The sequence below is a fragment of the Haladaptatus sp. DJG-WS-42 genome (genome assembly GCF_037198285.1).
Classification (GTDB): domain Archaea; phylum Halobacteriota; class Halobacteria; order Halobacteriales; family Halococcaceae; genus QDMS2.
In genome coordinates, this window is record NZ_CP147243.1 from 1931479 (window position 1) to 1989149 (window position 57671).

At 58.3% G+C, this 57671-nt stretch carries 52 protein-coding genes (2 of these 52 only partly in view); 22 read left to right on the forward strand and 30 right to left on the reverse strand.

Features of this window, described 5'->3' with window-relative positions:
* A protein-coding gene (gene nirK / locus V5N47_RS10545) for a copper-containing nitrite reductase (RefSeq protein ID WP_338727391.1) crosses the window boundary here: on the reverse strand, window positions 1-378 show its beginning. 651 nt of this gene lie to the left of the window's left edge; the window shows 378 of its 1029 coding nt (coding positions 1-378); it begins with the start codon at window positions 376-378; the stop codon falls past the left edge of the window.
* A gap of 175 nt (window positions 379-553) precedes the next feature.
* Here nirK and V5N47_RS10550 point away from each other — a divergent pair, with 175 nt between their 5' ends.
* Entirely contained in the window at window positions 554-1549 is a 996-nt protein-coding gene (locus V5N47_RS10550) for a halocyanin domain-containing protein (RefSeq protein WP_338727393.1), read from the forward strand.
* A gap of 146 nt (window positions 1550-1695) precedes the next feature.
* Here the strand turns inward: V5N47_RS10550 and V5N47_RS10555 are convergent, their stop codons facing one another.
* The gene (locus V5N47_RS10555; protein WP_338727395.1) at window positions 1696-4452 is read right to left on the reverse strand and encodes a GAF domain-containing protein; all 2757 of its coding nucleotides are present in this window, start codon (window positions 4450-4452) and stop codon (window positions 1696-1698) included.
* Window positions 4453-5662: 1210 nt separating this feature from the next.
* Here V5N47_RS10555 and V5N47_RS10560 point away from each other — a divergent pair.
* Together V5N47_RS10560 and V5N47_RS10565 are read left to right on the forward strand one after the other, a co-directional pair.
* Window positions 5663-7147, forward strand: a complete 1485-nt coding sequence (locus tag V5N47_RS10560; RefSeq protein ID WP_338727397.1) for a hypothetical protein — start codon at window positions 5663-5665, stop codon at window positions 7145-7147.
* Window positions 7148-7639: 492 nt separating this feature from the next.
* Complete coding sequence (locus V5N47_RS10565; RefSeq protein WP_338727399.1) at window positions 7640-8647, forward strand: restriction endonuclease; 1008 nt, start codon at window positions 7640-7642, stop codon at window positions 8645-8647.
* 693 nt (window positions 8648-9340) lie between these two features.
* Here the strand turns inward: V5N47_RS10565 and V5N47_RS10570 are convergent.
* The 9 genes from V5N47_RS10570 to V5N47_RS10610 form a co-directional block, all read right to left on the reverse strand.
* The gene (locus V5N47_RS10570; protein WP_338727400.1) at window positions 9341-9874 is read right to left on the reverse strand and encodes a hypothetical protein; all 534 of its coding nucleotides are present in this window, start codon (window positions 9872-9874) and stop codon (window positions 9341-9343) included.
* 504 nt (window positions 9875-10378) lie between these two features.
* The gene (locus V5N47_RS10575) at window positions 10379-11848 is read right to left on the reverse strand and encodes a PAS domain-containing protein (RefSeq protein WP_338727401.1); all 1470 of its coding nucleotides are present in this window, start codon (window positions 11846-11848) and stop codon (window positions 10379-10381) included.
* 162 nt (window positions 11849-12010) lie between these two features.
* Window positions 12011-12526 carry a hypothetical protein gene (locus tag V5N47_RS10580; RefSeq protein ID WP_338727404.1) on the reverse strand — a complete coding sequence of 172 codons (516 nt, stop codon included), beginning with the start codon at window positions 12524-12526 and terminating at the stop codon, window positions 12011-12013.
* Window positions 12523-12936, reverse strand: coding sequence for a hypothetical protein (locus V5N47_RS10585; RefSeq protein WP_338727406.1), 414 nt, complete (start codon window positions 12934-12936; stop codon window positions 12523-12525). The genes V5N47_RS10580 and V5N47_RS10585 overlap by 4 nt, the downstream gene beginning before the upstream one ends.
* Complete coding sequence (locus tag V5N47_RS10590) at window positions 12929-13606, reverse strand: hypothetical protein (RefSeq protein ID WP_338727407.1); 678 nt, start codon at window positions 13604-13606, stop codon at window positions 12929-12931. The genes V5N47_RS10585 and V5N47_RS10590 overlap by 8 nt, the downstream gene beginning before the upstream one ends.
* Window positions 13603-14052, reverse strand: a complete 450-nt coding sequence (locus V5N47_RS10595) for a hypothetical protein (protein WP_338727408.1) — start codon at window positions 14050-14052, stop codon at window positions 13603-13605. Before V5N47_RS10595 ends, V5N47_RS10590 begins: the two co-directional genes overlap by 4 nt.
* Window positions 14045-14770: a hypothetical protein gene (locus tag V5N47_RS10600; RefSeq protein WP_338727410.1), complete on the reverse strand. Its 726-nt coding sequence runs from the start codon at window positions 14768-14770 to the stop codon at window positions 14045-14047. Before V5N47_RS10600 ends, V5N47_RS10595 begins: the two co-directional genes overlap by 8 nt.
* Window positions 14767-16683, reverse strand: a complete 1917-nt coding sequence (locus V5N47_RS10605; RefSeq protein WP_338727411.1) for a type II secretion system F family protein — start codon at window positions 16681-16683, stop codon at window positions 14767-14769. Before V5N47_RS10605 ends, V5N47_RS10600 begins: the two co-directional genes overlap by 4 nt.
* Window positions 16667-18889 (reverse strand): type II/IV secretion system ATPase subunit, encoded by a 2223-nt coding sequence (locus V5N47_RS10610; RefSeq protein WP_338727412.1) that lies wholly within the window; start codon window positions 18887-18889, stop codon window positions 16667-16669. The genes V5N47_RS10605 and V5N47_RS10610 overlap by 17 nt, the downstream gene beginning before the upstream one ends.
* Before the next feature lie 206 nt (window positions 18890-19095).
* Between V5N47_RS10610 and V5N47_RS10615 the strand changes: the two genes are divergently transcribed.
* On the forward strand, window positions 19096-19986 hold the full coding sequence (locus V5N47_RS10615) for an isocitrate lyase/PEP mutase family protein (protein WP_338727413.1): 891 nt from the start codon (window positions 19096-19098) through the stop codon (window positions 19984-19986).
* Between the two features lie 51 nt (window positions 19987-20037).
* On the opposite strand, the gene V5N47_RS10620 is transcribed toward V5N47_RS10615, so the two are convergent.
* Window positions 20038-21432: an APC family permease gene (locus tag V5N47_RS10620; RefSeq protein ID WP_338727414.1), complete on the reverse strand. Its 1395-nt coding sequence runs from the start codon at window positions 21430-21432 to the stop codon at window positions 20038-20040.
* 445 nt (window positions 21433-21877) lie between these two features.
* On the opposite strand from V5N47_RS10620, the gene V5N47_RS10625 reads away from it, so the two are divergent.
* From V5N47_RS10625 to V5N47_RS10650, 6 genes are all read left to right on the forward strand, one after another.
* Window positions 21878-22480, forward strand: coding sequence for a cupin domain-containing protein (locus tag V5N47_RS10625; RefSeq protein ID WP_338727416.1), 603 nt, complete (start codon window positions 21878-21880; stop codon window positions 22478-22480).
* A 99-nt stretch (window positions 22481-22579) separates the two neighbouring features.
* Entirely contained in the window at window positions 22580-23554 is a 975-nt protein-coding gene (locus tag V5N47_RS10630) for a hypothetical protein (protein ID WP_338727418.1), read from the forward strand.
* Window positions 23555-23800: 246 nt separating this feature from the next.
* On the forward strand, window positions 23801-24787 hold the full coding sequence (locus tag V5N47_RS10635; RefSeq protein WP_338727419.1) for an ornithine cyclodeaminase family protein: 987 nt from the start codon (window positions 23801-23803) through the stop codon (window positions 24785-24787).
* A gap of 124 nt (window positions 24788-24911) precedes the next feature.
* Window positions 24912-25478, forward strand: a complete 567-nt coding sequence (locus V5N47_RS10640) for a peroxiredoxin (protein WP_338727420.1) — start codon at window positions 24912-24914, stop codon at window positions 25476-25478.
* A gap of 92 nt (window positions 25479-25570) precedes the next feature.
* Window positions 25571-26050 carry an MOSC domain-containing protein gene (locus tag V5N47_RS10645; protein WP_338727422.1) on the forward strand — a complete coding sequence of 160 codons (480 nt, stop codon included), beginning with the start codon at window positions 25571-25573 and terminating at the stop codon, window positions 26048-26050.
* Between the two features lie 14 nt (window positions 26051-26064).
* Window positions 26065-26373, forward strand: coding sequence for a hypothetical protein (locus V5N47_RS10650; protein WP_338727423.1), 309 nt, complete (start codon window positions 26065-26067; stop codon window positions 26371-26373).
* A gap of 81 nt (window positions 26374-26454) precedes the next feature.
* Here V5N47_RS10650 and V5N47_RS10655 read toward each other — a convergent pair whose 3' ends face one another.
* The 6 genes from V5N47_RS10655 to V5N47_RS10680 form a co-directional block, all read right to left on the reverse strand.
* Window positions 26455-26886, reverse strand: coding sequence for a hypothetical protein (locus tag V5N47_RS10655; RefSeq protein ID WP_338727425.1), 432 nt, complete (start codon window positions 26884-26886; stop codon window positions 26455-26457).
* A gap of 5 nt (window positions 26887-26891) precedes the next feature.
* Complete coding sequence (locus V5N47_RS10660; RefSeq protein ID WP_338727426.1) at window positions 26892-27755, reverse strand: hypothetical protein; 864 nt, start codon at window positions 27753-27755, stop codon at window positions 26892-26894.
* 152 nt (window positions 27756-27907) lie between these two features.
* Entirely contained in the window at window positions 27908-29023 is a 1116-nt protein-coding gene (locus V5N47_RS10665; RefSeq protein ID WP_338727427.1) for a winged helix DNA-binding domain-containing protein, read from the reverse strand.
* 70 nt (window positions 29024-29093) lie between these two features.
* Window positions 29094-29498: a hypothetical protein gene (locus tag V5N47_RS10670; protein WP_338727429.1), complete on the reverse strand. Its 405-nt coding sequence runs from the start codon at window positions 29496-29498 to the stop codon at window positions 29094-29096.
* 62 nt (window positions 29499-29560) lie between these two features.
* Window positions 29561-30133: a pyridoxamine 5'-phosphate oxidase family protein gene (locus V5N47_RS10675; protein WP_338727431.1), complete on the reverse strand. Its 573-nt coding sequence runs from the start codon at window positions 30131-30133 to the stop codon at window positions 29561-29563.
* Between the two features lie 116 nt (window positions 30134-30249).
* Window positions 30250-30888: a cysteine hydrolase gene (locus V5N47_RS10680; protein WP_338727432.1), complete on the reverse strand. Its 639-nt coding sequence runs from the start codon at window positions 30886-30888 to the stop codon at window positions 30250-30252.
* Between the two features lie 486 nt (window positions 30889-31374).
* Between V5N47_RS10680 and V5N47_RS10685 the strand changes: the two genes are divergently transcribed.
* The 3 genes from V5N47_RS10685 to V5N47_RS10695 all read left to right on the forward strand — a co-directional run bounded on the left by V5N47_RS10685 (window position 31375) and on the right by V5N47_RS10695 (window position 33959).
* Entirely contained in the window at window positions 31375-31575 is a 201-nt protein-coding gene (locus V5N47_RS10685; RefSeq protein ID WP_338727433.1) for a hypothetical protein, read from the forward strand.
* A gap of 35 nt (window positions 31576-31610) precedes the next feature.
* Complete coding sequence (locus tag V5N47_RS10690; RefSeq protein WP_338727434.1) at window positions 31611-32585, forward strand: D-2-hydroxyacid dehydrogenase; 975 nt, start codon at window positions 31611-31613, stop codon at window positions 32583-32585.
* Between the two features lie 168 nt (window positions 32586-32753).
* On the forward strand, window positions 32754-33959 hold the full coding sequence (locus tag V5N47_RS10695) for a glycosyltransferase family 2 protein (RefSeq protein ID WP_338727436.1): 1206 nt from the start codon (window positions 32754-32756) through the stop codon (window positions 33957-33959).
* Between the two features lie 1005 nt (window positions 33960-34964).
* Here V5N47_RS10695 and V5N47_RS10700 read toward each other — a convergent pair.
* On the reverse strand, window positions 34965-35831 hold the full coding sequence (locus V5N47_RS10700; protein ID WP_338727438.1) for a hypothetical protein: 867 nt from the start codon (window positions 35829-35831) through the stop codon (window positions 34965-34967).
* A gap of 179 nt (window positions 35832-36010) precedes the next feature.
* On the opposite strand from V5N47_RS10700, the gene V5N47_RS10705 reads away from it, so the two are divergent.
* Both V5N47_RS10705 and V5N47_RS10710 read left to right on the forward strand, forming a co-directional pair.
* The gene (locus V5N47_RS10705; protein ID WP_338727439.1) at window positions 36011-36958 is read left to right on the forward strand and encodes a hypothetical protein; all 948 of its coding nucleotides are present in this window, start codon (window positions 36011-36013) and stop codon (window positions 36956-36958) included.
* 55 nt (window positions 36959-37013) lie between these two features.
* Entirely contained in the window at window positions 37014-38006 is a 993-nt protein-coding gene (locus tag V5N47_RS10710; protein WP_338727440.1) for an alpha/beta hydrolase, read from the forward strand.
* An 11-nt stretch (window positions 38007-38017) separates the two neighbouring features.
* Here the strand turns inward: V5N47_RS10710 and V5N47_RS10715 are convergent, their stop codons facing one another.
* The 4 genes from V5N47_RS10715 to V5N47_RS10730 all read right to left on the reverse strand — a co-directional run bounded on the left by V5N47_RS10715 (window position 38018) and on the right by V5N47_RS10730 (window position 42697).
* Window positions 38018-38998: a hypothetical protein gene (locus V5N47_RS10715; protein ID WP_338727441.1), complete on the reverse strand. Its 981-nt coding sequence runs from the start codon at window positions 38996-38998 to the stop codon at window positions 38018-38020.
* An 89-nt stretch (window positions 38999-39087) separates the two neighbouring features.
* Window positions 39088-40821 (reverse strand): iron ABC transporter permease, encoded by a 1734-nt coding sequence (locus V5N47_RS10720; RefSeq protein ID WP_338727443.1) that lies wholly within the window; start codon window positions 40819-40821, stop codon window positions 39088-39090.
* 85 nt (window positions 40822-40906) lie between these two features.
* Window positions 40907-42049: a hypothetical protein gene (locus tag V5N47_RS10725; protein ID WP_338727444.1), complete on the reverse strand. Its 1143-nt coding sequence runs from the start codon at window positions 42047-42049 to the stop codon at window positions 40907-40909.
* A 45-nt stretch (window positions 42050-42094) separates the two neighbouring features.
* Complete coding sequence (locus V5N47_RS10730; protein WP_338727445.1) at window positions 42095-42697, reverse strand: cysteine hydrolase; 603 nt, start codon at window positions 42695-42697, stop codon at window positions 42095-42097.
* Between the two features lie 189 nt (window positions 42698-42886).
* Here V5N47_RS10730 and V5N47_RS10735 point away from each other — a divergent pair, with 189 nt between their 5' ends.
* Complete coding sequence (locus tag V5N47_RS10735) at window positions 42887-44035, forward strand: ABC transporter ATP-binding protein (protein WP_338730291.1); 1149 nt, start codon at window positions 42887-42889, stop codon at window positions 44033-44035.
* A 29-nt stretch (window positions 44036-44064) separates the two neighbouring features.
* On the opposite strand, the gene V5N47_RS10740 is transcribed toward V5N47_RS10735, so the two are convergent.
* The 3 genes from V5N47_RS10740 to V5N47_RS10750 form a co-directional block, all read right to left on the reverse strand.
* A complete protein-coding gene (locus V5N47_RS10740; RefSeq protein WP_338727446.1) occupies window positions 44065-44664 on the reverse strand; it encodes an HD domain-containing protein in 600 nt (199 codons plus the stop codon).
* A gap of 92 nt (window positions 44665-44756) precedes the next feature.
* Complete coding sequence (locus V5N47_RS10745) at window positions 44757-45860, reverse strand: extracellular solute-binding protein (RefSeq protein ID WP_338727448.1); 1104 nt, start codon at window positions 45858-45860, stop codon at window positions 44757-44759.
* Window positions 45861-46131: 271 nt separating this feature from the next.
* Window positions 46132-46659: an aromatic-ring-hydroxylating dioxygenase subunit beta gene (locus V5N47_RS10750; RefSeq protein WP_338727450.1), complete on the reverse strand. Its 528-nt coding sequence runs from the start codon at window positions 46657-46659 to the stop codon at window positions 46132-46134.
* A gap of 280 nt (window positions 46660-46939) precedes the next feature.
* On the opposite strand from V5N47_RS10750, the gene V5N47_RS10755 reads away from it, so the two are divergent.
* Complete coding sequence (locus V5N47_RS10755) at window positions 46940-48190, forward strand: aromatic ring-hydroxylating dioxygenase subunit alpha (RefSeq protein ID WP_338727452.1); 1251 nt, start codon at window positions 46940-46942, stop codon at window positions 48188-48190.
* Between the two features lie 27 nt (window positions 48191-48217).
* Here V5N47_RS10755 and V5N47_RS10760 read toward each other — a convergent pair whose 3' ends face one another.
* Complete coding sequence (locus V5N47_RS10760; RefSeq protein ID WP_338727453.1) at window positions 48218-48676, reverse strand: hypothetical protein; 459 nt, start codon at window positions 48674-48676, stop codon at window positions 48218-48220.
* A gap of 131 nt (window positions 48677-48807) precedes the next feature.
* On the opposite strand from V5N47_RS10760, the gene V5N47_RS10765 reads away from it, so the two are divergent.
* Complete coding sequence (locus tag V5N47_RS10765) at window positions 48808-49707, forward strand: DMT family transporter (protein ID WP_338727455.1); 900 nt, start codon at window positions 48808-48810, stop codon at window positions 49705-49707.
* 16 nt (window positions 49708-49723) lie between these two features.
* Here the strand turns inward: V5N47_RS10765 and V5N47_RS10770 are convergent, their stop codons facing one another.
* Entirely contained in the window at window positions 49724-51178 is a 1455-nt protein-coding gene (locus V5N47_RS10770; RefSeq protein ID WP_338727456.1) for a UbiD family decarboxylase, read from the reverse strand.
* A 213-nt stretch (window positions 51179-51391) separates the two neighbouring features.
* Here V5N47_RS10770 and V5N47_RS10775 point away from each other — a divergent pair, with 213 nt between their 5' ends.
* From V5N47_RS10775 to V5N47_RS10785, 3 genes are read left to right on the forward strand one after another with little or no spacing between them, the layout of a single operon-like run.
* Window positions 51392-52264 (forward strand): xanthine dehydrogenase family protein subunit M, encoded by an 873-nt coding sequence (locus V5N47_RS10775; RefSeq protein ID WP_338727457.1) that lies wholly within the window; start codon window positions 51392-51394, stop codon window positions 52262-52264.
* The gene (locus tag V5N47_RS10780) at window positions 52261-52758 is read left to right on the forward strand and encodes a (2Fe-2S)-binding protein (RefSeq protein ID WP_338727459.1); all 498 of its coding nucleotides are present in this window, start codon (window positions 52261-52263) and stop codon (window positions 52756-52758) included. The genes V5N47_RS10775 and V5N47_RS10780 overlap by 4 nt, the downstream gene beginning before the upstream one ends.
* Window positions 52755-55163 carry a xanthine dehydrogenase family protein molybdopterin-binding subunit gene (locus V5N47_RS10785; RefSeq protein WP_338727461.1) on the forward strand — a complete coding sequence of 803 codons (2409 nt, stop codon included), beginning with the start codon at window positions 52755-52757 and terminating at the stop codon, window positions 55161-55163. Before V5N47_RS10780 ends, V5N47_RS10785 begins: the two co-directional genes overlap by 4 nt.
* Before the next feature lie 19 nt (window positions 55164-55182).
* Here V5N47_RS10785 and V5N47_RS10790 read toward each other — a convergent pair whose 3' ends face one another.
* Window positions 55183-56322: an MFS transporter gene (locus V5N47_RS10790; RefSeq protein WP_338727463.1), complete on the reverse strand. Its 1140-nt coding sequence runs from the start codon at window positions 56320-56322 to the stop codon at window positions 55183-55185.
* Window positions 56323-56604: 282 nt separating this feature from the next.
* Here V5N47_RS10790 and V5N47_RS10795 point away from each other — a divergent pair, with 282 nt between their 5' ends.
* Complete coding sequence (locus tag V5N47_RS10795) at window positions 56605-57189, forward strand: UbiX family flavin prenyltransferase (protein ID WP_338727465.1); 585 nt, start codon at window positions 56605-56607, stop codon at window positions 57187-57189.
* Window positions 57190-57214: 25 nt separating this feature from the next.
* Here V5N47_RS10795 and V5N47_RS10800 read toward each other — a convergent pair whose 3' ends face one another.
* On the reverse strand, window positions 57215-57671 hold the 3' portion of the coding sequence (locus V5N47_RS10800; protein WP_338727467.1) for a hypothetical protein. It continues 446 nt past the right edge of the window; 457 of the gene's 903 nt are visible here — the last part of the coding sequence; its start codon lies beyond the right edge, outside the window; its stop codon occupies window positions 57215-57217.

The window sequence follows — 57671 nt, forward strand, 5'->3', positions numbered from 1 at the left end:
GCCGCCCGGTCCGCGTGCGGCGTGGAAGTCTACGTTGTGAACCATCGCGTTATCCTCGTGGTTTCTGATGGTGAGATCAACCGTGTCGCCAACCCGAGTGCGGATGAACGGCCCCGGAACCTGCCCGTTGAACGTCATGTACGTGAACGTGACGCCCGATTCGACCTCTGCAACCAGCTCGAGCGTCTCCAGTTCGACCTCGACCGTTGCTGGCTCCGTTCGAGTAATCGGGGCGGGGATGTCGCGTGGGTCTGCCGCGATTCGCTCGACATCAACTGGCTTCGCCGCCCCAAGTTCGACCTCCGTCTGGAGTTGCAGCGGGCTCGTTTTGATATCGTTGCTGGGTGGGGTACCAACCGTACAGCCGGCCAGTGCCATCGCACCACCGAGCCCAGCCGCTTGCAATACCTGCCGCCGAGTTGTGTTGAATCCCATGAGTATCTCCTCTCTCTATTCACCTATTGGAATAGATACACCATATAGTGAATATCCTCTTCCCAACATCTGAGACTCGTGTTTTGGAATTATTCATACTTGTCTGGAATGGTTATGTATGGATACATCTTTCACGACACCACCCATTAGCAGACGTGGGTTTCTGAAGACGGCGACCGTGCTCACAGTCAGCGGGGCAGCTCTTGGAACTGCACGCCCGGTTGCTGCACAGGATGACAGTACGCTTACCGAGTGGTTTGCGAACGTTTCTAACTATCGTGGCATCGTCGATAAGCGCGGCAATGGGCGCGTTGACGTTATTGTCGGAGCCGAGGGAAACGGCGGTGGATTCGCGTTTGACCCGCCAGCAGTCCGCGTCGATCCGGGCACGACCATCGTCTGGACGTGGACGGGTGAAGGCGGGCTGCACAACGTCGTCGCCGAGGACGACGCTTACGAAAGTGAGCTGCTCGAGGCTGCAGAGAGTACGTTCGAACACACGTTCGACAGTGAGGAGGTTTCACCCTACTCCTGTGGGCCGCACAAGCCAATGGGAATGAAGGGTGCGGTCATCGTTGGCGACATCGAAGTCACCGCATCGGCGCCGAAACCCGAGTACACGTACGTCACCCGCGAACCCGACTACGGCGACTGGTTCGCCGACGTCGACAACTTCGAGGGAACCGTCGATATGCGCGGCCAACCAGACGTGCGCGTGTACATCGGTGCAGAGGGGAACGGCGGCGGGTTCGCGATTTCCCCACCAGCCATTCACATCGACCCCGGTACTCGTGTCCACTGGGAGTGGGTTGGTGAGGATGGCCCACACGAGTTCGTGGCCGAAGATGGTACGTACGCAAGTGCTCTTCAGTCGACTGGCGAGTGGGGATACGCGTTCGATGGTGTTGGCATCAGCAAGTACGCTTGCAGACCCCACGGACAGCACGGAATGAAAGGCGCAATCGTCGTCGGTGACGTCTTCGACGGTCTCTACGAAGTCACTCCGGCCCACCTCAGCGTGTTCGGTGCGTTGGGTGCTGCCCTCCTCTCGCCGCTCGCGTTTGGCGCATTCTTGCGGGTTCGAGATCGCTTGGATACCCGACGCAAGAAGTAGCAGCTTGGGTTCGACAGTTTCAGTCGGGCGGCGCGTCCGACGGCGCGGTGATACTGTGTGGAACTCGTTCCAGAGGGTATGTCGCACACAATTTGATGGGCAGTGAAGCTGTTACAGGCAGAATCGCAGTGTGTGTCGAAATACACTCACTGTTCGTGGTCTCGCAGCGTGCGTTCTGTGACTGGGATTGGAAGTTCGATGACGAACACTGCGCCCTGTGGCGTGTTGTCTTCAATCCAGACGTTGCCGTCGTACGACTCGACCATCGAACCGACGAAGTAGAGGCCAAAGCCAGCATTCGTCGCGTGCGTTCGTCCGGATTCGCCACGTCGGAAAATCGTATCTTTCTGTTCGTCGGGGATGCCACGGCCATTGTCGGCGATACGAACGGACACGGTCTGTGCGTGTTTCTCTGCTGTCACCGTGATACAGAGCCCATCTGTCTCGTTGTGGGCAACGGCGTTCGTGATGACGTTCCCGAACACGTCACCGAGCAACTCGTTTGCTCGTACACTGAGTCCTTCTGGAATATCCGTCTCGAACTGAACCGTGGGGTAGGTGTTCTGGACGCGCTCAATTTCCGTTTCGAGCGCCACAGAGAGGTCAACGGTGTCGAAGCCCACTCCTTCGTCGCCAGTGAGTGTGTTCAACACTGTTCGAACTCGCTTGACGATGTCGATGACGTCGTCGCTCCAACTCACGATTGTCTCTGCGAACCGCAACTGGTCTTCAGTGAGTTCTTCTGTGAGGAATTCACCCCGACTTCGAATCACCATCATCCCGTTGAGTACGTCGTGGCGGAGAATCGAGTTGAAAAACTCCATCTGCTCTTTTTGCTGTTGCAGTGCCCGCTCGCGGTCGGCGCGTTCGAGCGCAGCGAGGGTGTTTGAGACGAGGAGTTCCACGAGCGTAATATCCGTCTCATCGAATGCATGTGGTTCGAGCGACCCGATATTTATGACCCCATACTTTCCGATTGGAACGTTGAGTTCACTGCGCACTTTCGTCTCTGAATTGAATCGCTTCGATGCGTTGCTCACATCGTCGAAGTGGAGGAGTTCGCCGTCTTCATACGCTTGCCACACGAGGCTATTGCCCGGTTTACACGCGGGTAGCTCGTCGAACATCGATTCGGCCTCCTCGCTCCACGCAACTGGTTCGAGCTGCAGTTGGTCGTCTGTCTTGATCCAGATACCCGACACTGGCAACTCCAGTGCGTTCCGTGCGGTCTCGACTGCGATTTGGCAGATTTTTACGGGGTCCGTCTCCCGAATCATGTTCCGAGTCGATTCGTGCAGCAGCCTGATTCCGAGCTCGCGCTTTGCGCGTTCGGTCACGTCCATGGCGACGCCGAGGACGCTCGTGACCGCTCCATCCTCGCCGTCTTCTCTGAGCGGTTGATACCAGACGTGGTACGTTTGTCCCCACAGGTCGATTGTGGTATCGACGAACTCCCCGTTAAGACTTTGCTCTATTGCCGCGGTTACGGCCGGCGAATCGCCGACGGCATCTTCAACGTCCATTCCCACCATCTGATTTTGCTCTAAGCCAATGCGGTCAAGGGCACTCCCCACTTGGAGAGTCATGGTCTGCTCGCTATCGAAGGCGAACAGGATGACCGGCATGTTCTCTACGATAGTGCTGAGGCGGTGCTCGCGGTTTACGAGCGTCTGTTCTCGGTCGAGCTTTTCGATTGCCGTTTGCGCACTCGACCCGAGGATTTCCGCGAGGAGCTGGTCAGACGGAGAAATGCCATCGAGTTCTTCAGTTCCGATACTGAACATGCCGTACTCACCGAGTGGAACCATCAACACGGCTCCAAGCGGGATGTCCTCGTTCTGGCGATTATCGAGTGTTTCGTACTGCGGTATGTATGCTGACGTCCCTTGTTTGAACTGTGCGACCTCAGCCGACCCCGATTCGAGCGTGGGGAACTCGTCGACCCCTATATGGTCGATATATTCTCGCGCGCGGTCGCTTACGGTGTGTGGGACGAGTTGGTCATTTGCGGCGTCGTACGTCCACATGACTGCGAGGGAGTAGCCGAGAATATCGTTCGCAGTCGCAACCAACTGCTCTGCTATCGCGTCGACCGACTCTGCCGTCAGAAACGTTTGAGTGACGTTGTGCAGCGCTTCGAGTTTGGTTTCGTACTCGACACGGGCTGTGATGTCGCGAACGATGCAGACGAGCCCACCCTCTGACCGCGCTGAGAGCGTAATATCCTGTGGAAACTCACGCCCGTCCTTTCGTATTCCGACGAGTTGGCCGCGCCACGACCCCGCTGCGGCCAGCTCTGGCATGACCTCCTGTTCGATACGCTTCGCTTCGGCCGCTGTGTAGCACATGTGCCACGTCTCACCAATGAACTCGTCCGGGTCGTCGTAGCCGTACACCTCAGCGTGCGCCTGATTCATCGTCTCGTATTCGCCGTTTTCGTTGAGGACGGCGATTCCATCCATCGCAGCAGCGATGGCTTGCTGGGAGCGTGTTGCCTCACGGTGTTCTTCGTTCCCCCGTCCATCGTACAGCCCAATGATTACTCCGACGACTGCGCCGACCGTCGCTGTCCTCGACACTTCGTTGATGGTTTGTGCCAGTGTTTCACCCTTGAGCAGGTGAATGCTCATCTCCCACGAGCCGAGCAATCCAATGATAGCCGTCCCGGCAACACTCCACTTGACGAGAGAATCCAGTTGAATTTTTGGCGGCGGCGACCGGGCCAGCCAGACGCCGTACCCGGTGAGTCCACCTGCGAGCACGAGCGGGATGATAGATTCTATTGTTCTTGTGAGGAGCGGGTCTGGGCTGGCCCAGTAGGCCAAGAGATTCATCCAAACGAGGAGGAAACCAAGAAAGGCGATTGCCCAACGTCGCCAATTGCCCAGTAGATGAGCAGTCATGGTATCTATCGCGTATGAAGAATACAACAATGTTTCCCATACTTCTTAGCTGTATTTTTCAAGAAGCGACCTTGAAGACGGTCCAGCAGACTCGTCGGTTAGCATTGAAAAACCAGTCAACTGACAATTATTGCTATCGCGTTACGTTCTTCATCTGATATCGATAATTCAATACCTCCCTTTCAATCTGCCGGATGTCCGGATACGTGCGCACACCCCCACGAGGTGTCGTCTATCACGATGTTCCTGTTACAGTCTGGACAGTGGTACGTTTCGACAATTGGCTGCTGTGAAGTTGCCATTACCGAACGCAAGCCAGTCAACTGCTAAAACTCTTGTTGCGATACTGATAGTATTGTATTAGGGAAATATATACTCATATTATCTACCGTGGGTGTGTGGAGCGAATTGATTTTGCTAGCTCAGCGGTTGTATTGCAGTACTTGGCCGCAGCAACTGCTTCAGCAGATTCCGAAATGCCGATGAAGGCCGTTCGGTCGCCGCAACGTCCACCGACTCGAACTGGCGAGTGTCGGGTGTGCATCCCAGCAAATTACACCCACACAAAATAGTACTAAATTGACAATTCACCTCAGTTCTGTCTCGTCACGCCTCGTTCCCGGTGCCTGATTCGCCGATTTCACGATGGCTGTTGAGATTGGGGTTCCGGGTCGCGAACTAGTTTGCAGGCCAACGTCCCCTGGAACTGATAACTGTAGATTCGCCAACAGTTCTGCCAGCCAAACTGCTCTTCTGATATGGGATGCTGGCAACCTCCCGAGTCGCGTGAAATGAGTGAATTCCCCATCACACAGTGGATTGTTCAACGACGACATTCATTACTAGACTTATCATAATCTTTGTATTAATGGGAAAAGATATTATTCTCGTCTATTTTGAGCAGGGGTGGAACTGTCAGTAAACTCGTCGGTTGAACTGTCTATCTCCGGGGGAATACCTACACCATAAGTGCTTTGTGGTGTTGGCGACTGTGTCTGTCTGGTCGGTAACTCTCACGAGAACTACTGTCAGAAAAATTGTATTGTGCTGTTGGCTGATGTGATTGGGCCAATGGCTGTTCACCATCTTCGCAGACTCGCAGTTTGCAATCAGCGACCTACGGGCTATCATAACCATGCGCGACACGACTCCCTCGACAGACTCGAACCACGACTCAAACACCGCCTCCATGCTCGGGCGACGTACTTTTTTGGGTGCACTTGGAGCAACCGCGGCGGGCGCGTCGCTCCTCACGTCCGGAACGGCAGCAGCGTCACCCTCACACGAAGACCAGTACGACCGCGTCATCGACATGGTCGACGACGCCGGCGCGGACAACTCGGGCGACGAGTCCATCACGCCTATCTTAGAGGAATATGCAGGGAACGATACGCTGCTCAAATTCCCACCCGGGCGCTACTACATGGACTCACAGTTCCGATTTACTGGATTCACCAACTTCGGGATGGTCGGCGACGACGCCACGCTCGTTCCGGCAAACTACCACAACTTCGACGGCCCCCAGTATCGCTTGTTCCGGTTGGGCGTCGATTACGACCCCGGCCGCGACCTCCGTGTCCAAGGCTTCGCCGTTGACCTTCGTGCAGACGATACGGGTATCCGCGTCATCGAAGCGCAGGTCACAGACGGGTTGTTCGTCGACGACATCACGGTCGTTGGTCGCCACGACACCGGCACCTACGGTCCCGGCCTGTTCAATATCCTCTCGGCAGACGGAAAGGGGATGGTCAAGCGCTTCCGAGCGAACGACGGCGGCGCGTTCTCTGAGAACGCACCCGGTGACATCTGGCGTGGTCCCTCCGGGTTGATGACCTCACCGAAGCACGTTGGGCAACTCGAGTTCAAAGACTGCGAACTCGACGACTGGCCGGACAACGGCCTCTACACTCCTTCGGAGGGCCGAGTCATCGTCAACGGTGGGCGCTTCGCCAACAGCGAGTCCGCGAGCATTCGAATGAGCGGCCACGACTGTCTCATCACCGGTGCAGAAGTCGTTGTCGACCAGCAACACGACGAAAACCAGAACCAGCGCGGTATCCGACTCGATGCGGGCTCTGATTTGCGGATTGATGACACCACGATTCGCCTAGAGAAACCGAACGGCCACGCGCTCACCGTCATGAACGATGTCGAAAACGCATGGCTGAGCCGTCTCGACGTGCAGGTTGGCGACGAGGTCAATCACGGCATCGTCGTCCAATCCAGTGCAGGACCGACGAAAATCGTCCGCTCTGATCTCGACTTACAGCGCGGCGGCAACGCCATCCAAATCAACGGCTCTGACGCAGGCGCGGTCATCTGCAAGCACTTGGATATCACTGGCGACGCACAGGGGTACGTGTGGCCAACTGCGATTCGCAGTACACGCAACAACTGTGTGTTCCACAACGTCAACTACAATCAGACAGGCGACCGCGGCCGGAAGGCGATGTGGCTAGACGGCGTTGGCTCGCGCGTCTCCGGCGGACAACAGACAGCGGCTGCTTACCCGTTCGTTGTCAACGGCTCGGATATCATGCTTGAGGGACTGAACGCCCAGTCGGTCGAGGGCTACGAAGCCATCAAGCTGAACGACCAGAGTTCAGACGTGACGATTCGCTACAGCGACATCGAACGCGGTGTCAAAGACAACGGCTGTGCGGGCCTGAAAATGTACGACAACGACACGAGCTAACATCGGCTCGCTGTTGTTCACATGACAGTTACGCGTTCGGACTGGCGTGTGCGCTCCTCTGGCCGGGAGCTGTCGTGATACTTGGAATCACTGCCCGATTTGGCTGGGGGAGACGGTGGCAACGACTGCTCGCTACCGTCTACCGAGGTACGACGAAACCGCTTCGGGATTGTTCGCAGGTGCCGTGTGGGCCTTCGTTGATAGACTGGTTGGTGGATATGCCTTTTCCTAGCTCTATAACCGGCTTCGACAGTGAACGTGTCATGAGACACGGCTAGTCGTTAGTCAGTGACAGACCAATCCACGCTCACGACACCACATTCGTCACGGCCGTCATCCCACGTTCTGACGTCACTGCCACGTCGAAGGCGCCGGCCGCGGTGTATCGGCTTCGTTGACGGAAAGATAGTTTGGCACAATTCTTAATTCAACAGTCAATTTTTTGTATATTATACAATAGTTACAAATCAACTCTCTACCATGTTACTGTGTATGGGCGCAGAGGCCAGGTCTGATGAACTCTGTACACAAATACAGAACTGTAGCCAAGATCGGTTTGAGGAGTATATTGCTGAGCTTTGGAACGCACGAGGATGGCAGACTGAACTCTCACCGCTCGAAAACAACAACGGTAGAGAAATCATCGCAAAAAAGCCGGATGGGGTTCCTCCGAAAAAAATAGCAATTTGGCCGAAACAACCTGGCCACGGGGACCAGATTGAACTGGAACTCATTCAGCAGTATTACGAACTGAAACAAGCAGATGCAACATTCAATGAGATTGTAGTTATCACGCCCAAGTCATTCACTCCAGCCTCGATAGACTGGGCGAATGAAAATGGCGTAAGATTGGTGAATGGTCGCTTTCTTGTGAACCTCACGAATGAACTGCAATCAGCAGATTTCATTCACCAGCTTGAGCCCATCGGTAATGTCGCTCACCCTCCACAGACGGAGCCATCAGACACAACTCACTTTCCCCGCGGAGAAGCGTTGAACTCACCGAATCGAAAAGTGAAAATCGTTGCCGTGTTGGGTGTATTTTCCGGCGTTGGTGTACTTGTAGGTCCGTGGAATACGGCGGTTGCGATTGATCTCTTTGGCGCGGGGATACTCCTAATTTCTGGATTGGTACTTTTCTACACGCTCTCTGCGTTCGATGTCCTCACCGCGGAGCAGCCACGCGAACCACAATCTCTCGCCGGTGGTGTGGTAACCGAGCAAAATAGCGTTGTGAAATACATTCCGTGGGATGATCGACCACCAGTTGAGTTCGATGCGTTCGACGATCTCCCAACGCAAAGACAACAAGCGATTACCTATGCGGTACTCGATCAGCGATTTGATCATGAACTCTCCAATGTCTCGCGTGGATACGTCCCTAACGCAGTTGAATCCGCAGGTGGTGAGTTCATTTCTGCATATTTATTTGCTGTCCACGACAGGCGACCGGAAAACACGTACCCTGAATCTGACGGTCTTTGCGAATCCGACCAGTGAAAACGTGTTGGAATGTTGCTGGAGGGGGTGAGCGTCGATAATCGTCAGGTTGCACGGTTTTTGTGAAGGAGGGTTCTGATTACACGATATGAAAAGATGCCTTTGAGTGAGGTGTGGATAGGGGAGACGTAAACCCTGTGAACCAACAATGGAATACGCAGAGCCGACGTCATGAATGACACTGACTCTCTCGGTGATGCTATCTTGCACACTGACAATATCCCTCAATTCTTTTGTCACTTACTGCACAATAATTATAACTAATTTTGACATTTTATGCATGATTCCTCGCCAATATACATTCCCAATCACATGTTTGTGCTGTCACCTTCGAGAAACTCTGAAAATCTCACAATAACCATACTATTCTAACATTTGTGTGTTGTCCAACGTCTAGCTAAATTTTTCTCTTCCACAGTCGTATACCAACCTATTTCGCATATTGTTGAATCTTCTTAGAATTTGTAAATAACAAAAATATGCTAATATTGCTGGATTGAACACTCATAATAACATATACTAACTAATTCACAAATACCCATGACCGATTAGAAACTCATGGGTGAAAGTGCCACGGCGGGCTATGTGGTGACCACCTAAGAGCTGTCATCCAACATTTCCTACGGTGGAAGTCGCAAGCTGCGCACCACGCCACTACCTACCCTTCGTGGTTGCTTTTGAGAGACGGATTGCCTATTCAACGACTGTAACCGTGGCTTGTATCCGGCGCCAATACTGGTTTGGCTCGCTCTCTAACGACGAGTAGTTACTCGCCCACCTTGCGAGAATGTAAAACCGCGCCAGTGGTTCGTCTGCTGCAGTTACAGCGGTTACCTCAAGACGATCAACATCCCATCGTTCATTGATCGAAGCCGCAAACGCAGCGCCTATTGGGCCTGTATCGAGTGAGTCATCTTCTACCGAGGTGTTTTCTGGGACATAGCGAAGAAGGACAGTTCCGTCTGTGTGCTCTAATCCCGTAACGTGGACGTCTGAATCCAGCAATTCGTGGTAAAATGTGGGTTCGTGTTTGCTAAGATCCATCGACTGTCTGTCGGTGGTTGGTTCTGCTGTGGTAGTTGTATTCGTGCTTTTCCCTGGAACGGAAATCGGCGTTGCTTCTTCAAACTCTCGGGGAAGCGTCTCCGCTGAATTTATCGGGCCGAGACACCCGGAAATTGTTCCAAGGCCGATTCCAACGGCTGTGAGGTAGTGGCGTCGATTCACAAAATGTTCTATTCACAGACACGAATAATAATTGCGGTTTTTCTTACAAATCAACAAATTAAAATAAAGTTTATTGACAACATTCGCCCGAAAATGGGAAAATAAATCATATTCTAGACAGTTAATTTTATTAATTTAGCTGGCGGAACTCAGGCCAAATTTCTGCCTTTTCCAGAGTAATTGTGAATCTTCGCGGTACGAGAATGTGTTTTTATCTCCTCAACACCACCTGTGATTCCCAACCAGAATTTTAGATATGAATATTGTCAATTTTCACGAAACTAAATAACCCGTATTTGACTGTTTACCATTCCAGACGGTGGCATGAGACGTGTCTGTCGCCTTTCTTCAACCTCACTCGAACAAACTACAACCACGTCATCGATGTGGTGGACGACGTATGCGCAGACAACTCGAGCATTAAGTCCACCACGCCGATTTGAGAGGCGTAGGCAACGACACGAGCAAACGACGACTCACACACAGCAGTGGGAGCCAAACGGTCTACTCACTGTTTGCAGCCGGCAGCGTGAGTGTCACGATGGTTCCGGTCGGGTCGTTCGCTTCTATCGAGACACTGCCTCCCACCTTGGTGACCAGCCAATTGACCATCCACAACCCCAGTCCGTGGCCGTGCAATAACGGTTCTTCGACGCCCCGCTTGAGCACTTCTCGTTCCATCGTGGGAATCCCCGGGCCATCGTCGGCAACTCGAATGTGAACCCGATCGGCGTCGGCTTTCGAGATACTGACCTCGACACGTGGCGCCCCAGCAGTCGTATGCACGAGCGCGTTTTCGAGCAGTTCTCTGAGCGCCATTTCGAGGGCTTGTTCATTTCCTTGCACACCATCCGCGGTGGCATTGACGGTGATCGACGCCGCTGGATACTGCTCTGAGAACGTCGCGACGAGGGCGTTCACAATCGGGGCGACTTCCACGTCGTCCATCGGCGGGCCACGTTGGAGGGCGTGACTCACTCTTCTAGCATTCTCTGACATGTCAAACAGTGCTTCTGTATGCTTGTGTATCTCTCCGAGTGACTCTTGGGCGTCTTCGAGCGAGAACGACGCCGTATCGGCGAGTCGGTCTTCGAGTGGTTCGAGCGCGCTGAGGTCGTCTCGAAGCAACTCTGCATAGCCCATCACCACACCGAGTGAATTTCGAATGTTGTGCCTGAGCACCCGGTTCAACACCATGAGCCGTTGATTTCGGATCTTTTGGTCGGTGATATCGCGAATGACGCCCCGCAACACTTCGCTGTCACCACGTTGTCTTATTTCTCCTTGCGTATGCACCCATCTCTCACGGCCTTTTTCGGTGATTAAACGGACTTCGATACTGTACGGTTCGCCAGAGTCAAGACACCGGTTTACCACGTTTTCGACGAGCGGCCTGTCGTCGGGATGGTAGAACTCGATGGCTTCATCGAGTACCGGTTCGTAATCGGATTCGACCTCGTGTATCCGTTTGGTTCCCGCCGTCCACCGAAGGTCGTCGGTCCCGGTCTCCAGTTCCCACCCACCAATCTCGGAGAGGATCTCCGTCTCAGCGATATAATCGCCGAGCCGCTTGAACTCTCGGTACCGGCGTTTTCGTTCTGAAACGTCTTGTCCAACCCCCGTCAGTCGCTGTGGGCCATCCGCCGCATCAAATTCGACGATTCCTTGGGCCGCAATCCAGCGCGTTGCGTCAGTTGCTAAGCGAAACTCGGTTCTGTATTCGCCCGTCTCTTGGAGCGCGGTCTCGAAGTCGTTTGCAACCGCAGCTTGGTCTGCCGGGTGCACCTGGCTGATGAACTCGTCGACCTCGGTAATCTCCTCAAATATCGACTGTGACTGCGGATAGAGGGTTATTTCATCTTCAGGGATGTTCCAATCCCAGACGACGGTCTCCGTGGCTTTGAGCGCATATTCGACAACCGAGTGCTCCTCAGACACTCGGGTATCCGCGTCCCCATCCCCATTGCGAGTCATATCCGCTGTTTGTCATTGAAACTGTATTAATCTGGTTGCCTAATTGTGATGTCTGCTCGAAACCCCCTGCTCGCTGCAAAGCTGCCGTTTTCACACACCTCTCTATAGAGTTCACCGGGAATTGCACCGCCAGCGTGACCGGTTGGGCGATGGCCGACCAACCTACGCTTCCGATACCACAATCGTCACGTCTGTCACCCCTCGCGCTGTCGTCACCGTCACGTCGAAGGCCACAGCGACGAGGTGCGTTTCACCTGCTCGCTGCTGAACCACAACACCACGACGTGCCTCACACGACCCGAACTGTCGGTTCGGCCCGCCCGGACAGTTCGCTGCTGCCCACGACGTAGCGACGGTCTGGTTCGTGGAGATTTCGTAGGCCGTGCCTTTCTCGACGCGGGACGCTTCGAGGGTTCTGCGGGTCGGCCTGAGTCGGTCGTGGATGGTTTCGACCGCCGCTTCGCGCGACTGCCAATCGTAGCGCTGTGGAATGTCCTCGCGTGCGGTTGCCACCGCACGGGAGAGGACGTGTTCTGCGTTTTCGGTCGGTGCGTCGTAATCATTGCTCGCCGCGACGTCGGGATGGTAGCCAAGTTGGAGGTAGGCAAACACCACGGGAACAAGCGCTACGGCGAGGAGTGCAGCGGCGGCGAGCACCATCTGCCCGCGTCGAGTCATACGTACCACACCCACATCGTCACGTCGCCGTTTGCCGTCGTAACGGTTGCCTCCCCGACAGCGACGCCTGCAGGTTTCCGATACCCAACTGCGCCGTGTGGCGTCTCCACTCGATACATCAGATTATCCGGAAGAATGCGTTCGACACGCCGTTCGAGCGCGTTGCGCTCGCGGCCGAACGACCCAGCCGAGGCCACGACTTCTGCGAGACGTGTCGTTCCCTGATGGCGGGGTGCTTCGCCCGCGAGGACAGTCGTTGCGTCTTCTGCATACAGATCGAGTTGTGTCTCACGAGCGGCTGGCTGGGGGACGTCCAGTACGAACCCCATGGAGACGGCAAGGACGAGCACCACGCCGATGCCAGCTTCCACCGCCGAGAGCGACAACTGACCGCGGGTCGGCTCACGCATCGACAGTCACCACCAATTGCGCCTTCGTGGTTTGGGTCGGGTACGAAGTCACTTCGACACTCCCCGGCGGAAGCTGACCAGTCGCTTCAAATTGGAGTGTCGTCGTTTCGAACCGAGAGGTAGTGACCGTCATCGTCCCCGTCAACCCAGTTTCGTTTGCGAGCACGACCCGGTCGTTGACCCGAACTACAGTGATGTTCGTCGCAGGCGGTGGCGTCAAGTGGATGGTCACCTCGCCAGTTCGACGGGGAAGTGTCACTTGATTCGACCGCGTCAAATCAGGCGTCACCGTCACCGACTGGGTTTGCTCTATAAGCACGATACGTCGAATCGTTTCTCCGCCAGTTGGGTCACCGTGCTCAACGAGCGTTTCGCCGTCCAGTTGTATTCGGATGGCGTGCCCCTGCGTCACAGGATATTCCTCCTGCAGGATTTCAGGAGTGAGTTCCCCACTGCTCGTGCGATTAATCACATTCTCGCGGGTCGTGAGCATCGACGCATCGTCTACGAGCCGTTCTGAGAGTGAAACGGCGAGTCGTCGCTCGGCTGCGTCGCGGTCTGCACTGGCAAATGCGCCGTCTGCGAGCGTGAAACTGAGCCCAGCAGTTGCGGTCAACGCGATGAGGGCAACGGCGAGTGCGGGCAGGTTCGCCTGTCCCCTCGTGGTCATGGTAACACCTCCGTCAACCGAACGCGAAGCCCGCCGGGTGCGTCTTCGACGACGAGAGCTGTCTCGTCCGTACTTCGCCACGTACCAGACACCGAGACGACGCGGTCGGGAAGGGCAAGGCGTGCTTTCCCGTCGATGTTTTCGTTCGGATGCAGCAAGACAAGGGATTCGTTTGCGGCCCGAATCTCGTACTGCTCGCCACGAATCGTCTGGGGAATTGAGACAGTTTGGCGATGTTGTACGGTCGTTGCGGCCGGTGGAATCGATTGCTCAACGCGCTGAGTTGCGCTTGCGAGGACGCGTTCGCCCACTTCTGCTCCGGCCGCGGTTCGATACTCGGGCACTGCCCCTGCATAGAGCGTGGTTGTCAGCAGGCCGATGTAGAGCGCCACCAACCCGACTTCGAACACCTTGCCCACGACGGGCGTCACCGCCCGACTATCCATTGTCCACCTCAAGACGCATGTCGTGGACGATGAGATAGGCAGTTCTGCGTCCGGGGAACTCCGCGACGACGCTCTCTGTGCCATCGCCATCGAAATCGGTTCGTGACACAGTCGCGTTCTGTTCGGTGAAATACCGCTCCCACGCACCGGGCGTAGCGGTCTCGATTGCGACGCGGTAGGTCCCGTTTCCGAGCGCCATCCGATTGTGCGAAACGGTGGTTTCGACAGTGACGCGCGCCCCGCCACTCGCACCAATTGAGCGTGCAGACCCGTTCAACTTCGGCGCGCCCACAACGAGCACACCACCGTTTTCAGACGCCGTGAGCGGCGGTGGCCGGTACAGATTCGCGTTCCCCCGAGTGCCTTGCACGATGGCTCCAGCGAGGAAGGCAACGCGTTTATCTTCGGTTTCAAAGACGAGTGCATCCACGGGTACCTGTGCGATGACGCCTGATTCGTTCAGTACGCGAAGTTCTCTCGTCGCTGGCCCGAGTGTGCCGTCGCTGAACGACAGGTGTCCCCGGTGTGCGCCGGTCGTTTCGATAGGCCGGAGTGAGTCGTCCATCTCAGCTGCGACGCGGGTTGCATCGGCGTGTGCAGCGTTGCCGTCGATGACCGCTCCGATGCTTGCAGTGAGGACGCCGAGCGAGACAACGGTGATGCCGAGTAAGAGCGCCACGCCGACAACGGCCGACTGACCGCGGTCGCTCCCGCTCATATCATCTGCGCTCCTGCGAAGACGAAGTAACAGATTGCAACGAGTGCGCCCGACTGGAGCAGCGCATCGTAGAAATCTCGGTTGGCGGTTCCCGCGAACCACCCGGACGCGAGCATCGTCGCCTGCGTCACGATGTAGAATCGTCGTCGGTCACGCGCCGGTTGCACCGCGTTTGGGTCGAGTGCGATACCTTGAGTTCCAGAAACGGAAGACAACTGGGCGAAGCCGTCGAGAACGTAGCCGTTCACCGCGACCATGATGCCGATGACGAGAAGCGCAGTCGTCCAGCCAACGGCCACATATACCATGAGTGCCGAACGGAGCGCGCGTTTCTCATGGTAGAGTCGACCGATTTCTGTCTGCAGTGTCTCGAACACGTCTTCGGTGTCGCTGCCGACGCCGAGTGCACCCGTAACGAGGCCGATGGTTTGGTCTGCGAGCGGCGTTCCCACTCGCTCAACAAAGCGGTCGAGGGCTGCCCGCTGGAGGTCGCCTTCCTGGGTTTCTTCTGCCTCACTAATGCCACGGGTGGTGAGGTTGATGTTGAACGCAAGATCTTCTACGTCCGCTTGAAGCGCGCCGAGGTCGAGATCTCTGCTCACGCGGTCGATTGCCGCTGGAAACGGTCTGCCAAGCCCGACGTGACCGGACACGGCGTGGATAAAGTCTTTGATTTCGCGGTCTTTGGCATCGTCCAGTCGCGCTCTGCGAAGCGCCACACCACCGACCGGAAGGCTGTAGGCGACGTATCCGAGGAGCACGACGTTTTCTGGCGCGTAGCCGAGCGACCAGAGGCCACCGGTCACGACTAGTGCAACGGGAAACCAGACGAGCGACGCGCTCGCCGGGTTTGTCGTCGCGGTTTTTAACATGGAGCCGATGGTGGGTGGCCGTTCGTACGTCGTCGATTGGCCGGGCGGTCGAATGCTGTTTACCAACACTGCAGCCCCTGCCCCAACGACGAGGACGAAGGCCGCACTCCCGTAGATGAACAGCGCACGAGGTGACACTAGCCCAATCGGCGTGTTCGTTGGCTGTGAGAATCCTGGCGCGAGCACGCTCATTACGGTGAGGATGATGACGAACAGCGCCGGGATGACGAGCAGGACAATGAACATCTCTGCGAGGAGTTCGAGAAAGCCGCTCGCCCGTTCGCGGGCACGGGCCTGCCGATGCGAGAGCATCCGACTCTCCAAGCGAAGATAGCCTTGGAGTGCGTCCGTCCCCTGTGCGGCGTGTTCGCGAAATTTGACCAAGAAGGGTGAGAGCAGGTCGCGAGACGGCGTGTCTCTCGCAACCATCGCCAGTCCTTCGTCGAGACTACCAGTGAGTGAGGCTTTGTTCAGTGCCTTCCTGAACGCAACCGACGTTTCGCCGTAGGCGTCCTGATTTGCCACCTTGTGGAGCATCATCCGCCCGCCATCGCTCCCCGAGGAGAGTGCCCGCAGATACCGGACTGCACCGGGAAGCGTCTGCTCGATGTTGGTTCGTCGGGCGCTCGCCGCCCAGTGGAGGTAGAGGCCACCGAAGATGACCGTCGAGCGCTTTCCGAGTCCGCCAACGAGCACCCCAACACCGAGTGCGATGTACTGGCGAGGAATCGGGGGAACAGTGACACGATTGAGCACCGGGAGTCCCTGATGGACGAAGCTCCCGATACTGGTGAGCAGTGCGTCGGGAACCGCGAGGAGCACGACGCTCGTCCAGAGCACGAGTGCGCCGAATACGACCCACGACAGGCCGTACACGCGGGCGAGGTACACGTCGAAGCTGGTTCGGAGGTCGGTTCCACGGTAGCGTTTGCGGTCGCGTTCGTGTCGAGAGTGGTCTGCGTGTCTGGAAAACAGTGCGTACAGCCCGCGGTCGAACACCGAAAGTGACCGCCCGCGTGGTTCATCAGTCGCCACTGCCATCGATGTGCACCTCCTGTGGCTGTTTCTGACTGACGACCCGTTCGACGGTCGCTGCCTCGTTCGTCCGGAGGTTTGCGAGGAACGAGAACAGTTCGTCCATGTCGGTCAAATTCTCTTGGACGAGATACTTGACGTACCGGTGTTTGCGGTGGAACTCGTCTTCGACCGCGCGCACGGGTCGGTCGGTGCGTTGGGCAAGAGACGAAAACGCATCGAGCGAGAGGTCGCGTGTCTCGTCACCCAGTTGTGGGTGACAGTAGTTAAACCCAAACTCGCCGCTGTGGTCGCGCCACGCGACGGTGTTCCAGTAAATCGTCGTCCCATCTTTTTCGATGGTTCCACACCGGTCGTGAGCAAGTGTGGCGTATGTTTCCGCATCGACGAACTCGACCACCGACGAGACGTACCGCTCCCCGTCAACGTTCCGCGGGAAGACGACGAGGTCGATTTCCTGAAGCAAATAGGCTGGAATCCCGCGTTCGATGATGCGATTTACGAGCTTGTGGACGTCCTCTGCGTGGAGCGTCCCGAGCAAGCCGTGGCCGGTGTTCATCGACTCTGCGAAGGTTCTGAAACTCGCAGGCGTGTTGATTTCTGCGATGACCTCTACGTCCGGATTCAGGTAGTTACACTCGGTCATGAGGTCGGCCATCGTCACGCGTTTGAACTCGTTTTCGTGGTCACGGGTGGTGAGCGAGACGCCGGTTTCGTGGGGAAGGTGCACCTCGCGCGACCCTTCGTCGATGCTGATAGGACGGTCGCAATACGGGATGAACGGCATGTGAGCGTTCATCAGCGTCGTCTTTCCGACGCCAGTTGGGCCGGAAAAGAGCACGACTCCGTGGTGTTCGTACAGCATCCAGAGGAGGGTGACGAGTTCAGTCGAGAGGCTGTTGCCGGTGATGAGGTCAACGGGTGTGAGCGTGTCCGGAGCCTGCTTTCGAATCGAGATGTGGGGGCCATCTTCGGAGATGGTCGGAAGCGCAACCGCACACCGAATCGTCTCGTCGTCGAGGTCCGCGGGCTGTAAGTTCACTTTCGCACTCGGCGTGCTCGCATTCAATTCAGTCCCGTCGGCTGCAGCCAACTGCGTGACGACGTTCACGAAACTCCGTTCTGAGGTGAACGTGAGGTTTGCAGGCATCCGCCCGGCATGGTCGCCAAGCCCCCGCGGAACCACCTTGATACGCTCGCCAACGCGATTCGCTTCGATGTCTTCGAGCATCGGATCGCGGATGGGTACGGTCAGTTTCCCGTAGCCCACATAATCGCGCATCACGTAGTAGACGAGGTCAGAGAGCCGGTCTGCGGCGTACCGCTCGTCAACCGGAGGTACTGCAAAGCCGTATTCTGCGAGCGCCGATTGCATCCGATAGCGGGTCGCGTCGAGCCACGCGCGGGTGTTTCGCGCCGTCAACCGTCGCGAGAGGAAAGTTCGCGCTCGGTCGTACACGAACCCAGCACGGTCTTCGACCACGCCATCGACGTTCGCCTCCCAGATGCGCTCTTTGCACTCTGCGATGAGTTGCTCGTCGCCCGGCAGGAGGTCCGGTTCGATGACCGCGTACTTCGTGGTGAACGGGTCGGTCCCGAGGACGTGTTCTCTGTAGATGACGACCGGCACCTCGAAGTCGTGAAACGTGACGGTGTGCTGGCCAAGGCGCTCGCTCGCAAACCGAGAGAGATAGTCGGGGTTCGGCGACAGGTCAGTAGTGGCTGGCGCAAAGTCTGTCGTGTGAACGAGCAGTCGGTCGTCGGCCGTATCTGCAACCTCGATGTGCTCGTCAAGCGCGAAGGCGGTGAGGTCAGAAAGACACCGCACCTGACACAGCGCGTGGTAGCTCACTCGGCGGCGGCCCGCAGGAGATAGATTGGTGAGGCGGTCGATGGCTCGTTCGTACTTCGGCTCGAATCCTGCCGCGAGGCGTTCGCGCGCCCCTTCTCTGGTGAGCGGCCGTTCGAGACGTGCGCCCTCGAAGTAGTCCTGAATCGTCTCGAACGCAACCGTTTCAGTTGCTGACAGAACTGGTTCTCGAATCGTGTAGTGAAAGCCGTCTCGTCGCTCGGTGATTGTTGCGACAACATCGGTTGTGAGCGTGTACTGTGCTCTGATTCTTGGAGCGTACCACGCTTCAGAACTGTCCGGCGGACACGGCGGCGGCACTGAAAAGAAATCCGCAGTTGAACATTCTACGTCTGGAGACATGTCGTGAAATAGAATATGTTTGTAACTTAAATTTTCGCAAATTTGAATAAATAAATTGGCAGCTCTCGGCGGCGACTGAGCGGACTGCTGGTAGTGGTACTGAGACCGTGCCTACGCAGCTGACTACGGAACGTGAAAACCGAGGCCTGCGTTGAGAAGCTTATTCGACGGAAAGAGATTAGTGCGCCATCCGAATTTGCTAGACTATGACACGCAGACAGACGCTCCGCTCGATTCTCACGCGTGAGGAGATAGGGTTCTTTCCGGGCGTCCACGACGCGCTGAGCGCCAAACTCGCTGCTGACCACCCGACCGTTGAGGGACTCCAACACTCAGGCTACGGCACGGCGGCTAGCTTGCTTGGCCTCCCCGACCTCGATTTCACGTCACTCACTGAGACGGTCGCAACCGTCAGAAACATGGTTCGGGTCGCGGGTGAGACCCCGGTCGTTGTCGATGCAGACACGGGATTTGGTGGGATTGCAAACCTCACGCGAACAGTGAGCGAACTCGAAAATACGAGAGCAGCCGGGCTGTTCATCGAGGACCAAGCCACGCCGAAGAAGTGCGGACTCATGGCGGGGAAACAACTCGTCGCTCCGGGTGAGATGGCTGCAAAAGTCAGTGCCGCCTGTGATAGTCGGCGTGACGAAAATTTCGTTATCATGGCCAGAACCGACTCGTACGCAGACCACGGCATCGATGCCGTCATCGACCGGGCTGGGCAATATCACGAGGCGGGCGCTGATGCGCTGTTCCTTGGCGAAGTCGTCCCCCTCACGGATTTAGCAACGATATGTTCGGCTGTCGACCTTCCCGTATACGCCCTCATGGTTCGGATGGACCACGAGAAATTCCCACCTGCCCATCCGATTTCGGCGTATGAGGAAGCAGGCGTGTCGCTCGTCTCAGACGTGACGGCATTGCTTCAGGTGGCGGTCCATCACATGCAGCGGTATCTCGATGTGATGGGCGAACAGCGCGATAACCGCGATATCGAGATGCTGCCCCTGAATCGGTTGACCGACTATCTTGGTGCTTCCGAGTACGAGGCGTTTGAAGCGGCACACAGAGACGGAGTACAGTCGCTCGAATAATCCACCGACTGCGTAGTTGGCAGAGAAAATTGGGCGACTCGAGTGCTGTGTTCAGTCGTTCAACCGCTGCTGGCGAAGATGCGACCGCGCTTCGCTTTTGCTTGGGAACCCACCGGCCAGCCCGAGGAGAACGGCACCGAGGACACACCACGCGAGGATGATGGCCCACTCGTAGGTAACGAGCGCCGACGGCGACCCGGGCATGTAGAGCCCGATGAAGAAGACGGTCAACACGAGGGCGAGCGCGCCGATGGCGTAGCCGCCGGGGAGTTTGAACGGGCGTTCCATCGCGGGGTCGCGGTAGCGCAGGACGAAAAACGAGATGACGACGAGGAACCACGCGGTGACCAGTCCGAGGCCGCCTGCGTTCACGATCCAGATGAGCATCTGCTTGCCAAACAGCGGCGCGAGCGCCGCAAGCGCGCCGACGAGGACGATGGCGTTCGACGGCGTGTTGTGTTCTGGGTGGAGCGTGGCGAGCGAGTCGGGGAGCATCTCTGAGTTGGCGAGGGCGTAAATCGCGCGGCTCGCGCCGAGGACGAACCCGTTCCAACTCGTGAGAATGCCCGCGAGTCCGGCGAGCGCCATGATGCGCCCGATGGTCTGGCTGTCGAACGCGATTTCCATCGCTTTGGCCGCGGGAAGCGCGCTGTCTACGAGCACCGCCCCCGAGGCGACGTGTCCCGCCGCCCAGATGACCATGATGTAGAACGCGGCCGCACAGACGACCGAGATTCCGATGAGGCCGCCGAGGAGCTTCGGCGAGATGTCTGCCTCGCCTGCGGCTTGGGGAATCACGTCGAAACCGACGAACATGAACGGTGTCATGATGGCGACGGTGAACACGCCGCCGATGCCCGCACCAGCGAACGGTGGGTCCGCGGGCGAGGTGCCGTTGAACAGCGCGCCCGCGAGGAGTGTCGCTCCGGCGAGCGTGATAACGAGCGCAAGGATGGCCTGGAACTGTGCGGCGGGGCGCACGCCGCGGTAGTTCAGGTAGGTGATGACGACGGAGCCGATGACGCCGGTGGCGACCCACGAGCCGTACACCGGGTTGCCGGCGACCGTCCACAGTTCGAAGACGTTGAAGCCGGGGACGATGTAGGCGAGCGCGCTCGGAAGGGCGATTGCCTCGAACGCGACGACGCTCACGTAACCGAAGATGAGCGCCCACGTACACGCGAACGAGCCAATCGGCCCGAGTGCCTTGAGACTATAGCTGTGTTCGCCGCCGACGAAGGGCATCGCGGAGGCGAGTTCGCCGTAGATGAGCGAGACGACGCTCACCATGAACCCGCCGAGGATGAACGCCGCAATCGCCCCGGAGACGCCACTCTGGTCGATGAAGTAGCCGGTCTGGACGATCCAACCCCACCCAATCATTGCGCCGAACGCGAGCACGAAGATGTCGCGCTTCGAGAGGACGCGGGACAGTTCTCCTGTCATGGTATTACGTGACGAACACAAATCGAACCTCCCTATTTATGCCTTTCTATCTTTAAGAACTGTGTGAAAATAAATGGAGTTCTCAGCCAGTCCTGTTGAATCCGCCACGTAGTGATAGAATTCGGCCGGCCTGCTGAATAGAGAGACTGTATGCAGCACGGCGTCCGCCGACTCCTCACCCATGTGACCACGGCATCGACCTGGACTCGATACCGAAGAATTGCGGATGACACTCGACGAGATGTTCGAGGTTCGAGAAACAGCAACCGAACCACAGAGAGTTGAGGGCGTCACAGGGATTTCAATCGCAGAGGGTCCCGGAGTATCCCGCTCATGGCGATCATGTCAGGAGATTCAGGACAACGAATTTCAGTCCGCTTTCGGATAGAAATATAATTCAGCTTACATTTATTCCCCACCGGAGCGTCGATAACGACGAGGAGAGATGACCAGAACCGAAACAGCCGACCGAAGAAGCGAGACCCAACAGCCCGGCGGTGTGTTGCGCCGTACCGTGTTGAAGGCCAGTGCCCTGACCGTCGCAGCACTCGTGACAAGTGTCCCCGTTGCCGCCGATCCGATGGATCACGACGGCGAACCGGGAGACGACCGCGCGGTCGACAGCCCCGTGGGATTCTACGTCGAAGTCCTCGCCGGACACTCGACCTTCCCCGACGAGGTCGCCGCGAAGTTCCGGATGAAGTACGACGGTGAAGACAGAACCGTCGTTTCCAATTTGCCACGGGACGCGTCGACGACCGTCGTCGCCAAAGTGACGTGGGATCCAAAGGGGACCTCCGGATGGCACACCCACCCTGGACCGGTAATCGTCAGCGTCGTCGAAGGCGAACTCGAACTCGTCAACGAGCGAGACTGCATCGTTCGATCCTACTCGGCGGGCGAGGCCTTCATCGACCCCGGGCAGGGAAACGTCCACATCGCGTCGAATCCGAGCCAGAGCGACATTGCCGTGGCATACGCGACGTTCCTCGGTGTGCCCGACGGCGCGCCGGCGACGGTGTTCGTTCCACCGGTGGACTGCACATAGCCACTCCACCGGACGGCATGAACTGGCCGAGGTAATCGACCGGAAAACATAGTTTTGTTGATAATTGTTATGATTCACCGGCACCTAGTGGTGTATCCTATGACTTCCGACGAAGAGCAGGAACACGAACTCACGCCGGATCGGGCCTTCGCTGTACTCGGCCACAAGACGCGACTCGCAATCCTGTTCGAACTCTGGAAACAACGCCGTCCCGATGAACACGTTCCACAGCATCCGATGGCGTTCTCAGAGTTGCGAAAGTCCCTCGGGATGCGCGACGGCTCGCAGTTCAACTACCACCTCAAGCCCCTTCTGGGTCGGTTCGTTCACCAATCAGCGGATGGGTACATCCTCCGACGGGAGGGTGAACGCGTGGTCAGCGCGATCCTCGCCGGGGCGTTCACCGACGAGGTCGTGTTCGACACAGTTCCGAACGACAAGCCGTGCGAAATCTGTGGGGGCCAGACCGTCTTCGAGTGCAACACCGACCTGACCCGTGGATACTTTGCGATCAGGTGCACCGAGTGCGAGGGAGCGTTCGGTGGCACCGGCTTCGATGGGGCATTGAGCCTGACTGAATCGCTCTCGCGGGTCGGCACGCGCAGCCGGGATCCGGAGGAGTTCTACCGGGCACTGGATGTCATGGTGAAACACCAAATCATGTCCGCAGTGGAGGGGGTCTGTCCCGACTGTACCGGAACCACGAGCACGACGCCCCAGGTCTGTCGGGACCACCACGTGGAATCGGGCCGTCGCTGTGAGTCGTGTGACACCATCTTTGAGGTTCAGTACGACATCGTGTGTGACGTCTGTCGACTGATGTACACCGTTCCAAGCAACCGGTGTCTGCTCACCGAGCCGCGAGTGCTCGTGTTCCTCGACGATCATGGCTACGACCCCTGGTACGACTGGCTCCTGATCGAACTGGAATTGGTCCAACGCCAGACTGTCCTCTCCGAGGATCCGTTCGAACTGGAGATCGTCCTCGAGGTTGACGGGGATCGACTGGTGGCGACCCTTGACGAGAAGGGAGCTGTTTCAACCCTCCACACGGGTGCCTCGATAGGCGTGTAGACTGTCGTGGGGAGCCGCCCAGTTGATGTAATTCCCTGTCTCTCTTAGCCAGACGAGAGAGCCAGTGTGACTGACTTACGCTCTGAGTTCAGCACACATTCGTATCAACTGCTGAGGGGTTCAACAGACCCTCTCAGCCGAATTTCCACGAATGAACCGGCGTGATTCTACCAGACTGTGCAGAGTACGATAGCCCCCGTTGACGGAAAGAATTACACGACGGCTCTGTCTCTTCTGTGGTAACAAATGACTCGCATTATCTCGGGTGCGGACGTGCGCGACCTCCTCGAGTTAGCAGACGTGCTCTCCGTTGTTGAAGATGCCTTGCTCAAACAGGGTCGCGGTGAGGTCGAACGTCCGGAGCGGCCGCATTTTCCGGTGGGACAGCAACTCGATGCAACCAATCCGGATAAACCGCTTGGGACGGGACTCGTCATGCCCGCGTACATCCACGGGAGCGAGTATTTCGCGACGAAACTCGTGAGCGTCCACCCCGAGAACAAGCGCCGTGGGCTGCCAACGATACACGCCCAAATCGCGGTCAACGAAGCTGAAACCGGGCTTCCGGTCGCGTACATGGACGGCTCGACCATCACGGCCGCGCGGACGAGTTGCATCGGTGGGTTGGCCGCACGGGAACTCTGTAATGAACCGATTTCGCTTGCCGTCATCGGCGCAGGAACACAATCACGCTGGCAGATTCGCGCGGTGACGACGGCAGCAAACGTTGAATCCGTCACCCTGTACGACCACAATCCACCGATGCTTGCGGAGGCGGTTCGAGAACTCGATGCGGAACTCGACGTTCCCATCGAGACGGCAGAATCACCCGAAGACGCAATTTCGGGGGCGACGCTGGTTATCACGGCCACGACGAGCACCGAGCCGGTGTTCTCGGGTGACCACCTCGCGCCGGGAACGACCGTCGTTGGAATCGGCGCATACACGGGGGAAATGCAGGAACTCGACGCCCAGACCATCGAGGGAGCAAGCAAGGTGTTCGCGGACGTTCCAGAAGAGGTGGCAGAGATTGGCGATATTTTGGAGAGTTCTCTCAGTGAGGACGACCTGATTCCTTTTTCTGACCTGCTCACTGGCAACGCGATGAGAGAGACTGCTGAGGAACGCATCGTCGTCGAAAGCGTCGGGTCTGCGGTCATGGACGCGGCGGTGGCTGGTCACATCTACGACCGAGCAGTGACCGAAAGCGTCGGCAGCGAACTGACGCTGTAATCTACAAATGCCAATTCCCACCTAAAAATCGAACACAGTCCCTAAAAAAACTCTTTTTTTGACTGTTGTCCAATTATCTTGCAGATAGTAGGGTTTTATCTTTGTGTGGGTGGTTGACTGGTGTATGTCAGAAGACTTTCCATTGCCGGACAACCTCCCAGTACCGGAAGACGATGGAGCGGCCGACCATCTCCGTGGGATGGAGCTGCCTGAGCTGTCACTCCCAGCAACCGACGGCACCACCGTTGCCCTCAAAGACCTCCCTCCGCGAACCGTCATCTATGTCTATCCGCTGACTGGGCAGCCAGACGCGGACGTGATTCCAGACGGCTGGGAAGACGTTCCGGGTGCCCGTGGTTGTACCCCCGAGTCGCTCGGCTTTCGCAGTCATTATGATGCACTCCGAGAGAATGGAGTGGGGGCGGTTTTCGGACTATCTACGCAGTCGAGCGAGTACCAACGTGAAGCCCGTGACCGGCTGCACCTCCCCTTCGAGATGCTCAGCGATGCCGAGTGGGAGTTAACAAAGGAACTCGATTTGCCCACGTTCACCATTGACGGAGCCGATTATCTGAAGCGACTGACATTGGTTGTGTCTGACGGACAGATCGAACACGTCTTCTATCCGATTTTTCCGCCAGACGAACACGCAGGCGACGTGCTTGCGTGGGTAACGAACGACTCACAGTAACGAGCCAGTCATACTGGCAATGGAGTCGCCACGACTTTCCAGCTGACTAACAAGTCTCTAGATTAATAGTGGTGTGCCATGTCACCACAGACATGAGCCAAAACGGCGTGGTCGTTCGCCTGTTCACCGCCCCGGATACGGGAGACGACATGGTCGAACACGAGTCGGTGAACGCGGTTGAAAATCGAGGTATCGAGGGCGACCGCTATTACAAGGGCAAGGGCATCTGGAACGAGTGGGAAGACAATCCGAACAACGAGGCGAGCGATATCACGTTCATCGAACTGGAGGCCATCGAGGCCGTCCGCGAGGACTACGACATCGACCTCGACTTCGGTGACGCTCGAAGGAACGTCGTGACGCGCGACGTGCCGCTCAACCATCTCGTCGGCAAGCGGTTTCAGGTCGGTGACGCCGTCTGTGAGGGGCTGAATCTCTGTGAGCCCTGTGGGTACATGCAAGGACTCGTCGGGAAGGGAAAGGTCGCGGATGCGCTAAAACACCGTGGCGGCCTCGATGCGCGAGTCGTCGAATCCGGCGAAATTGCCTGCGACGACGCGGTAACTCTGTAAATTCACACAGACTCATGACTGATTCAACCCAACCACTCGAAGTCGAACTCGGTGACGCACTGACGCTCCGCGTCCGTACGGGCCCGGACCATCCAGACGGCGGGAATCACCTCTGTTACGTCGATATCATCGAGGGTGACGAACAGATTGCGAGTATCAACTCGCCCTCGAAGCCGTGGGAGAATTTCACGCGAGCGATGGTGAGTCAAATCGTCGCCAAACGAGTCGATGGCTATTCATCTGCGGCTGCAGTGAACGACCGCATGTTCGAGGCATTCGAAGCCCGGAAAGCCGAGTTTGACGACATTTACGGGTGGGAGTGAGCGAGGTGAGGTGAACCACTCGCATTTTCGTTGAAAGTGGCGAGCGCGATGTCGGACGACTCCTGAGACCCCACCCACCGGCTACGGTGCCTCGCCTCGATACGGACACTCGCTTCCCGACCGCCAATGGCCACACTCCTTGATGCTCCTGTCTCTACATAGGGCGCACCTCTCTGGTGGCGGACAGCGGCCAAAAAATGCGGCCAGCAATGTCGTTTCGATGCCGACACACACCCAGTCGTACGCCATCGGGTCGAAGGTCACGGTGCCGTGTTCGACCAACCCGATGAGTGTGACCGTTTCGTAGGCGATGTGTTCGACGTGTGTTATCGTACAGAGCGGGCCGTCTTCGGTGTAGTCGAATCTCGTGTCGCAACACACGTCACAGCGGTCTTCTTGAACGAGATTGCGGGCCACACCGACGGCGAGTTCGTCCGCACCATCTATGATGGCGTCGATGAGGCGTTCTGTAATCTCGTCTGAAAAGCCACCCTCTGGGACTTCGATGCGCATGGTGCTCACCGCCGCGTTCCAAACAGGCTCGATTCAGGAGGGCTTTGGTGCTCCTGTACTGCGAGCCACTCACGTTTGTGTTGACGCGCTCTCGATTCGACTTCGGCGGCGGGTATGGGTGGTGGGTTGCGTTCGAAATCTGCGCGCGTCGGTGCGCCCAACTCGCGGCGGATGATGTCGTATTCCTCGGGGAACTGGGCGCAGACGAGCCACGGTTTGTAGTGTGGAACTGCGTGGAATGCGATGCGGGTTGGCTCGCGCGTCCATGTCTCGATATACACCAGTTTGTTCACGTACTGTCGATACTCCAAATCGTCGAACGACCCGCGTCGAATCTCCTCAATGATGAAATCTGACCTGAGGTCGTCGTAATGGAGCTCCGGAAACCGAAACGGGGCAAATGCCGGTCGGACACTGAGTTGGACGCGGTCTGCAGTGCCTTGCCTGATTTTCGCGTTTTCATCGCACACACGGTTCCACTCCCACCCGTGGCGGGTCGCCCAGATACGCCGGGAGAGTGGGTCTTCCTCCCCGTTCCAGTCCCACCTGCTGAAATCCTCTTGATTGAACGCTTCTTCGCGCGTCGTGGCTCCCAGTTCCCGTCTGATGGTGTCGAACACGGTCGGGTATTTCATCGCAAGTCGCCACACATTTGCGCGAATTCCGTTGGCCGTGGTTGCTCTGAGCGTCGGCGCAATCCCGATTCGCGTGTACCACTCGACGTAAACGAGGTCGTTTACGAACCTTCGGTGGGCGATGTCTTCGAAGTCTCCCCGTCGAATTGCTTCTCTGATGCGCGCTGAGCGCACCTCGTCGTACGGAATCTGTGGGAAGTGGCAGGAGTCAGTGTCTGTGCCAGCCGGAGACATGGCTCTGTGTACAACTGGAAGTAATATTAGCTTATCGGATTATTACTTATAAGCATATATTTGTGTGTGTGATAGTGGGTCTGTGGGCTGTCCCAACACCGAGGAGCAGCTGTCGAGCAATAGTGTGAGGTCAACCTAGAGTTCATTCGGCGTCAGGTCTCTTCGATTCGATACCCGACGTCCATATCGAGGAATCGTCCAATATCCGCCACTTCCGCGTCTAACGCTGCGTGGCAGTGTGTGGGAAACTCGTCGAACGGTACGACAACGACGACGGTCTCACGCTTTGAGCGGTCGAGTTTCCACGTTGCGATCGCGCGGCCATCGTGGATGACGGTGGGTCGGATCACACCCCCACCCGGCCAGATGTTGCGTTCTTCTGCTGGCGAAACAGCGAATTCTCGACTTGCGTACCCGAGGAGATAGGTGTCGTAACGGGGGAGCAATCGAAGTGGTGACTCCTCGATGTTGCCTTGACGAGGAATCTCGTTGGCGAGCATCTCGATTCTATCTGCACCGTCCCTGACGACAGTTCGTTCGTCCTCGATTGCCGCCCACGCGGCTCGAACATCGGCCATCGGCAATTTCGACCACGAGGCAAAGTCATCGAGCGAGGCGGGCTGATACGCCGAAAGGTAACGCCGGGCGAGTGTTCGCAACCCTGCTTCTCTCTCCGTGGATTTCTGTGGCTTCACCCACTCGTTGAGCAGTCCGTACGCCTCTCCCCCGTCTACAGGTGCGACCTTGCAGACGAGTCCCTGCAACGCCGCACGGCGGATGAGGTGAAACGGGGCCTGACCACGAGCGTCGAACGCAAATCCGGCACGCTGGAGCAACTCCGCAATCTCCGCTCGGGTGAGCGGCCCGTGGTCGTCGATTGCGTCGTGAATCGTCTCGACTGCGTTCGCGCTTGCATCGTCGTCGAACCCAAGGTCGCTGAGTCGTTTCCGACTCCGGGCAACGAACACGGGGCCGAACACCGACAGCAACCATGGTACGTCTTCGGTGGCGACGAGATGAAGGGTGCCTCGCATGCACCAGGTTCGAACGACGCGCCGACTCTCGAACAGGGCGGCGTCAACATCGGCGGCGGTCACATCCGAACTCCGTGTTCTGATACCGAGCGTCGCTGCGCTGGCATCCTGGGCTTGGAGGCCACAGACACGAGAAAGTACAGCCGGAACGTCTGTGGCGCTCGTACCGGTGTCGAGTAGCTGAGAACGCAGACGGAGCCGTCTCAGCTCGTCATCGGAGAACGTCCGCTCCATACGAATCTATCGATGAGAAGCCACAAAGCACTGTCTCAGAACTGGCTGGCCGAGCGCGACGGCGGGCTATTCAGTCACTGTTGCGTGCGAACAACTGGCGTTTTGCCCACGAGTAGCCGCCCGCGTACACCACGACGTAGGCGATTGTGAGCGATATTATCCATAGTGTGCCGATGACGAGTGGAGAGCCGTCGTCTTGTGAGGCATAGATGCCGTTCGACACCACCGCGTTTCCAGCGACAAAGACTGCGATTACGATTCCATTGAACCCCCAGACACGTCTCGACTGTATGTCTGGATACCGTCGGAGCAACAGATATGCCCCAAGAAGGCTACTCCCGGCCGAAATCAGCGCTGTTTCAAGGAACAGCGAGTTTGTAGAGTGGACGACTGCACGGGCGAGACTGTAAACACCAATCCACACTGGGGGGATGAGGTCATTCCAGAGCGAGAAGAGCCGTCGAGCGGAAACCATCTGGAAAACGTTTCAATCCTACATCAGATAGTTCTATTGTCAATAACGGGTGGCGTCTGTCCTTACTCCGACTCCCGTTCCTCGTCCAAGTCGTACGCACCCGGATGGTCGGACTCCTTCCAGCCCTCTTTTCCGCTCCACGATTCGACGGCGAACCGATAGACTGCCGTCCGGTCGATGGAGTCCTCGCTCATGAACTCGTAATCCTCGCCCGGGGTGAGTTGGGGAGCGTACTTGTCCATGAACAGTTCGAGCACGCGGCGTTTTTCGGCTTCCCCAGAGACGAACGAGATGGTTCCGTAGGCGACCACGCTCGAATACTCGACGGTGAAGTTCACGGGTTCGTCTGCGGGGATGAATCGCCCCATCTCGTGGGTCGTAAAGGATGCCCGTGGCTTCTCGCCTGCTTCCACGAGGTCGTGGGCGCGACCACCCTGTGCACCGTGCAGGAAAATCGCGCGCTCCGCGTCGTCGTAGACGAACAGTTGCGTAAGGAGGTGCGGTGTATCGTCGTCAATTAGCCCGATGACGCCCGATTTTTGGGTTGCTAGAAATGTGGGAATCCACTCGGGGTCGGAGACCGCTTTGCCCTGATAGCGGATGGTGTCGGTGGTGTTCTCGATGTCGTCGCCCATTGAGGAATGGGACACACGGAGGGCACATAGATTCGTAGGCTTTGGCGAACCTTCGAGTAACCCGACCGCTCACGTGGGTTTCTTCGAAAAAATACCGGGGGCCGACGGTTCTGAGTTTAATCGTCAGCCGGGGCCATTCCTCGTTGCGCGAGACGAGGGGTTATCTCCTCGGTCGTGGTCGTTTCGTGGGCGATGAAGCCGTAGTTCGTGTAGGCGGCATCGAGTGCTGCTTTCCCGGCGGCGGCGGTTGCATCAGTGACGACAACGACCTCGAACCCGGCTTCGACGGCGTCACGCAGGTGTGATTCGACGCACAGATTCGCACTCATTCCAGCAAGCACGATCGTGTCGATTCCGCGTTGCCGGAGCTGCGTGTTGATGTCGTTGCTCCAGAAACCACTGAGCTGCTTGTGGGGTGCGCACACGAAGGTGTTCTCGTCGGGTTCGAGTTCGGGGATGAAGTTGCTCCCTGAACCAGCCCGGTCGAACATCCGGGTGTCGAACATCATCTCGTCGATCGTGTTCAGGTGTTGCCAGCTTTCGTACTCGTCTTGCTCGTAGTAGTGTGGCGAATAGAAGACCTTGATACCACCCTCACTGGCAGCGCTTCGAAGCTGAACCAGATTTTCGACGACATTGTTCTCTTCAACCGTCTCTCCGATGTGATCCCAGACGACACTTTCGGGCTTCAGGAAGTCAACCTGTGGGTCGGTAATCAGCAATACAGTTCGTTCTGGTACGAGTGTGATGGACATAGCTCATCATTAATAATGATGGTAGCTAGCGCGATATAGATAGAAGTGTCTTCGAGGTTACCCCGAATCTCCTCCTACCACCATTGGCAGCCTCTCACCCTGAACAACGGGATTTCAGCCTTGATTTGACCAGCCATCCTGAAAATGCCACCACCAATCTGGGAACATCTACGACAGTACCACTGGACCAGTCGGCGAGCCCCGAGCGCTCGACGTCGGACGACCTGAATGTACGCGGAGAGCACATAGATTCGAAGGCTCCGGTAATTGTCGGCAACTCACTTTATAAGTCGAAATACGAGCAGCGCAGGAAGCACAAACTCAAATGCGTTGAGCGACCCGTGCCAGCGACTCATCTCATCGCTGGTGGGTTCTCTCAGGAGAGTCACCGTGGAACGAGCTTCGCGTGGTACAATCTGTCGTACAGTCCGGGGTTTCAGAGACGAGCGCAGGGATTTATCCAGCTCACCTGTGTTGCTCCACCCAATGAGCCAACCTTCGGTTGATGACACGAGCGAAGAAACCGAGGAGAGCATCGCCCTCGGTGTCGCCCTTGGGCTTTCTCTCGGAGCCGGACTCGGCGTCGTGTTCGGGGTCGTCTTTGATAATATCGCGCTGGGTATTGCTATCGGAACCAGCATCGGCCTCGCGACCGGCCTCGCCGTTGGCACAACAGTATTACGGTGAGCCTCCGCCTTCGTACACACAATTCACCCATCTCTATGACTTCCACACCAGACATCGTCGTTCTCCGCGAGGGGACAGAAGGGCTCTCGATGGAACCGTACGCTGCGGAACTCAGAAAACGTCTCCCCGACCGAACCGTCGCGCTCGCGCGAACGCCAAAAGAGGAACGAGAATTGGTCGAACACGCCCGAATCGTCACGGGCATCACCCTCGAAAAATCATTGCTCGCGCGGGCGTCGAACCTTGACCTGTTCGCGTGTACGTTCGCAGGGACAGACCACGTCCCAGTGAACGAACTCGCTGCCAACGGGGTCGCCGTCACCAACGCAGGCGGCATCCACGCGCCGGGTATCGCAGAACAGGCGCTCGGGAACATGCTGGTGTTCACCCGCCGGCTACACGAAGGCTGGCGGCAGAAGCAACGCGCCGAGTGGCGGCACTTTCAGTCGGGCGAACTCACGGGAAGCACGGTCACGATTATCGGCCTCGGCTCGATTGGTCAGGCGCTCGTCCAGCGCTTGGAGGGCTTTGAGGTACACACCATCGGCATTCGCTACACACCGGAGAAAGGCGGCCCGACCGACGAGGTACACGGGTTCGACGAAGACGCCATCCACGACGCGCTCTCGCAGAGCGATTTCGTCGTCATCGCCTGCCCGCTCACCGACGAAACGCGCGGGCTCATTGGCGAGGCGGAACTGGCCACGATGCCACCGCACGCCGTGCTCATCAACACCGCCCGCGGGCCACTCGTCGAGACCGACGCGCTTGTCTCCGCGCTCCGCTCGAACGCACTCGGCGGTGCGGCACTCGACGTGACCGACCCCGAACCGTTGCCTGAAAACCATCCGCTCTGGACGCTCGAAAACTGCCTCATCACGCCACACACGGGAGGCCACACGCCAAAACACTGGGAACGACTCGCCGATATTGTGGCCGAAAACGTCGGACGGCTCGACGCGGGCGAGGACTTGCAAAATCAGATAGTCGCCCCGTCGAGTTCTCGATAGGACAGCGAAAACTGTAGGGAATCATCACGAATTTGGATGGTTCTTCTTGCTCGCGTCACACGCTGACTCCGGTTTTCACCCTGCCTAAGCCGTTTTGAACGGTCTGAACGATTCGGAGCATGCAGAACGATATTTCGTACTTTTGTGATATTCGTTCTATCTCCGGGTATGGTACAATTCGAACGCATCGCAACCGTCCTCATCGGGGGTGTGTTGCTCGTCGGCGTCGCCCTCCTCGCGCTCCCAGGGCGGCTCGCTGGGCTTCCGATTCCGTACGAACACCTGCTGGAATTCGTCCTCTGGGGCACGACGGGGCTGTTTTTCGCCTCCGCGCTGCTCTGGGTGGCATTCAGCTACGTCCTCGGCGCGGGCTACGAACCACCAGCGTCCGAATACGGCGGCGACGATATTCAGGTGCGTATCCTGACCATCGACGCCGCGGAAGTCGTACAGGCGACGGTCGATTCGCTGCCCGACGAACTCACGGACAGACACGTCATCGCCGAAGAACCCATCGAGATAGACGGCGCGGAGGTACACGTCGTTCCCGACGAATTCGACTGTACAGCCGTGAAAAAGGGCCGTGCAATCGAGTGGGCACGCCAGACGCTTTCGTGCGACTGCGAGTTCGTCCTCTATCTCGACGAAGACAGCATTGTCGAGCACTTCGATGGACTCCCGGACGCCGACGTCGTGCAACTGCGCGAGCGGCCTCGTCGAACTGGCTCCGTACTCTCGTATCTCGCAGACGTGTATCGCATGGGCGTCCAAATCGAACAGCGCGCGTTCGCTCGCTTGCAAATCCCACTTTTTGCGTGGGGCGGCGGTATCGCGGTGCGAACCGAACTCGAGAACGAGGTCACGTGGGACCGCGAGACGCTCGTCGAGGACACCGCATTCGTCTGGGCGGCAGCCCAACAGAACGACATCGATTTCGCGCTCGCAACGAGCACGTGTTCGAACGAAGCCCCACCGTCGCTCGGTGAAATCCTCCAGCAGCGACGGCGCTGGGCGGCGGGCAACATCGAAGCGACCGCACTCCTGCCGCGGCCGTACCGTGCCTTGACCCGCATCCGAAACTTCGCGTGGGCGCTTTCGCCAATCGTCACGGTCGTCGCACTGCCACTCGCGTTCGTTGGCGTGAGCGTGGTCTACGCAGGGTTATTCCTGCTTGCGTCGCTCGCGCTTGCCATCTTCACCGCGTTCTGGTTCGTCCGGGGCCTCCTCTATTACGGCGTATCTGAGTTCAAGTGGCTGGTCGCACTCCCGCTTGTACCGCTCATCAGCCTCGTCCACTCGATGGGAACGATCGTCGGGATTCTTCACCCGCCGTCGACGTTCCGTGTGACAGAAAAGGTTGGAACCGGAAAATAACAGCTCAACCCTATCATCGGCATCGGAATGCATGCCGTTGAAGCATCTGCATTCCCGGTACTCTCGTTGAGTCGCTCTTTCCAACACGTGGGCGCGAACTGTGGTGTGAGCGGCTTGGATTTGGGGTACCGATTGTTATTTTCGTGGTTGGGTCTTGTAATGACTCTCAGTCAGGCGACTGCGTGCAGTCAACCCGTGCAACAGGCTGCTGTCCGCGAGGTCATCGGTGACTCTGTTCACACAATTGACTCAGTACCGCAAGCGTGTCAATCAGAATTAATTGCACGTTCACCATCTAACATATCAAAACTCTGGATTTAGTTTACCACCGGCACGCGCGCCAATAACTGTGGGATGAAGCGCACCACGCAGAACCGTTTGGTTTCGCGCTCCATGCGTGATTTCGCGTTATCAATTCGCATCTAAGCGCGAACCTACAGTGATGTCGCCACTACTGCGATTTGTCTTGTGCTTCCCTGATAAACCGACGACAGCTCGGAAGCGAGTATGCAACATTGAACGAATTTTCGATGAACTGTTGGACGAGTGGGGGCGTCCACTCGCCCTCCTCGTCGCCCAGCGTTGTCGGTGACTTCTGTAATGCCTGCTGCAACGTGGTCGCTGATCGGCTGTGAGTTTTCGGGGGCGACCGCTTCGTTGCTCGTCGGTGACGGCTGCCGCGAGTGGCCGGTCCTCGAAGCGTTTTAGCCACGCGTAGATAGTGCGCCGCTCGACGCCGTACCAGTCGGCGAGTTCGGTCTGTGTCACGCCGTTTTTATACGCGATTGCGGCCAACAGCCGCTTGGTTGGCTTTTTCCCTCCACGTTATCGAGCGCCTGCTGCAGTTCTTCAATCGAGATATCGTCCAGATGTTCCATGATGCATATATTCAAATACTGAGTAGAAAATTTTAACGGATTTTGGTAACTGGTGTCCAGAAATGCCGTTGAGACCGAATTTGTGAACCGAGCGACCGTCGTTTTCAAAACGGCTCTGAGAGTCGAATTAGAAGACACCCACGAGGAAACCAATCCCCATGACAATCAAGACGACAGCCGAGAACGTCGGGAGGTACTTCGCGTATCGTTCTACCCGCTCCTCGTAGTGGGTGTAGCCAGCGATGAGCACCATCGTCAGCGCGATGATGCTGATGATGACAGTCAATGCGTACACCGTCATGAGTTCGAGACAGTAATCAGAGCCCGCACAGAGGGCGATAATCTCGAACTCCTCTTCGTGGGCGAATCCGAGCGCGAACGCGAACCCGGCAATTCCAAGCAACCCTCTATCGACTGCTTCGTGTTCGTCGGGGTGGTCGTGAGTTTTTGCGTACCGATTGACGAACGGAAGCACGGACAGGATTCGACCGAAAATGCTGCTGCCTCCGTGTGAATGCGTATGACCGCCGTCATGGGAGTGGTGGGTTTCGTGGCTGTGAGAGACTGTGGGGTCTATCTGGAACTTGAGCGAGCGGGCTAATTGGTCTGAACCGCTATCCCCATCCAATTCGGTGGTATGCGTGTGACTGTGGTCGTGCGTCTGCTCGCCCTCGTCTGCTCTTTCTGCTCTGCCATGGCGGTATTCACGAATTCCGAGGGCGATGAGGAGCACCCCCGCGACGTAGTTCATCCACCCGAGTTGCGTGAGTCCGAAGAAGTCTTTCGCCCAGAAGAACACCAAGACCATCGCAATGCTACTTACGAGGTGACCAAATCCAAGCAGGAAGCTGGCGGCGAATCCATGCAGCCACTTCTGCGATTTGTCGAGTGCATAGCTCGCAGCAATTGGCCAGCCGTGTCCCGGTTCAATGCCGTGGATGATGCCGAGGATAATCGCACCGAGAAACACTCCTTCGGCTTCCGAGACTACCATGCTCTCCCTTTGGTGAAGGTACACGATAACGCTTGTCACGGACATACTCGCGGCAGCTCAACACGTGTTGGTGGGCAAACCAAGAGGCGATTCACCTCCCCAACTCCACGTCGGCGAAAACCGCCTTCACAGGGTTTGTCGGTAGAATTTATGCTGTCGCTGTGCGTGGTTCTAGCATCGTGCTCCGGGTATCCATGGCGCTCGGCAACTCAGACCGCGTCGCCCCTCTGAAAGACGGGACCGTGAAATTTGACGGGTTCGAGGCGGCTATCGAAACCGTCTCGCCGTTGGTGTTGTTCCGTCGAACCGTCGAGGAGGCGACGTACGATGTCGCAGAGATGAGCGCCTCAACGTACACGAACTGGGTCGCCCGCGGGGACTGTCCGTACGTCGGCCTTCCCGTGTTCACCGCTCGTGCGTTCCCCCAGTCGTCGATTTTTGTCGCCGATGGAATCGAGGAGCCCGCAGCCCTCCGCGGCGGAACCGTTGGCGTGTTTCCCGAGTACCAAATCACGACCGCGACGATGGTCCGTGGCTTGCTTACCCACGAGTACGACCTCCCGCCCGAGGAGCTTTCGTGGGTCACGGCTCGTGCGGAGAAACTCCCTATCGACCCCTCAAACGGGGTCGAACTGCACGTCGCACCACCAGAAACGAACCTCGAAACATTGCTCGCAGCCGGGGAGCTAGACGCGCTCATCACACCGTTCACGCCCGAGAAACTCGGTGATGGCATCAGTCGGCTGTTCCCGTCTCCGAAAGTCGCGGCAAAGGCGTACTACGAACAAACCGGGATTTTCCCGGTAATCCGGTTGCTTGTCTGCAAACGGAGCGTCTATGAGCGCCACCCGTGGGTCGTGACCGCGCTGTTCGACGCCTTCACGGAAGCGAAGTCGGTGGCCCAAGAGCGCTTGACCTCGATGACCCTCCCGCCCGTGATGCTCCCGTGGCTTGACGACCACGTCGCCGAAACGCAGGCTGCCCTCGGCGAGGATTACTGGCCGTACGGGCTGGCCGCGAACTATCCGTCGCTCAAAGCGTTCGTCGAATACTCACATGAGCAGGGACTCGCGGCAAAGCCAGTCGCGCCCGAAGACCTGTTTGCAGCCGAGTTCCACGACCGATGAGTCGTCTTCGCTCGCGCCAATCTTTTTGCTATTTCCCGTCCAACTATGTGCTAGGATGACAGCGAGGCGTCCCTCCAGCCGTGGGCCACGCGCCGAGAGCGCGTCCGTCGCGGGATTAGCAGACCAATTTGTCGAGGTGAACGGGATTCGGACGCGATTTTACGAATACGGCGAGGGAGAGCCCATCGTCCTCCTGCACGGCGGGAGTTGGGACCCACACTTCAGCGCGAACGATTGGTCGCTGAACATCGAACCGCTCGCCGAACGGTTTCACGTTATCGCCCCGGACCGAATCGCCTCCGGAATGACCGACAACCCAGCGACGCCCGCAGCGTACACCTATCAGACCGAACTCGACCATATTCTCGCGTTCATCGACCACCTTGGACTCGACGAATACCACCTCATCGGGTCGTCTCGCGGTGGCGGCCTTGCCGGGCGAATCGCAGTCGAAACCCCTGACCGCGTCAAAACGATTATCAGCGCGAACAGCGCCACGCTCTCGCCGAGAGGCCCCGGTGATGTGAACTTCCGTCGCCACCGGCTGAAACGAGGGCTGCCCACCGATGAAACCTCGCCCACGTTCCACGAGGACACGTTCCGCTACATTGCCGAGATGTACTCGTACAACACCGACCACATCACCGACGAGTACGTGAACGCGGCTGCGTACATGATGCGCCAGCCAAAGGCAGCAGCGCGCCACGCGGTCATGGAACAGCTCAGCACCGACCCAGACCTCTTCGCGCTCCACGGCTTTGCGGACACGTGGATGCACTCGGTCAGCGAACACATGGCGGAGACCCACCGTCGCATCAATGAAGGTGTGTACCAGTTTCCAACGCTCATCGTGTGGGGGAGAAACGACCTTACCGTGCGCATGTCCGCGGGGATTCGGCTGTTCGATATGCTGTCGGCAACCGGGTCGCCGGTCAGGTTTCACCTCATGAGCCACTGTGGCCACTTCCCGTATCGTGAACACCCGACCGAGTTCAACAGTGTCGTGACGGCGTTCATCGACTACTGGAGCGACCGGGACGCTTCGTAGCCACTTCTGTGTCAGCCGCTCGCAGGTGGCCTGTCGCCCGTCTCACGCAACTCGTCGACGAACAGGTCGGCTGGAGCTACTTTCCGCGGCGTCAACCCCTGTTCGTCCATATATTGGCACATCATCTCGATGTCGGCGCGGTTCGGGACGAACCCGTACGGCCAGAAGTTCTCTCCCAGTATGGCTCGCGTCTCTTGTAGGTGGTCGATGAGCCACGGAAGCGTCACCGGGAGCGCCGCAGACGTGTCAAGGCGCTCGATTGCGAGGGCTTTGGCTTCCTCCATCGCGGTGTAGACGCTGGTGGCAATCCACGGGTTTTCTTCGTACACCTCGCGGCGGAGCAACAACGCGTGCATGATGGGAAAGAGGCCGGTTCGTCGGTAGTACGCCGCTTCCACTGCTTTGAAATTCGGAAACAACCGTTCGACGCCGCGCCCCAGCGTCTCCGGGGTGAGCGGTGACACGAGCGCGTCGAGGTCGCCGCGTGCGACCATCGCCGCAAAGTCAGCGCCCTCGGGGGCGACGCGTTTTTCGACGCCCGGAGGGAGGGAAATGGGCAGGCGTTCTTCTCTCGCGGTCACCCAGTCGATGTCTTTCGGGTGAACGTCGTATTCGTGGGCGAGCAAGCCACGAACCACGACCGCGGCCGTGGTCTGATACTCTGCGGGAATTCCGACGGTCTTCCCCACGAGGGCTGCGGGGTCTCCAATCGCTGCGTCCTCATTCACGTAAATCGCTGAGTGACGGAACATGCGTGACGGAAACACGGGAAGGCCGACGTACGGACAGTCCCCGCGCGTCGCCCAGATGATGTAGGTCGCAAAGCTCATCTCCACGATGTCGTACGTAGCCGATTTCACGGTCTCCCTGAAGAGGACGGGCAGCGGGCGCGTGACCGGCGAAAGGTCGATTCCTTTGGGCGTTACCGCTCCCGTGTGGATGGGGCGAATCCGGTCTGATTCCCCAGTGGCCATCGTCAGCTCGACAGTCATAGGTAAAAATCGCCGCGAACGGGTAAATAGACTCGTCTCGCTCCCAGTGGGTTCGCCAGCACTCGGAGGTCGTCTGCGGTGGGTGGCACTCAGTAGCTGCGAGAGCTCCCAACCCACCGCGACAGGAGGATGAAGATGGTGAGTACGATGATGAACAGCATCGAGATTGCCGAAATCTGTGGCAGGAAGCTCGCACCCCGCTCGTACAGTAACAGGATGTGCGCCGAAAGGACGTAGTTCCCGGCGGTCAGGAGCAAGATGATGGCGCTGAGTTCCTTTGCTGACTCAACGAAGATGAACAGCATCGAGTTGACGATCCCTTCTGCCAGCAGCGGCAAGGTGATTCTGCGGAATCTCGCAAGCCAGCCCCAGCCAACGATCTGGGCGGCCTCTTCGAGTTCGTCGGAAATCTGGATGAGGCTCGTCGAGATAATGCGGACGGCGTGTGGAATCTTGAGGAACACGATGGCGATGACGAGCGGGTAAATCGTCCCGTAGATGGTGGAGAAACCGGGGACGATGAACACCATCCAGAAGATGGCAAGCCCGTAGACGATTGGCGGAATTCCGAGCGAGAGCGTGGCGATGTAATCACCGATTCGAGAGAACGAGTAGCCCGTCTTGAGGATGGCGTAGGAGATGAACACCGAAAGCAGCGTCGTGCCGAGTGCGCTGACCGTCGCCACGAACAACGTGTTCATGGCGATTCTCCCGAGCGTGCTCGTCCCCAATATCTCGACGTAGTTCCGGAACGTGACGGCGGTGAGCGGGCCGGTCAGCCCGGGGATGATGCTCAGATTCGGCGACAGCGACATGAGTAACACCGTGAGAATCGGAATCACGAACTCGACGAACCAGATGAAAAAGCAAAACGACGTGGCGAGGTACTTGTACCGGCCGAGGTCGATTGGGGCGTGGGTCACGCCGCTCCCGCCGACGGTTTCGAACCGGTAGGTGCGTTGGGTGACATAGTGGTAGATGGCGATGATGACGAGCGCGACCACGAGGTAGATAAGTGCGATGACGCTCGCTTCGTCGTACTGTGGAACCGCCCGTCGCGTAATCAGAAAGTAAATCCGCGTTGCGAGGGTCTGGAGCCCGCCCTGTACCGACCCGAACAGTAATGGGTACTCGAAGTTGCCAAAGCCGTAGAGGGTGATGAGGAGGAACACGGAGATGAGTCCCGGAGCCATCAAACGGATGGTGACTTTCCGAAACGTAGTGAGCGGGCCGTAACCCGAGATTCGTGACGCCTCTTCGAGTTCAGCACCGATGTGTTTGAGGGCGGGCTCTAAAATGATGTATGCCAACGGGACGCCACCGAAGCCAATGGCGAAGACGATGCCCCAGAACGAATAGATGTTGAAAAACGTGAATCCGAGGAGTTTCTGACTGTAGATGTTGACGAAACCGATTCGGGGAGAGAACGCGAGAATCCACCCGATTGCCCGCACGACGCCGGGGACGGTTATCGAGAGGAGAATTCCGGCTCTGAGCCATCGTTTCCCGAGGACGTTCGTTCGCACCACAAGCCACGCGAACGTTCCGCCAACGACCACCGAGACAGTGCCGCCGAGCACGCCAATAAGCAGTGTCGTCCAGAGAAGTTGGTAGGTTTCGGGGTTGAGGAACACGCGCTCGAACGTCTCTATGTTCACGGCTTGGTCGTTGTTGAACGAGAAGAACAGCGTCCCGATGAAAATCGACGCAAAGAGGACGATAATCGCGATGAATACCAAGAGCGTGATGGCCATGGGCAGATGTTTCACATCCTGTCTGCTTATCGAACGCTCTGGAAGCCCGGCGATGTCCCTCAAACTCATGTCCTAACGTATGGTATTGTATAGCAATCCACATAGATGTTTCTTAAAGAGTGCTGACCGGACATCGCATCGACCACCTCTCTGGTCAGCGGTTCTGTTGTTTCAGCAGGCTGGAATCGAGCGTCACGCCGAGGTCGAGTTCTTCGGCGATATCATAGAGCACCGACCCGACCGCAGACAGGTCGGCCGGGACGCCCGCGACGAAAAAGCCGGTGATGTCGTCGGCGTTCGTTCGGGCGACCGTTTCCCCGCCAACCAACTGCGCGAGCGTCACGGCAGATTTCCCCCAGTCGGCCGGTTCGCTTGCCTTGCGGTAGTATTCGAGGCGGGGGACGGGGTGGGCGGTCTCGGTGACGTAGGTGTTCCACGTGTTCTGGTAGAACTCCTGTTGGCTGTATTCGGTTCCGTGGAGGCGGTGTTGGACGACGCCGGGGAAGTTCGTCCCGAATGCGTCGAGCGCGTCCGAGGTGAAAAATCCCTTCGGGGCCTCTTGGTGGCTGATGATGCTCACATGCATGCCGGGTTCGAGCCAGTCCAACTCGAAGACGGGCCCCGAGGAGTTGGTCGCACACTGTACGATGTCGGCTCCGGCCATGGCCTCCTGTGGGGTGTCGACGACGACCACGTCTGCCGAGACGCGCTCATCAAGCCGGGCAACGAAGTCCGTGCGATGGTCGTGTGTCGGTGAGAACACCTTGATGACATCGAGGTCGAACAGCGCGTCGTAGGCCTGGACATGCCACGTCGCCTGCCACCCCGAGCCGAGGACAGCGAGCGTCCGTGCATCCTCGTTTGCAAAGTATTTCGACCCGAGCACGCTGCTTCCCGCGACGCGGTGTGCCGAGACGACGGCGAAGGGGAACAACGCGAGGAGGTCACTGGTGTTCGTGCTGAACAGCGCGATGACGCCGTTGTACTGTCCGTCAGCGTCCGAAATCCGCTCTTTCACGCGGCCGCCCTTTCGAATCGGCCAGTGGCTGATGTCTGAGTTGATACGGACCGCACCAACCCCGAACGCCTCGGTGACGCCAGCCATCGTCGTGAGCTGGTGGAGCGCCGGTTTGGTGGCTTCAGCCGGTGGATTCGCGGGTGCGCTCTCGATGGTTTCCATGAACGTCGTCGCCGCTCGCCCCGCGGCGAACTCCTCGTGCAGCGTCTCCAGCGCGGCGATGCTGTCGGCGAGTCTGAGATGCTCGCGAATGGCTTCCTCAGGGATGATTCGAACCATGTTATACTATGACGCACCGGGGAGATATATTTGCTATCGGTTGTTTCACACGGTTTCGGGCGGTGTGAGCGGAGGTAACGCGATGTCGCTGCTCTCTCGAACGTCGCCGAAGTATTGCTGTGCGGTCTTTAGCGCCGCCTCGTGAAGCTCTGACTCGAGCGACAGACAGCAATCTGAGAGCAGTGTCACCCGATAGTCGCGGTTGTATGCCCCGTGCATGGTGCTTGCGACGCAGACGTTCGTGCTCGCCCCCGCGAGGAGGACGTGGGAGACGTTGTTGGTCGAGAGATAGAGGTCGAGGTCGGTCTGGAAAAAGCCGCTGTACCGGTGTTTCGTGACGACTGGGTCGGTGGCTCGCACGTCGAGTTCAGGGACGAAGTCGGCTCCTTCCGTTCCAGCGCGACAGACCATCCCCCGAGGGCGGTCGTACCGTCGATTCCACTCGTCTGAGACGGTGTAGTCGTGGTGAATCGTCCGGACAAAGATGGGGGTTCGCCCCGAGGCTCTGTAGTGGTCGAGAAACGCCCGAACATTCTCAAGTTTCGGTTGCAACACTGGGTGGGCTTCGAATACCGTGCCGTCTTGGCTGACTTGCTTGCAGAAATCCTTCTGGAGGTCGATGAGGACCAACACCGGGTCCGAAATCATGGCTAGTCATTCGGGTCGTATCAGGTTAAACGCTCCTCTCCGCCCACTGACCGGCGCTCACAGGCCAGTCGAAAGAAGAGAGAACTGGGAGCTAATGCGCCCTTGTGGCCGAAACCTCCGGATGACGTGAGTGTTCTGAAGATGCATTTATATGATTGAAGTACATTACGTTACGTGATAACAACCGTCATGCCGATCATAGAGCTTCAAAACGTTGATAAGTTTTTCCAGAGTGGTGGGCAAAAGATAAAAGCGGTAGACGACGTCTCGTTCGAGGTGCATCGCGGCGAAATATTCACGCTACTCGGGCCAAGCGGCTGTGGGAAAACGACGACGTTGCGATGTATCGCCGGACTCGAACCGATCGACGGTGGGCAAATTCTCTTCTCTGACACGGTTGTTTCAGAGCCGAACAAAACCGTTCCGCCCGAGCACCGAGAAATCGGGTTTATGTACCAGTCGTACGCGCTGTGGCCGCACATGACGGTATCTGAGAATATTTCGTTCGCACTCAAGGGACGAAAGTACCCGAAAGAGAACCGAAAAGAACGCATCGAAGACTTACTCGAACTGGCTGCCCTCGAAGGGATGGGAAACCGCTATCCATCGGAGTTGAGCGGGGGGCAGCGCCAGCGCGTTGCGTTCATGCGCGCCATCTCCTACGAGCCAGAAGTGCTCCTCATGGACGAGCCATTGAGCAACTTAGACCTGAACCAGCGCCAACGGATGCGAAAAGAGCTGCTCAAGGTGCTCAAAGAACGCCAGATTACGACGGTGTACGTGACCCACGACCAGGAAGAAGCGTTCGAAATCTCGGACACGATTATCGTCATGAACGAGGGGCGAGTCGTCCAACAAGGAACCCCCGAAGAAATCTACAACGACCCACAATCTACGTTCGTGGCGAACTTCGTCGGCGACGTGAACATCTTCGACGTGGATTTCCTCCACTCGAACGACGGCGAGGCGTTCTGTGAGGTGAAGGGCGCAACGCCCGCGTTCTCAATTCGGTGCAGTCACAACGGAAACGCCATTGATGGGAACCTTTCGGTTGCCGTTCGCCCAGAGAACATCACGCTGCGAGGGATTTCGGATACTGGCTCCGCGCCGGACACCGCGAACACAATCGATCTCGGTGACGGGTTGCAAGAATCGGAGGTGAATACCTACGAAGGAACGGTCATCGAGTCGTACTACCGCGGGCTGTTCACGTTGACGATGGTTGACCTCAACGGACTCATCATCAAGGTGAACACACAAGACCGCGAGTTCGCGGATGGCGACGACATCTTGATCGATATTCTCCCCGAGCACGCAGACCTCATCGCAGAAGTCTAACACACTGCTCACGGGCTATTTTTCGGATATCACGTTCGAATCGGGCTTCCAACGAGGTTGAAGTGTATCTCTCCTTCGTGTTCCCAGAAGATTGCGTTTGCCGAGACGAGGTCTGCGACCATGACGAGGTGTGCTTCGATTGTCTTTGGCTGTGGCGTTGACCCATACGTGTGGGCGAGAACGATGTGTTGGATGTGTCGAGAGATGCCTGCGTCTTCTAAGAGGGAAACGGCGAAGTGAGGATGTGGAATCAACTCTCCGAGTTCCGTCCACGTCTGGCCAGCGGACGACGTTTCGAGGAGTTTGCTCATGTCGTGGAGCAACGCACCCGCGACAACGTCATCGCGCCGAATTTCGATTTCGCGCCCTTCGACAAGCGTGTCCGCGAGCGCGAGGGCACACCGTGTCACTTCACGGGTGTGTGAGACCTGCCTCTCGTTTGCGTCGGTTTCCTCGAAGCCGCCGCCGAACAAGAGGGCATCCAATGACTCGTAGTCGCTCTCGAGATAGGTCTTCGTCCACACGTCCGTCACCTGCGCTCTGAGTACTGGGTCGGCGATTTCGGCCAGTTCCGGAAACGCCGCTTCGACTTCCTGTCTCGCTGCCTTGCTGCTCACTGCTGCAGTCATCGCAAGGTGATGGTAGGTGGAGCGAACGAATAGATTCGCTGGTCGTCAACCGAGGCTCATTGCGCGCTGTCAAAAAAACGAGGCCGTGGGAGTTACGACGTCCGGCCGAACAGCCCTTCGTAGTACTCCCGCCACTTGTCCTGGTCGGTGATGATTTCTTGATTGACCGATTCGGCGACCTTGATGACCGCATCCGCCGGGACGAACTCACCGTATCCCGCCTGGAGTGCGGTGCCGAGGACGGGCCAGCGCCCGGACGCCACGATGGCGTTTTGGCCCTCTTCGGACACAATCCACGCCCCGAACAGCTCTGAGACGTTTGGATTCTGGCTGTCGTTGAACAGCCAGAGAGGGAACACGACTTGCATCACGACGTCCATGGCGTCCCACGCGAGTTCAATCGGCGAGTCGCCCTGGAGCATCGAGTTGACCGGGTCGTTGATGTGGCCGTACCCGACTGCAATCTCACCTTGTGCCACTAACCGGAATGCTTCACTGGCGCTGTCGACGAATCTGGCGTCGTTGGCAACGAGGCCGGTGATGAACTCCTCGAACATCTCCTCGCCCCACTCAACATAGAGCCCACCGAGCGCCGTGGCGATACCGGACATCCGTAATGGGTCTTGCATCGCCACGTCCCCTCTGAACCGTTCGTCGGTCAGATCCATGTAACTGGTCGGTGGTTCGGAGACCAGGTTCCGGTTGTAGTAGATGATGATGGGGAACGCCTGGAACGGAATCGAGTACGTTCCTGCGGCCGTTTCGTTGTAATCTTCGTTTGCGATGGCTTCCGTCACTAACTCCATCTCGGAGATCGGGCGATAGAACTCGACCGGGTCGAGAGCGAATGCGCTCGAAAAGTCAGACTGGACGATGTCGATTTCGAGCCTGCCCGCCCGCTTTTGGGTGTTCGCCTGTGAAAGCGAAGCTGAACCTGCATTCGGGTTGTATAACAGCTCCGCCCAGGGATACTGTGCTTCGAACAGGGAGAACACCTCTCTGCGGAAGACGTCCTCTGGGGTGTACGTGTGGATGGTGACTGAGCCTTCCTCTTCTGCCATCTGGAGGACCCGTTCACGATAGGTCATCGCAGTGTCAGTAGTGATGTCATCGCCAGTGTCGCCGTTCCCATCCTGGGTTCCCCCGCCACCTAAACACCCGGCGAGTCCGAGTGTGAAACCCGACATCCCGGCCATTTTGAGAAATGTTCGACGGTTCTGAGTACTATTCGGTTGACTATCCGCCATGCTAGAGAATAGCACTCAATGAGCTTATAATTTTCCGTAATCCTACACGTGCTAGCACACTCAAAAGCGCGTCTAGAGCGCGCTACACACTGCTAAACGACACTTTAGGAACTGAGAGTGGGTGTGTTTTTCGGCCCGGTGTTTCTGTTTCTCAAATGTGAACCCGTGACTAAAATGGGCAAATTCTCTCCGTCCACAACCACTCACGAGGTGAAACTCGTCACAGGAGAATCGAGAGGCGGTCAGAGCCGAGAACCGTATGGTCGAGATACACGGTTCGGCGGGCTAACCGTGGCTCGGCTGTGAATCGAATCGTGTCGTGGCGCTTTCCCGAAATGAGTTCGGGGTGTCTGCGCTCTTCTCTCGTTCTGAACAGGAGGAGATTGCTTGCCACATCTACTTCGTCTTCGCGGTGTTCGAGAATCCGGAGGTTCGTGACGAATCGTCTGGTTCGAGACGGTGGACTTTCTGACCAGTCGTACTCGGTCAGCACCCGGTTTACTCGGGTTTGCAGCGAGCTAAAATCGTCCTTGAAGTGATAGGAATCGGTGCTGAACGGCGCTGCTGTCCGCTCTCGCGTCAACCGAATCGGCACCCGATAGTCGATGTCTTCGGTCAAGCAATCGAGCCACGCCTCCAGCTCAAATTGGTCGAGGAGGGCGGCCTCGTCGTACAGGAAGCGGCGGCACTGGTGATACCGTCGCAGCTCCGCAAGTTCGTCTGCGGAATACTCCGGCTCCGTAACCATGGTTAATTTTCAGTCCATCCGATAATAAAGCTATACGTTGCCCGGATTCTCTCGGTTTTTGCAGGCCTGAGCAGGCGAACAACAGCCCTGCCAGCTGTCGAAATCACACGATTGAGCGAACGCCCACATCCGACTGCTACAAACCTTTAATACTTCTGTTCCGAAATCTTCCATAATGGTGAGTACAAATAAGGTGACAGCCGAGCAGCCGACCCACAGCTCGGAAGCCGATGAATTAGTGTCGGCAGTTCAGTTGGGGTTTGATCACGGGAAAGTACCCTTGCGGATATTCAATTCGGATGCCCTCCATCGCGCCGAACTCGACCGTATCTTCGGCCGGTCGTGGATCTTCGTCGGCCACGAGTCCGAAATCGCTTCACCAGGTGACTATCGGCTCAGATATATCGGAGAGAACCCGTTCATCTTCGTCCGTGATGAACACGAGGACATTCACGTCCTGTTCGACAGTTGCCGCCATCGCGGGGCGAAGCTCTGTCGCAGCGAGAAGGGAAACACCTCACACTTCCGGTGTCCGTACCACGGGTGGACCTACAAGAACACGGGTGAGCTGGTTGGTGTCCCCAAGAGACAACAGGGCTTTGGCCACCTCGATTTAGCCGAGTTCAGCCTACACGAACCGCCCCACGTCTCGAACTATCACGGGCTCATCTTCGCCTCGCTCGACCCGAACGCACCATCGCTTGCAGAATTCCTTGGCGACGCACGCTGGTATCTCGACCTCATCTTCGGGCTCATCGACTTGGAAGTCGTGGGCGAACCGGAGCGCTGGGAGACGGAAATCGACTGGAAGTCGCTGGCTGACAACAGCGCGGGTGACAACTACCATCTCCCCGTCGCTCACCGGTCTGCGATGACGACGGGGATTGGCTCGCAGTCGGCGACAAAACAGAAAGACGATTCGCTGCTCGCCATCTGCTGTGACGCGCTTTCGCTGAGTATGTACCAGATTCACGACACCGACTGGTACTGGGGCTACCCGCCGGAAATCGTCGAAACGTTTGCCCCGGACGGGCTGACCGATGCACAGCTCACGCTTGCAAAGGAGTCGAATACGACGGTCGCTACTGTCTTCCCGAACTTCACCTTCCACCACGGCTCGACGACACATGACCCGAACAAGCCGCCCCGGTCGTTCGTGACGATTCGGATGGTGCAGCCTCTCGCTCCCGGGCGGTCTGAGATTTGGAACTGGTTCCTCCTGCCGAAAGACGCGCCTGAGGCGTACAAACAGGAAGCGTACGACGCGGGCGTCGGCGCACGGAGTGCCTCCGGCGGCTTCACTGTTGACGACATCGCGATTCTCGATGGCATCGCAGAGCTTGCCCAGACGAGTTTCGCGCGAACGAAAAACCTTGAACTCGACTACTCGATGGGGATGTCCGACGGAAGCGAGGCCTCCCTCCTCGAAGACTGGGAGGGGCCGGGCGAGGCGTACGACCACGGCGGCGTGACCGACGTCAACCAGCTTCACTTCTACCGGAACTGGATTGACACCATGACGCAGGACTGATCGACTTTTTCCTGAAACACGCTGTTTTCACCCGAACGGCGTTTCGAGGAACGTAGAAAACGTGCGGTCATCGTAGTACGAAATTGCTTCCAGTTCGGCTGGGCCGAGGTGAATGGCGTAGCCGAGTTTCGGTGAGGCGAGTTCTAACGCCGGGCCAGCGTCCGTCACCACCCGTGTTAGCGTCACGTAGGCGTACTCGTTCGCAATCGTCACCCCGTCACGGCGGTCGAGTATCTCGTAGGTGGCCGGTTTCTTCTCAGAAGGGAGTGCAACGCCAGCGATGTCGAGCAGTCTGGTTGGGTCTTGCCAGGTCAGACTTTCGAGGGCGAGTGCGTCGAGATAAATCCGCCCGCCAGCGCTGGCGTCGATTTCCAGTCGCGTCCCGTTGTACGTCTCGACGACCGCAAGTTCGACGCCGTGCCCATTCGCCGTAATCGTAAACGCCGGTTCTCGCGAGCGAAACGAGTGCGACCCCTTCGATTCCATTGCCTGAGAGTAGGGCGAACAAGGGCATAATGATTTGTAATGAATAGGCCGACACCGACAGTTGCACGGTGCGTCAGGTTTCTGGCCCTCGCCACGGAATCTTTATCGAACGCAGTGGCGACTAGCACGACATGGTCGCTACGGAGGTGTACCTCCTCGCCATCCTCACGGCGCTTTGCTTCGGCGCGAATCAAGTCGCCGCGAAAAAAGGGTTCGAGGCGGGGGGGTCGTCGCTGTTGATCACCGGCATGGTAATCGGATTCAGCGGCCTGCTCTACTGGACCCTCCTCATCGTCTCGGTCGGACTGGGTACCGTGTTCAGTGGGCTGTCGCTGTTCGGAATTGGACTGTTCCTCGCGGGGGGTGTCATCGGAACCGGGGTCGCTCGCCTCTCCGTCTATGCAGGTGTCAAGCGCGTGGGTGCAAGCGTCAACTCCGCGGGAACGAACGTTCGCCCGTTGTTTTCGGCGATACTGGCGGTTGTGCTGCTCGGTGAAGTGCTCACGCCGGTACAGTCACTCGGAATCGTGATTCTCGTCGTCGGCGTTATCGTCCTCTCGCTGTCGAAAGGCGGGGACCTCCGCGGGTGGAAATTGTCCCAATTGGCGTTTCCGCTGGTCGCGGCCCTTGCTTTCGCCTCCGGGAACGTGATTCGGCGCTACGGGTACACAGTGACGACGGCCACTGCCGTCGAAGCCGCCGCGCTGAACGAGACAGCGGCGCTGGTGACGTTCGGCCTCTATGTGGGGGTTCGCTACGCGGGCGAACTCAATCGAGCGTTCGTCGCGCCGAGGCGGGTTTACGGGTACTTCTTCGTGGCCAGCATTCTGGCCGCCGTTGGCACGCTCTCGCTGTTTTTCGCGCTCTCGCTCGGTCCGGTGACGATTGTTGACCCACTCGTGGGAACCGCGCCGCTGTTCGCGCTCGTGTTCACCCACCGATTTTTAGGCGGCGTCGAGGGGGTAAACCGGTGGCTTGCACTCGGCGTGCTATTGGTCGTGGCCGGGGCTGGATTGATAACCGCGACGTGACGGAAACTGTGTGCGGTTACTCCACAGGTCGATGCGGGTCGTCAACCCCATCGAACAAGCCGCCCCACTTCTCGCGGAGGTCGGCAAGGAGTTCGGGGCGCGCACGCGAGACCTTCGGGAACTCATCTTTCCAGTGGTAGGGTCGCGTCGCGTCTAGTACCGCCCGTGAGTTCGTCAGGTCGCCCGCTTCTTTTCGCTCGGGGGGGATTGTCGGGTCGAGCGTGGTGCTCCAGCAGCCGTCGATGATGTGGATGTCCGTCGCCGGGTCACACCGCGTTGCGAGCGCCCAGAACACCTCGTCTTGATTGAACACGTCGATGTCGTCGTCTACGACCACGGTGAACCGGCCGTGATACCCGCTTCCGCGACCGGAGGCGGCGTGGACGCCAACCTGTTTGCTGTGTCCCGCGTACTGCGTCGAGAGCGACACGATTTCGAAAAAGCGCGGCCCTGCGGGTAACGAGTTGACCGCTTGGACGCCGGGCATGCCCGCGTTCTTGAGTTCCTTCCATAAGGTGGCGGCGGCGCGCATGTCGAGCATCCCCTGTGCGGGCGGCGGGAGCGGGAGCCACCCCAGATTAATGGGGTCGTTGCGGAAGTACACTCGTTCGACGGTCATCGGGATTTCCTCGTGACCAGTGCCTGCGTAGTAGCCCGTGAACTCGCCGAACGGCCCTTCCGGAACGAGCGCAGAATCGGGATAAATGAACCCCTCGAAGACGAGTTCGGCGTGCGCCGGAATTGGGAGTCCGGTGACGTCCCCTTCGATTACGTCGACCGACTCCCCGCGAAGCCCGCCCGCGTATTCGAGTTCATTGACCGTGGAGGGGAGCTGTTGGGTCGCCGCGTAGAAGATGTCGAGGGCGTGGCCGAGCGAGACGACCATCGGCGCGGGCTCGCCCCGGTCGAGGTACGATTTGCGGTTCCGGTTGCCGTCCATCCCGGGTGAGATGTACACGGTGACCGTGTCCGGCCCCTGCACTTGAACGCGATACACGCCAGCGTTTATGCCCCCGGTTTCGGCGTTGTTGGTAATCACCGCACAGCCCGTCCCGATGTACTGCCCGCCGTCGTCTTCGTGCCACCGGGGAGCCGGGAACTCGGTGATGTCGATGTCGTCGCCTTTGTGGACGTTTTCGAGTACCGGCCCAGACGAGACAAGAGTCGTTGGTGGCAGGTCGGTGACTTTCGCGTCTCGGTGGGCGACTATCGCCTCGCGCTTGCTTTTCGTTGGCTCGTATCCCATCCCGGCGGAGAACTGGAGCGGGGTGGTCGTCGCGTTCGAAAGCAGCCGATAACCCGGTTCGTGGCCGACGATGTTGTCGAACAGGAGCGCCGGAGACGGGCGCTGTTTTATCATGAGTTCGGTCAACCCGCCGATTTCGAGCTCCCAGTCTGCTCCGTCAACGACCTTGAGTTCGCCCTGTTCGTCCAGAAACTCGATGTACCCACGGAGGTCGTGGAAGCTCATCGTGCTCCCCGGATTCGGCGAGTGTGCGGGTTTCCGACTGGCGCACAGGTCGGTCTGAGAGACGCTGTGGTCTTCATTGCTGTTCGCTAGAGATTTTCTCGCAGTCCTCTTTAAGATTATGCGGCAGGTGAGCGCAAAACGCCCGCTGGCGGAGGATACTCCGTGTACCGCCTGAGAAAACTATAATTGGAATCGAGGTATTGTATAAGGTATATGAAAGATTTTGCGTACTGTAGTCCATCGTCTGTCGAGGGGGTGTGCGAGCTGTTAGCGACTTACAGGGGCCGCGCAACCGTGCTTGCTGGCGGCCAGAGTTTGCTCCCCGTGCTTCGGTTAGGCATGGCTTCCCCCGAGGTCATCATCGACATTAACAACCTCTCCGGATGCGACCACCTCCACGTCGACGGGGACCACCTCGCCATTGGCTGTCTCGTGCGCCACGCTGACGTTGCGCGCTCTGCGACGGTCCGAGACAACTGTCTCGTCCTCGCGGAAGTCGCCGGGGGTATCGGGGACGTACAGATTCGAAATCGCGGGACGATATGTGGCTCGCTCGCGCAGGCCGACCCCGCAGGCGACCCGCCGGTGCTGGCGACGCTATTGAACGCCGACATCGTCGCAACCGACGCTACGGGCGAAACCGTGTTCGAGGGAGACGGATTCTTCGCCGGACTGTTCGAGACCGAACTCGAACCAACGCAGCTCATCACCGAGGTCAGATTCCCCATCCTCACGGACGGGCAGGGGGCGGCCTACGAGAAGTGGGAGATAAGCGAGGGGGCGTATCCGGTCGCCACGGTCGGGGCGTTCGTCGAATTCGATGATGGGACGGTCACCGATGCCCGCATCGTGACGGGCGCGGTCGAATTCGGTCCGACGCGCTTTGCGGACGCAGAAGCCCTGCTCGTAGACGAGCGACCGGACGCCCAGTTACTCGAACGAGTGGCCGCGATCGTTCGGGATGACTCGAACCCAATCGAGGATGCTGAGGGGAGCGTGCGGTTCAAGCGCGAACTCGTCCGGACGCTCACAGAACGGGCGTTGACGACGGCCGTAAACCGGGCAACAGAGGCCGTACTCGCATGATGTCTGAACCCAATCCGTCGGTCGCGGTGACGATGACCCTCAACGGACAGGCGGTCACGGAGACGATTCCCGCACGGACGACGCTCTCTGAGTACCTCCGGGAGTACCGACGACTCACGGGAGTCCATCGAGGGTGTGAGACGGTGAAGTGTGGCGCGTGTACCGTGCTGGTCGATGGCCGCTCGGTCAAGTCGTGCAATATGCTCGCGGCGCAGGCCAATGGCCACGAGGTCACGACGGTCGAAGGCCTCGCAACCGATGGCCACCTGACCGCCATGCAACAGGCCTTTCTCGACAATCACGGCATGCAGTGTGGCTACTGTACGCCCGGCTTCGTGCTCGCGGCCATCGCGCTCGTAGACGAGAACGACGCTCCCTCAGTGGACGAGGTACGCCACGGACTAACCGGGAACATCTGCCGGTGTACTGGCTACACGAAAATTGTCGAAAGCGTGCTTGACGCCGCTGATCGAATGCGGGGTGACGACTCGTGAGCCGGTCGGAACTGACGTCCCACGAACGGGCGACAGAGCGCGACACGGCATCGGTCATCGGTGCGCGTGTCCCCAGCAAACTCGGGCGAAAGCTGGTTACGGGCCACGGCACATACGTCGATGACATCTCACTTCCCGGGATGCTCCACGGCCGGTTCGTCCGGAGCCAATACGCCCATGCGAGGGTGACGGCTGTCGATACGAGCGAGGTCGCCGCGATGGACGGCGTGGTACTCGTCTGGACTGCTGCGGACATCGACCCGTACGTCGAGCGCTTTGGCGTCCAGGTTCGAGACGAGGAGGCACTGGTCACGGATATCGCGCGATACGTCGGCGACGAAATCGCCCTCGTCGTCGCCGAAGACCGCAACACTGCGATTGAGGCGGCAGACCGTGTCCGCGTCGAGTACGAGAAACTCGATGTGGTGACCACAGCCGAAGACGCACTCGCAGAAGGCGCACCGCTCGTCCACCCGGAACTCGCCGCAGACGAGGAGTCGGGTGTCGTTGGCAACCTCGTCCGGGAGTACACGGTTCAGGCCGGGGACGTAGAAGACGCGTTCAAAACCGCCGACATCATCATCGAGGAATCGTTCCAGACCAACAAGACGAACCCGTGTCCGCTCGAACCCCACGGATGCGTCGCAGACTACAACCCCGGAACCGGCACACTGACGATATGGACGCCGAATCAAGCACCCCACCTGTTCGTCACGACCCTCGCAAACGCGCTCGTCGGCATTGAGTCAGGAGACATCGTCTGTAAGGTTCCCGACGTTGGCGGCGCGTTCGGCGTCAAAATCGAGTCGCTCACACACGAAGTGTGCGCCGCCGCGCTCGCACGCCACCTCGAACGGCCAGTCAAAATCGTCTTAGACCGGCTCGAAGACATGCAGGTCGGCCGCGGCCGAGCCGACGAATCGTTCGACGCGAAACTCGCGGCGACCAGCGACGGGAGACTGGTCGGCATGACCGTGGACATGGTACAGAACACGGGCGCACGCGTCGGATTCGGGCTGAACGTCGCGCTCAACCCGATGACGAACATCGACGGTCCGTACCTGATTCCGAATCAGCGTGCGACCGCGAAAGTGGTGTACACCAACCTCATGCCGTCCACCGCGGTGCGGGGGTTCGGTGACCCGCAGTTCACCTTCGTCCGCGAGCAGTTGGTGGACATGGCCGCGGCCGCCCTCGGGATGGACCCAATCGAGCTTCGTCTCAAGAACATCGTGACCAAAGACGAGATGCCCATTCGGACGCCGACGGGGCTGCTCTGGCAGAACATCGACCTCCCCGAGTGCGTGCGGCGCGTTCGCGAGATGATCGACTGGGACGCACACACGGGCGGGTATCGCACCGACGACGGGAAGCTCCGCGGCGTCGGCTTCGCCGCCCTCGTCAAGCGCAACGGAAACCGCAACTCGCTCGGATTCGACCTCTCTCAGGCGACCGTGCAGATGGACGTAAACGGCAGGGTCACGGTGCGCACCGGCATTGCGAGCATCGGGCAGGGCACGGAGACGGGAATCGCCCAAATCGTCGCCGAAACGCTCGGCGTCTCGGTCGAGCGGGTCACGCCGGTCGTGGGCGACACCGACAGCACGCCTTACGACTTGGGAGTGTGGGCAGACCGGGGAATCGTGTTCGCGGGGTCTGCAGCGGCCATGGCTGCCGAACAACTGAAAGAGACGATTGTCACGCTCGCCGCCCATCGGCTCGGTGTTGATGAGGCTGCAATTGCCCTTGCAGACGACCGCATCTTCGAGCGCGAGAACCCCGAAAACGGGCTTGACATCGAGGCGTTCGTCCGGTGGGCGCTGTTCGGCGGGCGCGAGAGCCGCCCGGCCGCCTTCCGTGACGGCGTGGTGTTACAGGGGCAGGCGGTGTTCGAAACGCAGGTTGCAACCACCCTCGACCCCGAGACGAACCACGGGAATCTCGGCCACTCCTACACGCACGGCGCGTTGGCCGTACTGGTCGAAATCGACCCGGGAACGGGTGATGTCGCAGTTATCGACGTTGCGGTATCAGAAGACCTCGGGCGGGTCATCAACCCGTCGCTCGTGGAGGGGCAAGTCCACGGCTGTATCGCCCACGCAATCGGTGACGCGCTCTTAGAGCGGATGGCGTACGACGAAACCGGCATCCTCCAGAACGGGACACTCGTGGATTATCACCTCCCGACGAGCGTTGACGTGCCCATGATTTCCAACATCAGCGAGGTTGAGTCGCCGGACCCAGCGACGCACTTCGGTCAACGCGGCGTGGGTGAGAGTTCGCTCCTCCCGGTCACCGCGGCGATTGCCAACGCGATTTACGACGCGACCGGGCTCCGCTTCTGTACGCTTCCCATCACGCCAGACCAGCTGCTCGTCCGCCTCATTGACGAAGGCGTGGCCTAACTGGCGTGTGGGGCCGGTGTTACGTTCTGACGAGAACTGCGAGGAGTACGCCGTAGACGAGCGCGGACAGCCCCATCACGGCGAAAATAACCGTGAAATTCGAGACGGCGAGGAGCAATCCGAGTGCGACGGGGGTGATGGTTTTGCCGAGGTTCTTTGAGATTTGGAACACGCTGACAACGCGGGCCCGGTAGGAGGCTTCGACGGAGTTTGCGACCGCATCGGCCAGAATTGGCCCCAACAGCGAATCGACGACCGACCAGAGGACGATGAGCCCGGCGAGCCACAGCACGGACGGCGCAAACGGGATGAGCGCGGTGCCAACGGACAAGCCAATGAACAGGACGGCCAACGCGGTCAGTCTGTTGAACATGCGGAGAAGCTGATTCGCAAAGGGCGAGATGACAACGCGGACGCTGAGGAGGGCCAGTACCGACCCGGCGGCGGCCGGACTCCCACCGAGTTCACGAACGACGAACAGCGGGAGGAACGTGAGGATTCCGAACATGAAGACGAAGCGGACGAAGCCGCCCAAGACGAGCATCGTCACGGTGAGGTTCATCACCTCGCTTGAATTCGAGATAAATTGCGCGAATCGGGTTCGTGAGAACCAGTTCCAACCAACCGAGAGGTGGGACACCCGCTCTAATTCGACCGGAGGGAGATAGAAATAGACGATGACGAACGCGAGAAACGCAGAGGCGTACAACAAAAATGCGTACTGCCAGAGGATGCCCGCGAGGAAGCCCGCAATCGGAAAGATGATGATTTGGTTGACGCCGTTCGCGCTCGCTCTGAACCCTTGGGCGGCAGACCCCCACTCGCCACTGTAATAGTCGCCGATGAGCGTAATCGTGAGCGGCATGATGCCAGCGAAGGCAATACCCTGGAAGAGTCGAAACAGCAAGATGAGCTGAAAACTGTCCACGAACGCAATGGCCGTTCCGCTCACACCGAACAGGAGGAGCGACGGGAGGACGACTGGGCGGCGGCCATAGCGGTCTGCGAGCGTTCCCATGATGGGTGAGATGAAAATAGCTGGCAGGGTGTAGACGGTGATGATGAGGCCGAGTTGCGCCTCAGAGAGCGTGAGCGCAGAGCCAAGCGCCGGGAGCGCTGGCGAGACGACGTTCGTCCCAGTGGTTGCGATAAACGTCATTATCATAATCGAGATCAGCCGCTTATCGGAGACCAACGAGACATACGAGAGAGATCGCTGGGACTCAGCCTGCTCCATTGATTCTAGTCATTACTCGAGGGGAGATACGGATTGCGGTGACGCTGCTTCCATCGCCCGCGAAATCGAGGGCTGTCTTTCGATAATTCGGTGGTGGCGCGTGGGTACGATGTCCGCCTGAGACTGTCTAAACGCAAGTAACCTGTGCGCAAGCGTGTCGGCTCGACGGAACGTATAACCACCAAACAAACGATATATGCTAGCATGGCAAAACGAATCATCGTCGGGATGACGGGTGCCACCGGGCAGATTTTTGGAGTGTCGGCGCTCGAACTGCTCCGGGACACTGCGTACGAATCCCATCTTGTCCTCTCCGAGGCCGGCGCGGTGACGCTGAAACAGGAACTTTCTGCCACCCCACAGGAGGTCATCGCCCTCGCCACTACGTCCTACCAGAACCGGGATATCGGTGCGTCAATTGCGAGCGGGTCGTTCGAGACCGCGGGCATGCTCGTCGCACCGTGCTCGATGAAAACGCTCTCGAACATCGCCCACGGCAACACCGGAAATCTGGTGACGCGGGCGGCCGACGTCACGCTCAAAGAACGACGGCCGCTGGTCGTGATGCCACGAGAAAAACCGTTCAACCGAATTCACTTGCAAAACATGCTGGCGGTCACGGATGCGGGGGGAATCATCATGCCACCGTTCCCGTCGTACTATCAGGGCACGAACCGCGTCGAGGAGACCACGCGACGAACCGTCGCTCGGGCGCTCAACCTGCTCGGCGTGGGCATCGAAATCGAGGAATGGCACGGCCTCTCTGGAGCTTCGACGACCGATTCGTAAACCCGAGCGAGAGCGCGTCTCACGCTCAGTCCGGGAATCGTCGGCGTTGGTTCGAGCGAAGTCGCACCACGAAATCTGCGGTGCGGGCTGCGACTTCACGCTCTGCACCCGTGAAAAAGTGGTCTGCCTCGATGGGATGGATTTCGACCACACTGGACTGGGTTGCCGTCAGGGCAATTTCGTTTGCCTCCTCTACCATTCTCTTATCCTCGCTGTCGTGGGGGAGCAGGAGGATGGGCACGTCGATGTGCGGCGTCCACTCAATGGTGGAACAGGCGCTTTCCGGCGCGCGGTAGGAGAGAAACGACGTCGCCGTCATGGGGATGTACTCGACCGTTCCGCCGACCGGTCGGGGAAGCGCAACGAGTTCGGTCCCACGGCCGGATTCAACGAGGCTCCGTGCGTTCTCGACGAACGACTCGTACGCGGCCGCTGCGTCGTCTGAAACCGCATCGAAATACGAGCGCGTCGTCCGTTCACGG

Coding starts and splice junctions, on each gene's coding strand:
- V5N47_RS10550 (WP_338727393.1), top strand. CDS start 554: ATGGATACATCTTTCACGACACCACCCATTAGCAGACGTGGGTTTCTG.
- V5N47_RS10555 (WP_338727395.1), bottom strand. CDS start 4,452: ATGACTGCTCATCTACTGGGCAATTGGCGACGTTGGGCAATCGCCTTT.
- V5N47_RS10565 (WP_338727399.1), top strand. CDS start 7,640: ATGGGCGCAGAGGCCAGGTCTGATGAACTCTGTACACAAATACAGAAC.
- V5N47_RS10575 (WP_338727401.1), bottom strand. CDS start 11,848: ATGACTCGCAATGGGGATGGGGACGCGGATACCCGAGTGTCTGAGGAG.
- V5N47_RS10580 (WP_338727404.1), bottom strand. CDS start 12,526: ATGACTCGACGCGGGCAGATGGTGCTCGCCGCCGCTGCACTCCTCGCC.
- V5N47_RS10585 (WP_338727406.1), bottom strand. CDS start 12,936: ATGCGTGAGCCGACCCGCGGTCAGTTGTCGCTCTCGGCGGTGGAAGCT.
- V5N47_RS10590 (WP_338727407.1), bottom strand. CDS start 13,606: ATGACCACGAGGGGACAGGCGAACCTGCCCGCACTCGCCGTTGCCCTC.
- V5N47_RS10595 (WP_338727408.1), bottom strand. CDS start 14,052: ATGGATAGTCGGGCGGTGACGCCCGTCGTGGGCAAGGTGTTCGAAGTC.
- V5N47_RS10600 (WP_338727410.1), bottom strand. CDS start 14,770: ATGAGCGGGAGCGACCGCGGTCAGTCGGCCGTTGTCGGCGTGGCGCTC.
- V5N47_RS10605 (WP_338727411.1), bottom strand. CDS start 16,683: ATGGCAGTGGCGACTGATGAACCACGCGGGCGGTCACTTTCGGTGTTC.
- V5N47_RS10610 (WP_338727412.1), bottom strand. CDS start 18,889: ATGTCTCCAGACGTAGAATGTTCAACTGCGGATTTCTTTTCAGTGCCG.
- V5N47_RS10615 (WP_338727413.1), top strand. CDS start 19,096: ATGACACGCAGACAGACGCTCCGCTCGATTCTCACGCGTGAGGAGATA.
- V5N47_RS10620 (WP_338727414.1), bottom strand. CDS start 21,432: ATGACAGGAGAACTGTCCCGCGTCCTCTCGAAGCGCGACATCTTCGTG.
- V5N47_RS10625 (WP_338727416.1), top strand. CDS start 21,878: ATGACCAGAACCGAAACAGCCGACCGAAGAAGCGAGACCCAACAGCCC.
- V5N47_RS10630 (WP_338727418.1), top strand. CDS start 22,580: ATGACTTCCGACGAAGAGCAGGAACACGAACTCACGCCGGATCGGGCC.
- V5N47_RS10635 (WP_338727419.1), top strand. CDS start 23,801: ATGACTCGCATTATCTCGGGTGCGGACGTGCGCGACCTCCTCGAGTTA.
- V5N47_RS10640 (WP_338727420.1), top strand. CDS start 24,912: ATGTCAGAAGACTTTCCATTGCCGGACAACCTCCCAGTACCGGAAGAC.
- V5N47_RS10645 (WP_338727422.1), top strand. CDS start 25,571: ATGAGCCAAAACGGCGTGGTCGTTCGCCTGTTCACCGCCCCGGATACG.
- V5N47_RS10650 (WP_338727423.1), top strand. CDS start 26,065: ATGACTGATTCAACCCAACCACTCGAAGTCGAACTCGGTGACGCACTG.
- V5N47_RS10655 (WP_338727425.1), bottom strand. CDS start 26,886: ATGCGCATCGAAGTCCCAGAGGGTGGCTTTTCAGACGAGATTACAGAA.
- V5N47_RS10660 (WP_338727426.1), bottom strand. CDS start 27,755: ATGTCTCCGGCTGGCACAGACACTGACTCCTGCCACTTCCCACAGATT.
- V5N47_RS10665 (WP_338727427.1), bottom strand. CDS start 29,023: ATGGAGCGGACGTTCTCCGATGACGAGCTGAGACGGCTCCGTCTGCGT.
- V5N47_RS10670 (WP_338727429.1), bottom strand. CDS start 29,498: ATGGTTTCCGCTCGACGGCTCTTCTCGCTCTGGAATGACCTCATCCCC.
- V5N47_RS10675 (WP_338727431.1), bottom strand. CDS start 30,133: ATGGGCGACGACATCGAGAACACCACCGACACCATCCGCTATCAGGGC.
- V5N47_RS10680 (WP_338727432.1), bottom strand. CDS start 30,888: ATGTCCATCACACTCGTACCAGAACGAACTGTATTGCTGATTACCGAC.
- V5N47_RS10685 (WP_338727433.1), top strand. CDS start 31,375: ATGAGCCAACCTTCGGTTGATGACACGAGCGAAGAAACCGAGGAGAGC.
- V5N47_RS10690 (WP_338727434.1), top strand. CDS start 31,611: ATGACTTCCACACCAGACATCGTCGTTCTCCGCGAGGGGACAGAAGGG.
- V5N47_RS10695 (WP_338727436.1), top strand. CDS start 32,754: ATGGTACAATTCGAACGCATCGCAACCGTCCTCATCGGGGGTGTGTTG.
- V5N47_RS10700 (WP_338727438.1), bottom strand. CDS start 35,831: ATGGTAGTCTCGGAAGCCGAAGGAGTGTTTCTCGGTGCGATTATCCTC.
- V5N47_RS10710 (WP_338727440.1), top strand. CDS start 37,014: ATGACAGCGAGGCGTCCCTCCAGCCGTGGGCCACGCGCCGAGAGCGCG.
- V5N47_RS10715 (WP_338727441.1), bottom strand. CDS start 38,998: ATGACTGTCGAGCTGACGATGGCCACTGGGGAATCAGACCGGATTCGC.
- V5N47_RS10720 (WP_338727443.1), bottom strand. CDS start 40,821: ATGAGTTTGAGGGACATCGCCGGGCTTCCAGAGCGTTCGATAAGCAGA.
- V5N47_RS10725 (WP_338727444.1), bottom strand. CDS start 42,049: ATGGTTCGAATCATCCCTGAGGAAGCCATTCGCGAGCATCTCAGACTC.
- V5N47_RS10730 (WP_338727445.1), bottom strand. CDS start 42,697: ATGATTTCGGACCCGGTGTTGGTCCTCATCGACCTCCAGAAGGATTTC.
- V5N47_RS10735 (WP_338730291.1), top strand. CDS start 42,887: ATGCCGATCATAGAGCTTCAAAACGTTGATAAGTTTTTCCAGAGTGGT.
- V5N47_RS10740 (WP_338727446.1), bottom strand. CDS start 44,664: ATGACTGCAGCAGTGAGCAGCAAGGCAGCGAGACAGGAAGTCGAAGCG.
- V5N47_RS10745 (WP_338727448.1), bottom strand. CDS start 45,860: ATGGCCGGGATGTCGGGTTTCACACTCGGACTCGCCGGGTGTTTAGGT.
- V5N47_RS10750 (WP_338727450.1), bottom strand. CDS start 46,659: ATGGTTACGGAGCCGGAGTATTCCGCAGACGAACTTGCGGAGCTGCGA.
- V5N47_RS10760 (WP_338727453.1), bottom strand. CDS start 48,676: ATGGAATCGAAGGGGTCGCACTCGTTTCGCTCGCGAGAACCGGCGTTT.
- V5N47_RS10765 (WP_338727455.1), top strand. CDS start 48,808: ATGGTCGCTACGGAGGTGTACCTCCTCGCCATCCTCACGGCGCTTTGC.
- V5N47_RS10770 (WP_338727456.1), bottom strand. CDS start 51,178: ATGAGCTTCCACGACCTCCGTGGGTACATCGAGTTTCTGGACGAACAG.
- V5N47_RS10775 (WP_338727457.1), top strand. CDS start 51,392: ATGAAAGATTTTGCGTACTGTAGTCCATCGTCTGTCGAGGGGGTGTGC.
- V5N47_RS10780 (WP_338727459.1), top strand. CDS start 52,261: ATGATGTCTGAACCCAATCCGTCGGTCGCGGTGACGATGACCCTCAAC.
- V5N47_RS10790 (WP_338727463.1), bottom strand. CDS start 56,322: ATGACGTTTATCGCAACCACTGGGACGAACGTCGTCTCGCCAGCGCTC.
- V5N47_RS10795 (WP_338727465.1), top strand. CDS start 56,605: ATGGCAAAACGAATCATCGTCGGGATGACGGGTGCCACCGGGCAGATT.